Below are 57,671 nucleotides of genomic sequence, written 5' to 3'. Positions count from 1 at the left end.
ATACGCGCAACTTCTTTACCTGCTTCTTTCCAGCTCTGGATACCGTCCTTTAAGTATCCCTGTGCATTATCATAACCTACTCTGGATAATCTGGTAATCGCTTCTTCTTCAGTTCCCTCTTCGGTCACTAATAGAATAGGCGTTTCTAAACTTGGTATCATTTCTCCAACCCATGGTGCAAAACTTCCGCTTAAACCAATATTAATACTATTTGGCACATGCGCTTCTGCATAAGCGGTCGCATTACGGGTATCTAAAATAAGGCATGCATCACTATTTGCTTTTAGCTCAAATTCTTCTGGAACTAATGCTTTACCGGCCTGTTTCATTACATTATCAAAACTTTCGTAACCACCGATATTCAATAAAACATTCTGCGGAAAATATTTAGGAGGTGCGGTAAGACCATTTAATAGTTCATCTATAAACTCATCTTTGGTCATATCGGCTCTTAGTGCATAATTTGTTTTCTTTTGATTACCCAAGGTGTCGGTAGTTTCCTTACTCATCTTTTTACCACAAGCAGATCCCGCACCGTGATTTGGATAAACTATAAGATCGTCGCTTAGGGGCATTATTTTATTTCTTAGAGAATCGTAAAGGTAGCCTGCAAGTTTTTCCTGGCTTAAATCTGAAACCACATGTTGGGCAAGATCTGGGCGACCAACATCTCCAATAAACAAAGTATCGCCTGTTATTATGCCGTGCTCTTTGCCCTTATCGTCTATCAATAAATAGGTAGTACTTTCCATCGTATGGCCGGGTGTATGAATGGCTTTAATGGTATAATCCCCAATTTTGAAAACCTGACCATCTTTAGCTATCAAAGCAGGGTAATCTGGTTTCGCATTTGGACCAAAAACAATTTCTGCTCCTGTTTTTTTCTGAAGATCTAAATGCCCGCTTACAAAATCTGCATGAAAATGAGTCTCAAATACAAACTTGATTTTAGCATTATCACTTTCAGCTTTTTTTATATAAGAATCTACTTCTCTTAAAGGATCGAATATTGCGGCTTCTCCATTACTTTCTATGTAATAAGCTGCATGAGCTAAACATCCGGTATATATTTGTTCTATTTTCATATTTCTATTTGAAAAAGGATAATTTAAATTTTATTTATGCAAAAATAAAAGAAGATTAAAGACTAGCCGGTAACACTTACGATAAATATTAAATTTCCTTTCAGTATAAAAGTAAAAAGGAGACCCCGAAAGATCTCCTTTTTAAATCAAATCACTTTTCTTTTAAAAAGTGGAAATACCTATTACTTATTCAACGACCTTAAAATGCGCATCTGTATTTGCTGTGTTACCATCGTGATCTGTAACTTCTATAGATAGATGATATTCGCCGATTGCAGCATCTGCCGGTACATCGATGTGCTTATGAAAATCGATCGAAGTTTCTTCTTCATAAGGAAAATCTTCCTCGTAAGACCAACCCTCACCGTCCTCAAAATGAATATGAACTTCTACATTTTCGATACCATGCTCACTGGTAATCTCGGTATCTACATGCATTTCTTCTCCAGCTTTTACTTCTTCATCTACAGTTAACTCTGAGAAAGAAATGGCTTCTGCATTGTTACCTGCTTCGGTGATATGAAAATGAACTCCTTCTGTATGAGAATGTCCTTCCGCATCAACAACGGTAATTGACATGTGATACTCACCTAAAGCAGCGTTTTCTGGAATATCGATATGCTCATGAAATTCTGCAGAAGTACCACTATAATCATCGAAAGTTTCATCGAAAGTCCACTTGATTTCTCCATCTTCAGGATTAAGATTGTGACCATGAATACCTACTGAAATTGAGCTAATTTCGTGCTCAGCGCTTATTTGAGCTTCAGCATGCATCTCTGATCCTCTCCCAACATCTTCACTTTCGATATCGGTAATTGAAATCCCATGCTCTTCTCCTGTATGATCTTCACCGATAATAACCTGAACATAAACCTGATTTTCGTTTCCTGAAGCATCAACTACCGTGATTCCTAAGTGATAAGGACCTTCTGCAATATCGTCAGGAATCGGTATATGTTTGTGTGCATGATAGGTTTGGGGCATACCCTCAATTTGAAAACTTTCATTATGTGACCAAGGACTAATTGTTGTAGCCTGCTTTGTACCTACAGCCACAGTACTATTTAAAACACCAGAATGTGTATGCCCATCAAAATTATTATGGATATCTACCTTATAAGATTTTAAAGCGTCGTTATCGCTTAAATCGACATCAAAATGCAACTCCCCGCCTACTGCAAAAGCTTCATCTTCTACGGGATCGTTAATCGTTATTTCCGGTGCCTCTGTATCTAAAATATTATCATCGTCACTACTACAAGATGCGAAGAATGCTATTGTTAATAGACCTATTACTTTTATTGAAAAATTTTTCATTTTAAAATTCTATGTTTAAATGTGTGTTTCTTTAAATCTGTATTCTAATTTTTTTCTGAATTAAATACTACACACGGGCGGTCCTCGCACATAAAATCTTAAATAATTTAAAGTCTTGATATAAGAACTAACATCAAGATAAGTTCGTTTTTTTACTGCTATGCTAAAAAATTCTTCTTCGGGCGTAATATTGGGAAGTAACCCACGATTTTCGCCATGTAAAAAATCTGAACACCAATGCGGTGAGCTTACTTTCTCAAATTTTAGATCATTTACCTCAAAAGAATTGGCATGCTCTTCTAAAACCAAATGTGCAGACCATAAAATTTGCCCAAATGGTAAAAGCAGCAATAGCAATCGACTAATATATATCAACAACAAATTCCTCATGATTGTCCAAATGGAATTTTAATACTTAGTTGAATATTTCTTCCCATCTCTGGAATCTGTAGTCTGCGATAAAAACTGGTATGATTAAAGTATTTTTTGTTGAAAAGATTATCTACTCTTAAATTAACTTTAGCTTGAAACTTATTGAATTTTAAATCGCTGTGTAATCCTAAACCCCATAATCCATAACCTGGCGTGATTTCCTCTCCCTGGGCGATGCGATCCTGCTCCATAACCAACCGGTTATTGATGCTTATTTCTGAATTATTAAAAGTCTCCGAAGAATTAAAAAGTTGATAACCTACTTCAGTAAAAAGATTGTTGGCCGGCGTAAAAGGCAACGGGAAATTACGTGAACTTTTTGATGTTAATTGCTGGTTATACAAATATTCCCCAGCCAATCCAAAATGCCATCGTTCTATTTGTTTGTCTATGCTAAATTCGAGTCCGGTTAATAAAGCTTCAGATTCAGTATAGCTGTATAATTGCCCAGAATGTGGCAATAGAGAGAATGTTCCAGTTGGTTCTAAGAAAATATAATTACTGAAAAAATAAGCATACGGACTAAGATTGATTTTCCATGAATTTTGAGCAAAATTTAGGCTTATATCTGCCATAAAACCCTTCTCTGGGTCTAAATTTGGATCACCCTGCTCGTGTCTAAAAGAACCATGATGAATTCCATTCGCTCCAAGTTCTATTGCGGTTGGCAAACGAAACGCTGTTCCGATATTAATTTTACTGCTCCAGTGCTCATTAAATTCGTGATCCCAGCCTAATCTTATATTGAAACTATTAAAATCTCTATCCAGATCCCGACTTCTTTGAGCGTAGCTATTTGCAGTTTCTTCAGATTGATTATTCCCGAGAAGGAATTCATATAAATTAGGATCATAATATCCTTCCATATCTATGGTTCCGTAATCAAAACGCGTTCCTAAGGTCCATAAATTTTCTGAAGAAGGTTTAAACTCATGGATAACAAACATGGCATAATTAGCCGACTGATATTCTGGCAAAAGAAAATTGAAGCCTTCAATTGTATTATTTTTCCATTGAAAATCAGCTCCTATTTGGGTCTCATGTTCTTTACTAAAATTATGATGATAAGTTGCTTTGGCACCATAAGTTTCTAAATCAAAATCAAGTTCTAAATTTGGATTTACCTCTGGCGGTTCTTGGCCGGCATAATGCGTATGAAATAAACTCCATTCCTGCCTATGATTTTTTTGATAAGAAAGATCGACATCTAGTTTTCCGTTCTTAAAATCAAAATCAGAATTACTAATCATTTTAAAGTGAGTTACCCGCTGAAAGGGTTCTTCTATGTTTCTGGCATCACCATCGGGCTGTACTCTACTAATATCTGGTATACCATGAGAACCAGGAAAAAACCCAGATTTTTGATATACATTACTTACACTAATTGTAGAGGTGAAATTGTCTTTAATTACTCCAAATTGGCCGTACCAATCTAGCTCTTTCCCTGCTGTATTTTTAAGTTTCTCATCAAATATGGGTATATCGAAATTTAGATAGGAGATCTGTTTTGCCGGTAACTTATAGTCTGCAAAACTGATTCCGGTAATTTTTGCTTTTGCAAACCAATCTTTCTTCCTATATGCTACCTGCACAGAGCTTCCCAGGCTATTATTTACACTTTTAGTAAAGCTATAAACGCTACCTGAAATTCCTTCTTTAGGGACTTTATTATTATTAATGCGAACAACTCCGCCTAAGGCATCACTACCATAAGCAATCGAACCAACTCCTTTAATCACTTCAAGATTCTCTACTTGTAACGCATCGATCTCTAACCCGTGATCTGCTCCCCACTGCTGGCCTTCTTGTTTTACGCCATTTTCTGCTATTGCAACTCTATTCAGCCCTAAGCCTCGAATAATTGGTTTAGAAGCTCCCGATCCTATTTGCATGGCATTAAAGCCCGGTAGTTTTTCTAAACTCGATGCCAAAGAACCGCTAAACTGATCTTCTAAATATTCGTTATCGACATATAAAACATTTTGACTTGTCTTTTTATGTTGGTGCCCTTCCAGCAAAACTTCATCGAGACCGTTGACCGCTCGTTCTAACTCAAAATTTAATACTGAATTTCCTGTAAGATGAACTAAAGTATCAACCGACTGATACCCAATTATAGAAACATGAAGTTGGTAATCACCTTCGGTTAACTTTGCCGAATAATCACCATCTGCCGATGTCCAGTAAAATTGGTCATTAATTTTAATGTAAGCGCCATCTGAGGCATCCCCTGTTTCAGATAAAACTTTACCTGATAACGTGTATGTATTATAATCTTGCGAGTAAGAATTATAAAAAAACAGGGATAAGAATAAACCTATCCAAAAGATTTTCATAGAAATAAAACCGTAAATAAAAATGTAACAAAGTCTTAGTAAAATCAATTACTAAGAATTAAACCTAATTATACACGGTGAGCAGGTGGTGCTCGTAAAGAAAAATAAGGATTTGGATAATCCCTAAGTGTTTGAGTAAGTGAAAGTGAATATATACTTTCTTTAAGCGGAATAAAAATATCGTAAGAGACAAATTCTAAATCATCTGCTCCTGAGAAATGGAAATCACAAATCTTACAATCCAGATTGGACTTTACGAATGTCTTATCCATTTGAGCGATATGATGATGCTCTTTGGATAAATTTGCTGAAAAATCATGATCAAAAATATGAACATAAGGATATACCAGCGCAAAGACTACAAAGAGCGCAGTAAATAGAGAAATATATCCAGATGAATTTTTCATGAGTCGCAAATGTAATAACTATTTGAACGCTTACAAGATTATAATCCACAAATTATTCCGTAGCAACCTCATGAAAATAGCTGAAATATTCTTCAAATTTCAGTTTTTATCCTGCATTTCACTGGTTTTAAATCTTTTTTACTGAAGTTATTTTTTCTGAAGGGTACTCTATTATTTTTCCTTTTTCAGCCAAAGCTGTTCCATATCTTCAAGCGAACGGCCTTTTGTTTCAGGAACGAATTTCCAAACAAATACTCCTGAAATTACAGCAAAAGCTCCATAAACCCAATAGGAAAATCCGTGGTTGAAATTATCAACCAAAAATGGATTATTATTCATAATCGGGAAAGTCCAGGATATTACCAAGTTTGCTAACCATTGCACTGCTACAGCTACAGCCATCACACCTTTTATAGAATTCGGGAAAATTTCAGAAAGTAAAACCCATGTTACAGGTCCCCAGGACACCGCAAAAGCTGCGATGTACACCAACATTAAAATTAGCGAAGTAAAACCAACCGTACCAGAAAAAAGCGAGAAACCAAGCCCAATCATACTAATCCCCATCACTACACTACCAATTAATAATAATTTCTTCCTTCCGAAATTATCAACTGTCATTATCGCAATTACGGTAAAAATAAGGTTAATAGCGCCAACGATGATAGTCTGAATCATAGAGGCATTGGTATCTACACCCATCCCTTTAAAAATTTCAGGAGCATAATATAAAACTACATTTATTCCTACAAACTGTTGAAATACCGAAAGCAAAAGACCGACGATTATTACAGGCCACCCGTAAAATAGCCAATGTGCTTTCTTCGTTTGAAACGACTTTTTTATTTCAGCAAGAATTCGATCTGAAGAAGATTGCACATTTAATTTATCCAAAATCGACTTTGCTTTTTCCTCTTTCCCTTTTAAAACATGAAAACGTGGTGTTTTCGGCATAAATAATAAGAGAAAGAAAAATAAGCATGCAGGAATAACTTCAGATAAAAACATATAACGCCATCCCAAAGAAGATATCCATTCATCAGTTTGTCCTTGCACTATAAAGTAATTAACGAAGTATACGATAAGCATACCAGAAACGATTGCCAGTTGATTACAGGAAACCATTTTCCCTCTAATATTCGCAGGCGCCATTTCAGCAATATAAAGCGGTGCCAGCATACTTGCTATCCCAACTCCCATTCCACCAATTATTCGGTAGATTATGAAAGAAGAAAGTGTTTGTATTCCAAATATGTTAAATGCTTCTGGGTAACCAGATCCCAGTGCAGAAAGTAAAAATAAAACCGCCGAAATAATTAAACCATTTCGCCTACCCACCGAGTTTGCTATAAAATCACCAAAGGAAGCTCCTAAGATACAACCTACTAATGCACTACTCGTCATAAAACCTAAAATCGAATTTCTTAGATTCTCGGTAAGCAAATCGGGGAGATCCAAAAAATAAATTTTAAAGAGCGGAATCGTAATTAGAAGAAAAACAATAACGATTGCGATCGCGGTTATTTTTTTAAAAAATTTGAATAGAAAATAACCGAATAAAATAAGCACACCTATAGAAACAATACTGATAATACTTTTGAATTCTAAAATAGCACCAGAGGCTAAAACGTTATCGTTATCAAGCGGATTAATAAAATAAGAATCCATTGCCCCTACAGCTCCAGAGATTACTGCGGTGTCGTACCCGAATAATAGTCCCCCCAGACTTGCTACTAAAGTGACTAAAATGATTAGTTTATTATTGAAAGTGCTTTTTTCTGTCATCTTACTAATAGTTAATTAGACTACAAGTTTAGCTTAAATTTATATGATTTTCAATTTTTGAATAATCTTTTTATCAGTTATTAATTTTAAATGAAAGGAATTATTGAAAATGCTAAATTTCAAACAATAAAAAAGTTAAAGATTGTAAACTGTAAAACTCCTGATAAGAAAGAATGAGTTTATTATAACTGAAAATTATTTTTTCACCAAATGAAATCTTTTAACCAAATATTGCTGAAATAAATAAAGCAGGTAACCGTAAAGAATACCGAATAAAGCACCTATTAGAATATCACCAGGATAATGTACACCAAGATAAACCCTACTATAAGCTACGATTGCAGCCCAAATTAAAAGATACCATATCATTTTTGGGATCCTTTTCTTAAATACAGATCCCAAGAAAACTGCCACTGCAAAAGTACTAGAAGCATGCGCTGAATAAAAGCCATATTTGCCACATCTTTCGGCTACTATTCTGGCAAATTCGGTTATGCCATCCTGCCGGCACGGACGCGGGCGCATAAAAAAGTCTTTAAAGACGTTAGACATCTGGTCGGTACATGTGATTAGCAATGCAATGCAAACCATTGTGGCCAGGCTATATTTCCAACCAAATTTTTTGAACAGAAGAAATAAAAGAAGTGCATAAAGAGGGATCGCCATCCATTTATCACTAATACCGATCCACATCCAGTCCCAGGTTTCAGAGCCAAGATTGTTTAAATAAAGGAATAAATTATGATCTAGTTCAATTAAATTCTCCATAAAAACTTCTTAATCTTCCTCGTATCTCGCTACTTCGCGATCGTAAAACTCGTTAGCCTGCTGAATCAAACTTTCAGCTTCATTAGTTAGTTCTTCTTCATCAGATTTATCAAAATCTTCAAGCCATTCTACCTCATCGTTTTCAAGATTAATAATAAAACGAGGAAATTCAGTATGAATTACAAAAATTGCATCTGAATAATCGGTGTTATCACCCAATAAAAATTTAGGAAATTCCATTGTATATATTTTTAAACAGTTTCTTCTTTAATTTCGTTTGGTTTATTCGCAATCAATTTATTACTTAAATAATTGAATCTAAAATATAACATTAATGCGGAAGCCGTTAATCCCGCCAACAAACCCATCCAGATTCCCATACTTCCCATGTTTTCAGCTTTACCAAAATACCAGGATACCGGGAAACCAATGATCCAATAGGCTACAAAACAGATTGCTGTGGGAATTTTAACATCCTGCAAGCCTCGCAAGGCGCCCAAAATTACCACCTGCATCCCATCACTAAGCTGAAATAAAGCGGCTACAATCAATAATTGGGCTGCAAGTAGTACAACCTCTGTATTTTCGATATAAAAGCCAGGCAACCAATCTTTCAGTAAAATAAAACCTACCGCGAATATAGCTTCAATAATAAATACTAAAAGAAAAACAGACATGGCAATTCGGCGTAATTCTTTATAATGACGCAATCCTTTTTGATTTCCTACCCTAATGGTTGCCGTCACTCCTAAGCCTACAGCAATCATAAAGGTCATCGATGCTAAATTTAAAGCAATTTGGTTTGCTGCCTGTGGATTAGTTCCTAAAAGTCCGGCTAAAAAAACGGTAGCCGTAAAAATCGCAACTTCAAAAAGCATTTGTAAAGCGGTTGGAAAGCCCAGATTCAATATTTTCTTGAAAATATCGGTTTTAAATAACTCTTTTTTAGACCAAACAAAATAAGGTTTAAACTTCGATTTTCTTCTTAGGATTTCCCAAACAAACCAAAGCATAAAAAACCTTGAAATCAATGTGCCAATAGCCGCTCCTTCCAGACCCAGTTCAGGAAAAATCCATATTCCGTAAATCAATAAATAATTGAAAAGTACATTTACCAAATTTGCCAAAATTGTAGCATACATCGCATATTTAGTTTGTGATAAACCATCGGCAAATTGTTTATAAGCTTGGAAAATCATTAAAGGCAACATCGAAAACGCTACAATTTCTAGATAAGGGATCGCGTAATCTACAACCTCGGGAGGCTGATTTAAATAATACAATAATGGCTTTGCTACCAATAATAGTAAAAATAGTAGTATTCCGTTTATTCCGCAGAGAATAATACCATGATGGAAATAGCTTCTTCCTTTCTCTATATCGCCAGATCCATCAGCTTCAGCAATAAGCGGAGTGATCGCAAATGAAAAACCTATCCCTAAAGAAAGTGCAATAAATACAAGACTATTCCCTAAAGAAACAGCCGCTAATGGCGCTGCTCCTAATCTACCCACCATCAAGTTATCAGCAAGCCCCACTAAAACATGGCCCAACTGCCCTAACATTACCGGATAAGCAATATTGAGGTTTTTCCCGAATTCTTTTGTATAATCTGAAAGCTGCAAAATCGAAAATTTAAGTTTGCAAAGATAGTAGCTTTTATCTGGCTTAAGATTGATTTATCATTAAAAAATAGATTTCTAAAACCTGCAATTTTGTTGGAATTTTAGTTTTACGTGCCTAAAATTAATTCTTCATAAGAATTTGCCTGCCTTATTTTTAAAATCCATTTCACTTCAAATTTACCATAACCCAATGTTTTTATTCTCTCTATCAAAAAATCGCGCAGATCTTCTAATGTCATATATTCGTTAGTAGGTTCGAATATAAGTTCGGTTTTGTAGATATTGGGTAAAAAGAAAAACACTTTTCTAAAGATCGATTTTGGTTGTTTTTCACCTATAATTTTAAAGATTTTTCCGTTGCTATCACAAAACAGGTTGTCTTTTAAATATTCCTGAAAATAGGCTTCAGAATTATTATAAATAAATTTATCCTGAAGCAAAAAAGAAGTTAGATCTTCTTCCCTGCTCCAATTAGGATTCGAAATATTTATTGTGGGAAATTTTATCAATTTAAAAATATTTAAAAACCGTGTTTATCTATCAAGTTAATTTAAGCGTCATGCTTGCGCAACCTAGTTGAAGCTCTCATTTATTGATCTTATACAATTTCATAGCATCCTTTTTAAAGGTAAATTGCACAAAAGCTAGTAAAACTACTATTAAAAATATAAAGCAACACTCTTTATTTCTTCGGAATAAATTTGAGTTTAAAATAACTACAAAATCAATCAATAGAAAAATTTTCTAAGCTCAAAGGCCGTAAAATCTTTTGATGAAGAAGTTATATTAAATTTCTAATTGAATTGAAAAGACTTCTCGAATCATAAACCTTATGAATTTATTATATTCGCAACCTAAATCATCGAATTTTGAATCAGGAAGAAAAAGCAGATATTATAAGAAAAGTGACCACTCTTTTAAAGGAGATCCCATCGTCTATGGACGTTGTAAAAAAGGGAGGTAACGAGCATAAAAGGTACGAATATCTTGCAACGCATATGGTAAATAAAGCGATCGAGAAAGATGCGCTTATTGTTAGTGAAGATGGAAACGGAATTGCCATTTTGTTTAAAACAAGCAAGAAAGATGAAAATTTCTGGAAAAATGCTTGGTCTGAGTTAGGTTTAGTTTTTAATGTAACCGGAGTAAAAAACGCTTATAAAATTGTAAAAACTCAGGATTACATTAAGAAACAACGACCGCAAGAAGGTGAATATTTATATTGCTGGTTCTGGGGAATCTTAAAAGAAGCTAGAGGTCCCGGCACACAGGTTGGTGTAGAAATGAAAAATGAATTTTACAGAAGAGCTAAGGTTTACAATCTTCCTTTATATGCCGAAACGAGAATGCGAAAAAATGCGATCGTTTATCAGAAATTCGGATTTCAGTTATTTCATGAATGGGATCACCCAAGTGGAGATACCATGTATTTCTTAAGATACCTTCCTGAAGAAAATAAAAAATAAAAAAAGCCGAATCTTAGGATTCGGCTTTTTCATTTTAACTAATCAACTAATCTCAACTTATGATATCTCAATCATTCTTTTAGCCTGTACTTTTGCTTCTTCTTTTTTAGGAAGTGCAATTTCTAAAACACCGTTATTGTAATTTGCAGAGATTTTACTGTTATCTACCGTATCAGGTAAACTAAAAGCTCTTTTAAATGTGCTATAGCTAAATTCTCTACGAGTATATTTTCCATTTTTTTCTGAAGTTTCTTTTTCTACTTTATCTTCAGCTGAAATGGTTAATACATCGTTATCCAATTCAATTTTAAAATCTTCTTTTGCTTTTCCTGGAGCGGCAACTTCAACGATAAAATTCTCGTCTGATTCGTGAATATTAACCGCAGGGATTCTTGTTCCTATATTATTCACATTTGTAGTTCCTCCCATCCAATCGGTTTTAAACATATCGTCAAATACAGATGGTAACCAGTTTTCATTTCTTTTTATTAAACTCATAACTCTTATTTTTTATTAAACATTTTTCTTTTAAAGACACTAATCCATTAGCAATTTAAATTCCAAACAAATTTTAACGTCATTTTGGCAGTGTTTCAGGTTTTTAACATGACTTTTTAACATACTAGCTTATTTTCGTCCTATATTGTGCGAACTTTTATTTATTCGATGAAGAAAATTTTTACACGACTACTCTCTTTTTTCAATTCTATAAGAAGTCAGATTGCATTTTATCCTACGTTATTTGCTCTATCAGGATTTTTATTTTCGGCGCTTACGCTTTATCTGGAAAGCTTGGGAATTTCAGATTTTATAAGAGAAAATGTTCCATCGATAATCGTCAATAATGGTGATACCGCATTAAGTGTCCTTGGCGCGATTATTACCGGACTAATTTCTATGATGGTTTTTAGTTTCTCTATGGTTATGGTACTGCTAAACCAGGCTTCCACTAATTACTCACCCCGGCTGCTTCCCGGTTTAATTTCAGATCGTAAACACCAAACAGTTTTGGGAATATACCTCGCGACAATTCTTTACTGTATTTTTACTATGGTGGCCATAAATCCAGATGCTCCCAGAAAAGAATTACCTGGATTTTCGGTATTTTTAGGAATTGTATTTACAGTTTTCTGTATGGCTGCTTTTATCTATTTTATACACAACATCTCAAAAAGCATACAGGTAAATAATATATTAGACAACATCTATAATTTATCAAAAAACAGATTACATAGACTGCTAGAAAGTGAAGCAAAAGAATTCAAACAATTTCCAGACTCCACGAACTGGCATACCTACTGCGCAAAAAAGAGCGGTTATTTTCAAAATATCTCTATAACCAATCTTTTAAAACTTTGTGAAGAGTTAGATACAAAATTGCATATTCTTCCTGTTAAAGGAATTTTTATTCTGAAAGATTATCCCATACTTCGCTCTGAACGTAAATTAGATGAAGAACAATTAGATGAAGTTTTAGCAAATTTCAATTTTGCCCGGGAAGAATTAGTGGCAGACAATTATGTTCTTGCTTTTAAACAACTTACAGAAATTATAGCTAAAGCCATGTCGCCTGGAATAAACGACCCAGGAACCGCGATAAATGCGATTGATTATTTAACTGAATTGCTAGGTCTAAGAATGCAGAAAAAGGACACCAGCGTTATAAGTCGAGAAAAAAAATGTTATTTAAAATTAAACACAGTAGATTTTAAAAGTTTACTTTATAATGTTTTAGCGACTATAAGGACTTATTGTTCTCATGATCTAATCATTATCCAGAAGATTAGCTTAATGTTTGAATATTTATTAGAGCAGGAACAAAAAGAAGATTACTACAAAAAGCTTATAAGAGAAGAAGCCAGATTATTTTTTGATAGTGGCATACAAGCCGTAGAAAGTGATACCGATATTTTACTTATAAAAAGTCTTGCTGAAAAAATGAATATTAATCTAGATGAAGCGTAATTATCAAGATTTTTCAGTCTTAATTGCTAAAATACCTATCTATAGGTAGTTAATTTACAAACTATTTAGCTATTTTTAATTATCTCCAAACACTTGATAATTAAAGTGCTAAGAAATTTTTTGTATTTTCTAATTTTACTAATACCATTTTTCACCTTTGCTTCTGGTGACGATACGCTGTATGTTAAAGGCTCATATCCCGGCCATATTGTAGATTTCTTGAAATCATATAAAAGTTGTGCTGAAATTTCTGAAGAACAATTAATCAATGCTTTTAAAGATGGTGCATTTAAAAACATGCCTTCCAACCGGGTTGTCAATAAAGGATTTACAAAGTGTGAACACTATTTTGCACTTACGGTAAAAAATGATCAAAATCAAACAGAAGATTACTTTTGGAGCTATTATAATGATGGCGTAATTTTTAGCCTTTATGAGTATAAAGACGGGAAGTTACACCAAATAGGAAAAACATCGGCATCAAAAAGCCTTGCTAAAAGATCAATTCCTATACGATGTCTTTCTTTTCAGATAAAAATGAAACCCTACGAAACAAAAACTTTAATTTTAAAAACCAAATTACAGGGACACGCTAATCTTTATTTCCCAACAGATTTTACCACTGCAAAGGATATTTACATTTACGAGACCAACCATGCATTCCTAATGGGGCGCTATTTTGGTTACTTTATTTTTACAGCACTATTCAATTTGTTTCTTTATATCATAATTAGAAGAAAATTATATGGGTTTATGTTTGGTTACATTTTGAGTATGATTGCATTCAACTCGATCGAATATATGTATGACACTCATCTAGTACCTGATTTTTTACATTCCTTTTGGGTTCGATTTCCTAAGATGTTTTTTGTATTGTTCGCATCTTATTTTCACACAAAAGTATTTCAGTATTTTACCAATCAAAAAACCAACTTTCCTAAGTGGTTTACGATTTTAAAATACATAAACAATTTTATTCTTTTCATCTTAATACTATTTGTAGCGTCAAAAATAATCCTTCCAGAAGAAAACGCGATTTTTGACCAATATCGATTATTACTTCACATTTGCTTTGTTATCAATTTAAGTGCCTTAGTTGTAAGCTTGGTTCATTCCATTATAAACGGAAACAAGCAAGCCAGGTACTATCTATGCTGTAATATTTTATTGATTTTATCGCTAATATTTTATATAACGAATAGTCTTCAGTTGGGCGGCTCTACTATTTATATGGCCCCCGGTAACATTATTAACGGTGTATCTTTCGAAATTTTAAGCCTTACTATAGCTTTCTTATTGAATTATCGAAAAGAATTAAAAGCCATGAATATGAAAATTATAGAGGCTAAGAGAAAAAGTGAAGAATTAAGTGTTGCATTAATTGAAGTGCAGGAAAATGAGAGAAATATTATTGCCAGAAATCTTCATGATGGCTTAGGAAATACAATGAATGCCCTGCGTTTACTCTTAGAATCCAGAAAAAATAATAAAAAACAGATTGCAGGTATTTTTGATCTTGCCCAAAAACAATTTAAAAATCTAATTTTTCAGATCTCCCCGAAGAATATAGAAAGCATCGGACTTTTTGAAACCATTCAACAAGATCTTAAACTACTAGAAAATACAAACATTCAAATTAATTTAACCATACTTGGAAAAGATGATTTCATAGGAACAGTAAAAGCTGTAAATATTTATAGAATCTTTCAGGAGCTTATGTCTAATATCATGAAGCACGCTAAAGCAACTGTTATAGATATTGTTATAAACTGTGATGAGACTACCTGTAGCCTTCAATTAGAAGATAATGGAATTGGCCTTAGAAGTAAATTTACCAAAGGCATGGGGATAAAAAACATAAAATCCAGAGTTTCTTACCATCAAGGAATTTTCCATATGGAGAATACAGAGAAAGGAATGATAAGCATTATAGAAATACCTGTTGAAAAATGAGAAAGATTAAGTTAGTATTGGTAGACGATCATTCGCTTTTTACTGAAGGAATTATGCAAATCTTAGATCCGATAAAAGATTTACAGGTAATTGCAAATTTTAGGGATGGCGAAACAATGCTGCAATCTGATGAAATTCATAGAGCAGATGTTTTGCTATTAGATATTAATTTACCCGGAAACTCGGGAATTAGTATAGCCAAAAAAATGAAACCTTATTTTGGCTCTTTAAAGATTATTTGCCTCTCCATGCTTTTTGAAGAAAATATTCGGCAAAAATTAAAGAAAATTGGCGTTGCGGGTTATTTACCAAAATTTGTAAATACGGAAGAGCTTATAGAAGCCATACGAAAAGTAGACAAAGGTGAAAAAGTCTTTTATGAAGAAAAGGTAAAAGCGGTTAGCAACATACAAGTTTGGACTAACGATTTTAAACTTACCAAGCGAGAGCTTGAAATTTTACAGCTTATTAAAGAAGGTAAAACCACTAAAGAAATCGCTGATCTTCTATATCGTAGCCAGTTTACAATAGAGACTCATCGTAAGAATATGATAAGAAAGCTAAATCTTAAAAATTCAAGCGGATTGCTACATTTCGCTATGAAGAACTTACCATCTTAATTTACAAAACACTAAGCACTAGAGGTAATAAAAAAGGGGACTATCTCAAAAACTGTGTAAGTAGAAAATATCGGGGTTTGCAAACCCCGATATTTTTTTAATCTTGCCTGTAATTTCAGGCCTCTAATATTTACACAGTAATGAAAAAAGAAGATTTATTTGACGATGATTTTTTAAAGCAGTTCAAATCCGGAGAAGAACTCAGTAATTTCCTAAAACAACTCCAAAAGCGTGGTCTGGAAAAAATGCTGGAAGGTGAGCTTGATGGTCACCTTGATTACGAGAAAAACCAGCGATCTAAAGAAGGTAATACCCGCAACGGCTATTCCCAGAAGAAGGTTCGCAGTTCCTATGGAGAAGATTCTATAAAGGTTCCAAGAGACAGGGACGGATCCTTTAATCCCATGATTGTTCCAAAGCGGCAGAATATGGTTGATGGAATCGAGAATGTAATTGTCTCTCTTTATGCCAAAGGAATGAGCAATAGTGATATCGAAGAACAGATCTCTGAAGTCTATGGTTTTGATGTTTCTACTTCCACCATATCCCGAATAACTGACCGGATTAGCAATGATATTGTCGCCTGGCAGAACCGCCCTTTAGAGCCGGTTTATCTTATTGTCTGGATGGATGGGATTGTGTTTAAGGTACGAGAGAACTCCAAGGTAGTCAACAAAACGATTTATATCGCAGTAGGTCTTAGGAGGGATGGAAAGAAAGAGGTTCTTGGCCTATGGCTGGGTAAGAATGAATCTGCGGCTTTTTGGATGAGCGTACTTACTGATATGAAAGCCCGTGGTGTGGAGGATATTCTGATCACCGCTACAGATAACCTGAATGGATTTACCGATACCATTAGAAACGTATTCCCGGAATCCAGAACGCAAATATGTGTAGTCCACCAGATCAGGAATGCTTGCAGGTATGTGGTCTGGAAAGATAAAAAAGCCTTTACAAAGGATATGAAGCTCATCTATGATGCTCCGACCAAACAGGCCGCAGAAGCTGCCCTAGAGGATTTTGCACGCAATTGGAATGACAAGTATTCCTATGCTATTAAAAGCTGGAGAGACAACTGGGAAGATCTTACAGTTTTCTATGAATTCCCACTCGAGATCAGGCGTATCATTTACACCACCAACCTGATTGAAAATTTAAACGGTAAGATCAGGAAGTACACCAAGAATAAATTATCCTTCCCAACAGATGATGCTGTTATGAAATCAGTATATTTGGCATTAAGGGAAGCCACAAAAAAGTGGACTATGCCGGTTAGAAACTGGGGAATTATCCTCAATCAGTTCTTAACTATATATGAAGAAAGGGTTCGACTTTAAGTAATAAAGCCAAACCCCCTTATTTAAAACTTACACACTTTACGGGATAGTGTCAAAAAAAGGCTCCCAAACGGAAGCCTCTTTTTTATTATTATCGAGTTAACTTTTTATACTTAATTCGTTTCGGCATTATATCGCCACCAAGACGTTTCTTCTTGTTCTCTTCGTAATCAGAGAAACTACCTTCAAAGAAATAAACTTGAGAATCTCCCTCAAAAGCAAGAATGTGTGTACAAACTCTATCTAAGAACCAACGGTCGTGAGAAATCACTACAGCACACCCCGCAAAGTTCTCTAAACCTTCTTCTAAAGCTCTTAATGTATTCACATCAAGATCGTTGGTAGGCTCATCTAGTAATAATACGTTTCCTTCTTCTTTTAAGGTCATCGCCAAATGAAGTCGGTTACGCTCTCCTCCAGAAAGTGCGCTTACCTTTTTGTTTTGTTCGCTTCCGCTAAAGTTGAAACGGCTTAAATACGCTCTGGAATTTACCTGTCTTCCGCCCATCATTATTAACTCTTGCTCGTCGCTAAAGTTTTGCCAGATCGTTTTTTCAGTATCAATATCAGAGTGGCTTTGGTCTACATAACTAATTTTAGCAGTCTCTCCAACCTCAAAAGAACCTTTATCGGGTTGCTCTTCACCCATTATCATTTTAAAAATAGTAGTTTTACCAGCACCGTTTGGACCAATAATTCCAACAATACCAGCTTGCGGTAAATTAAAATTAAGATCTTCGTAAAGTAATTTATCGCCAAAGGCTTTACTTACTCCTTTAGCATCGATCACATTGTTTCCTAATCTTGGACCATTTGGGATGTAAATTTCAAGTTTCTCATCCATCTGTTTTTGATCCTGACTAAGCAATTTATCGTAATTCTTAAGACGCGCCTTCTGCTTAGATTGGCGACCTTTAGGATTCATCTTAGACCATTCTAGCTCTCGTTCTAAAGTTTTTTGGCGTTTACTGGCTTGTTTTTGCTCTTGTGCTAAACGTTTAGATTTTTGGTCTAACCAAGAAGAATAATTTCCTTTCCATGGGATCCCTTCTCCTCTATCCAATTCTAAAATCCATCCTGCAACATTATCCAAGAAATAACGGTCGTGAGTTACCGCGATCACCGTTCCTTTGTACTGTGCTAAATGATGCTCTAACCAATGTACAGATTCTGCATCCAAATGGTTGGTAGGCTCATCTAGTAAAAGAACATCTGGTTCTTTTAAAAGTAAACGACAAAGTGCAACGCGTCTTCTTTCCCCACCAGATAGTACTGAAATTTTCTTATCAGCATCTGGAGTTCTTAAAGCGTCCATGGCAATATCTAACTTGGTATCTAATTCCCATGCATTACTGGCGTCTATTTTATCCTGAAGTTCTGCCTGCTTGTCCATAAGCTTCTGCATCTTATCTGCATCCTCATAAACTTCTGGCAAACCAAACATATCGTTGATTTTGTTATACTCATCGAGAATAGCTACTGTTTCAGCAACACCTTCTTTTACAACTTCAAGTACTGTTTTCTCTTCATCTAATTCTGGTTCCTGTTCTAGATAACCAACACTATACCCGGAAGAAAAAACAACATCACCTTGATAATTATTATCCCGCCCGGCAATAATCTTCATTAAAGTAGATTTACCAGAGCCGTTAAGACCAAGAATCCCAATTTTTGCTCCGTAGAAAAAACTCAGGTATATATTTTTTAAAACCGGTGTATTCGCAGATTTGTAGGTTTTTGTAACCCCACTCATCGAGAATATCACTTTCTTATCGTCTGCCATGTAATTTTTAATTTTTTGGTTGAATCAATTTAATTTGAAATCGAGTTTTATTTCCATAGAAAAGAAATAAAACCGAGCAAAAATACAAATAAACAAATACAATTTATTTGTGATCTCCTAAAAGTCGAAGTAAAAGAATAAGTTGACCAGTGTGATAGGCATTATGCTCTATTACTAAAAGTAGTTCTCTTAATAAAGAATGCTTATCGCTATTTTTTACCGGCGTATCCAAATCGTTAGAATCGTCTTGAATATATTTCGACAATTGCTGTCTTTCATTAAAAAACTGCTCTTTTAGCTGCTCCCATTCCTGTTCACTTTCTGGTGCTTGTTTTTGGTCCCAATAGCCTTCTGGCCATTTTGGTGTATTGTAATCATCTAAGATTATATAATCCAGAATATCTTTTTGCGTATAGGTAATGTGATAAAATATTTCATAAAAAGAATATGGTAAGTCATATATTCGTTTACCAAGATTTTCAAATGAAACTTTTTCTAAAACCTTATCAATAGGCATAAACGCCTCGCCACCCTTAAGATGTTTTACTAACTACGCTCTCTCCATAAATCCTTTCTATTTTAAAATCAAATTCGACCTTTAAGAGCATTAAACACCCATGAAATGGCAAAAAAACCAATTCCAACTACAGAAAAACCGATCGCATGATCTTTGTATTTTAAGACACCCAAGAGTACGATCGCTGTTGCTATTAAAAATATTATAAACGACGCCCATGCGAAAATGGTGTTCTTGTTTAATCCCATAAAAAATTATTTCTTACAAATATCGCATATTTTGATTAGTATTTTAAAAATGAAATAGCTTGTATTTTGTATTTTAGCCAATATTGTGAAATTTTTTAAATTATTTTTGAAAAGAATTAAGCAAATCAAGATTAAAATTCATTTTTACTCACCATAAAATTGCTTCCAAAAAACTGTTTATATGGATATTAACTTCAATAAAAATGAAGATCATAATAAATTATTAGTTTCAGATTTAAACCATCATCTTAAGAGAGTATATCTGGGAGGTGGCGAGAAACGTATAGAAAAACATCATGCCAAAGGAAAAATGACCGCCAGAGAGCGAATCAATTTTTTATTGGATAATCCAGAAGCTGCTATAGAAATAGGTGCTTTTGCAGGCGATGGTATGTATAAAGAACATGGTGGCTGTCCTAGCGGCGGCGTCGTAGTAAAAATAGGTAAGGTTTCTGGCAAACAATGTATAATTGTTGCGAATGATGCTACTGTAAAAGCAGGTGCCTGGTTTCCGATCACCGGAAAGAAAAATCTAAGAGCTCAGGAAATCGCTATTGAAAATAGATTACCAATTATCTACCTTGTAGATAGCGCAGGGGTTTATTTACCGATGCAGGATGAAATTTTCCCGGATAAAGAACACTTCGGAAGGATTTTCAGGAACAATGCCGTAATGAGTAGTATGGGCATTACGCAAATCGCAGCCGTAATGGGAAGCTGTGTGGCCGGCGGTGCCTATTTACCTATTATGAGTGATGAAGCTATTATTGTTGAAAAAACCGGAAGTATTTTTCTTGCCGGCAGTTATTTAGTAAAAGCAGCTATCGGCGAAACTATCGATAATGAAACTTTAGGAGGCGCAACAACGCATACAGAAATTAGTGGTGTTACCGATTATAAAGCCAAAGACGATAAGGACGCGCTCACCAAGATTCAAAATATTATGGATAAAATTGGCGATTTTGATACCGCTGGTTTTAACCGAAAAAAGGCAATTCAGCCTAAATTAGACCCTAAAGAAATCTTCGGAATTTTACCTAAAAAACGCTCTGATCAATACGACATGACACAAATTATAGAGCGTTTAGTTGATGACTCTAAATTTGAAGAATATAAAAAAGGTTACGGCGAAACCATCATTACTGGCTATGCAAGAATCGATGGATGGGCGGTTGGAATCGTAGCCAATCAGCGTAAGATTGTAAAAACCAAAAAAGGTGAAATGCAATTTGGCGGCGTGATCTATTCCGATTCTGCCGATAAAGCCACTCGTTTTATTTCAAATTGTAATCAAAAGAAAATTCCTTTAGTGTTCCTTCAGGATGTGACCGGATTTATGGTAGGTAGCAAAAGTGAACATGGCGGCATCATTAAAGATGGTGCAAAAATGGTGAATGCTGTAAGTAATTCAGTAGTGCCAAAATTCACTGTTATTATTGGTAATTCTTACGGCGCCGGTAATTATGCGATGTGCGGTAAAGCTTACGACCCAAGATTGATTGTTGCCTGGCCAAGTGCCGAACTTGCCGTAATGGGCGGCACACAGGCCGCCAAGGTATTGGCCCAAATCGAAACCGCTTCTTTAGAGAAAAAAGGAGAAAAGGTAGATGCTGAAAAAGAGAAAAAGGTTTTTCAAGAAATTAAATCCAGATACGACGAGCAAACCTCAGCATATTATGCGGCAGCAAGATTATGGACAGATGCGGTTATTAACCCTATGGATACCCGCAAATGGATCTCGACCGGAATCGAAGCTGCGAATCACGCCCCAATTGAAAAAGATTTTAATTTAGGTGTAATTCAGACTTAATAATAGTTCTGTCATTTTATTTTCATGAATATAGAAATTCAAAATTGTAATGTATGGTCCCAATTTTGAAGTGTAAAATTTACCTAAAATCAAGAATGGTTTGAAAATCTTCTCAACCCCAAATAACTAATTTGAAACCACATTGTTTAATTTAACCATCAGGAATGAAAAAAGTTTTTTCCACATTTTTATTTTCAATGCTTGCTTTTGCAGCTTTCTCACAAGTGCTAAGCAACAAAGAAAAATATACTGAAGCTGATACACTGCGCGGCTCTTTAAGAGCAGAACGTGCGTATGATGCTTTAAAATATCATCTAAAATTAAAGGTAGATCCTTCAGAAAAATTTATTGGTGGTAGTAACGTAATTACCTTTAAAACGGAACAAAAACTGCCAACAATGCAAATCGATCTATTTGAAAATATGAATATCGATTCGATTGTTTTCCACGGAAAAAACCTTGAATACAACAGAAAATACAATGCTGTTTTTGTGGAATTTGAAGAAGCTTTGGCTAAAAACACTACCGATTCTTTAGAGTTTTTCTATTCTGGGCATCCAATTGTAGCTAAAAATGCGCCATGGGACGGTGGTTTTGTTTGGACTGAAGACGAAGATGGAAATCCTTGGGTTGGTGTTGCTGTGCAGGGCACCGGTGCCAGTCTTTGGTATCCTAACAAAGATCACCAGAGTGATGAACCAGAGAGCGTTCAATTAGATATTGCAGTGCCAAACGGATTAATGAATGTCTCTAACGGAAGAATGATCGGTAAAAAGGATTTAGGTAATGGTTATACCGAGTGGAGTTGGAAAACTGTGAATCCGATAAACAATTACGATGTGATGATTAACATCGCTAACTACGAGCATTTTTCAGATAAATTCCAAGACCTAACTTTAGATTATTATGTACTTCCTTACAATCTTGATAAGGCCAAAAAACAATTTAAGGAAGTTCAGGATATGATGGAATGCTTCTACAGTAAAATGGGACCTTATCCGTTTGTAAAAGATGGCTATAAATTGGTGGAAACTCCGTATTTAGGAATGGAACACCAGAGTGCAGTTGCTTATGGTAATAAATATATGAAAGGCTATTTAGGCCGAGATTTATCTGGAACCGGAATTGGTTTAAAATGGGATTATATCATAATTCACGAATCTGGACACGAATGGTATGGGAATAGTATCACCGCCAAGGACATCGCAGATATGTGGATTCACGAAGGATTTACTACTTATACTGAATCGATTTATACTGAATGCAGATGGGGAAAAGAAGCAGCTTTAAAATATATAAAAGGACAACGCGCTAATATTCAAAATAGAGCGACCATTATAGGCGATTACGGTGTAAATGCTGAAGGTTCTGGTGATATGTATTTTAAAGGATCTAATTTACTAAATACCATTAGAAGCATTTATGACGATGATAAGCTTTGGTGGGATACCTTTAAAGATTACACCGCAACTTACAGGCACAAAATAATTGAAACTCAAACGGTAGAAGATTTTTTCAATAAACCTATTAAAACCGATTTACAACCTGTTTTCGATCAATATTTAAGACATAACAGAATTCCGGAGTTGCAATTTAAAAAAGAAGGAAAAACTTTTTCTTATCGCTGGAGAGCAGATGTTGAAGGATTTAAAATGCCAGTAGATGTTTTTATCGACGGAAAAGAAACTCGCCTGAAACCAACATTAAAATGGAAAAAATTAGATAAAAAAGTTTCTAGCGAAGATGCTATTAAACTTAATGATTTAGAATTTTACGTGAATGTAAAGTTTGAATCATAAAACTTTTAATGCTTAAAAATAAAGCCTGAAATTATCGAATTTCAGGCTTTATTTTTTTTAGATATTTGCTGTTTTATACCAAGAATAAAATATAGGATCATTCCGAAAAAGCTAAAGAAAATTACTACACGCAACCAGATCACTTTATCATTTCCTCTAAAATCATTCCTTATTACTTACAATATCAATTATTGCCAATAGCGAAAATAAAAAAGCTAAAAGAGAAAAAATAATTTGTGGAGCTCCGATGGCAAGAATTTGATTCAAAATTGTCATTGATTGATTTGTTTAAAATAATTATTTTAAATCATAATCAATCTGTTTCTTCCAGTTGAAAAATTTCATTCACAGAACATTCAAAAATTTCAGAGAGCTTCAAAGCCAAAATTGTAGAAGGAGCGTATCTATTTTTTTCCATAGAATTTACCGTTTGCCTCGAAACACCCAGCAATTTCGCCAAATCCTCCTGAGTCATATTCTTTTTAGCCCGTTCAACTTTAATAGAATTCTTCATTAATTGAACTTTTTCATAAAGTAGAAAACACCAAAATACCATAAAAACATCGTAAAAAGTAACTGACTAGCATGGAAATCGATTTCAAAACTTCCATGAAATAAAATACTTACAAACGGACTCACAACAGCAAAAAGGACTCCGTATAAAAAAGTAGCAGCAAAAGCAACCAATCTTAACTTCATACTACGTTCATCTTCTATTTTTTCTTTTGAAAGCGCCAATATTAAAAAAGCAATTAATATTAGATCAAAAAATATATTCTTTGTAATCTCTTTTTCTACGGAAACAATTTCTGTAACTGCAATTCCAAACAATACTATTGAAATTGCTAATAATAAACACCCAACGATTTTAAATTTATGCGGAAGTAATTTGAGATCTGTATTTTCCATTTGTAAAGAATTTAAGTCTAAATGACAAAAATACTTTACATTTTTGAATTTTAGAAATTTTAAAAGAAAATAATACATTGAAAACTACTCTAACAAACAGAAAATAGTTATTTCGAACAGGTATGTAAACTAATTAAAGTTTTTTAAGCCATACGGTATTCATCTAACTTACCCTACTTTTAAGTGTATTATCTCGATGAATTTTACCGCTGCTAGTTTCTTCAAATTTTTCAACAAAATAGATCTTTTTAGGATGCTCAAATCTTTCTAAAGATTTAAGATTAGCTATTTTATCTTTCATTTCTGTGAGGTGTTCTTCTGAAAAGGCAGCTTCAATAAATAGTACTAACTTGTTTCCTAATGAATCATCTGGCAGAGAGGTAATAAAAAAACGAGAATCTATAATTTTACTAAGTTTTTTCTCTATTTCTTCAGGATGTAACTTTACGCCACCGCTATTGATTACGTTATCAATCCTACCTTTCCAATTGAATTTCTTATACGTCACAATTTCTACCACATCGTTTGTAACAATAATTTCATCGGAGAGCTTAGGAGCCTTTATTACCAAACAATCCCGCTCGTCTTTACTAATATTGATATTGGGCAATACTTTAAAAGGCCGTGCTTGTTTTTTCTTTTTAGTAGGATTAATTCTACGAGCCGCGATATGCGTAATGGTTTCGGTCATTCCGTAGGTTTCGTAAACCTTAGTATTCACTTCTTTGACCATCTTCTGAAGTCTAAGCGACATTGCGCCACCACCTACAATTAGTTTTTTAACTAAATGCAATCGCCCAACAGAGTTATCTAATTGGAACGGTATCATTGCACAGAAATCGTAAATTTTAAAAACCTGATCTAATGGCGTGGACGAAGGTGGTACCAAATCCAGCTGCCAACCACAAACTATAGCTCTAATAATCATCATTTTTCCGGCAATATAAGTTGCAGGAAGACAAAGTAATGCTTTGGTATCTTCTGGAAGATCAAAATATTTTGCAGTAGCCATCGCTGAATTTGCCATATATTCTTTTTTAAGCTGAATAATTTTTGGCTTCCCTGTAGAACCTGAAGTTTTAACCTCAAGAAAATTGTGCGGTTTCAACCATTCTAATATGAAGTTTCCTACTTCTTCTTCAAAAGCTTCTCCTTCTTTTATAAAATGAAATGCAAGCTGGCGCAATTCTGCATTGCTATAGTGCTGTTTATTCAGCTTAAAATTAGGATGTGTCTCGGGAACCTTATAATAGTCTGCCATGTTATCAAAAATCAATAAATCCTGACTTATCAAAGTTATTAAATTGCTACGATTACTTAAATTTAATTAATTTTTAGTAATCTTTCCCTAAATCAGATAAATCTTCAATATCAGCAGTCCCATCAGAAGCATGTGAAACGATAGGTTGCTGCACCTTGCCAAAAAGGCGATTTCCCCAATTATTCCATTTGTATCTTTTTGCATAAATAAATAAAATAATAGGGTTTATAACTAATGCACCAATCCACACTTCCCAATCTGCGGTGGGATTAGATATATCCTTTAAAATAGATTCAGTATTAAAAGCAGTCCAATCTGCCGTGACTAAAAGGGAAGCTACCAAATTATTGGCTGCATGAAAACCTAAAGAAAGTTCTAGCCCCTCGTCCATCAATGTCATTATTCCCAGCATCAAGGCAGTACCAAAATAAGAAACCATCACCAAATCCCCCATCTGCGCTACCTCTGGATTTGCATAATGCATTGCTCCAAAAATAAACGAAGTTATCATCAAAGGAATCCAACGATATTTTGTTTTTATGCCTATCCCCTGCATTAAATAACCTCTAAAGAAATATTCCTCAAAACTAGTTTGCAGAGGTACAAACACAACTGCAATAAGCGTTAAAATCAGAAAAGGAACCAAATTGAAATTAAAGACGTAATCATCCGGACTTACAAAGAAATAATCTACCAGAATCAATACTATATTTAAAATCGCTATTGTTGAAAATGAAAACCAAATTCGACTCCAATCAATTTTTTGTCTGCTTGTAGTTAAGTTCGTAATGCTATTTTTATGAATTATTTTATATAATAAAAAAAGAAATAGTAGAGATAATGCAAACCCAAGGAGCATCAAAAAAAATGTAGTATTACTATTGAAAGACGTCATCAAACTATTCTGATCTAGAAAAATAGCCATCATCTTTTCGTTATATCCATATTTGATAGACAGGGCAATAAAAAACGGAATTATTTGCAAACAACTCCAACTAAAAAATATTGCTAATGCACCAATTATATATCTTGCTCCGCTGCTTTTGCCTTTAAAGGCCTGCTCTATATACATTCGTTATTTTAAAATTTAAAATCCCAATTTTTTTCTGGATTATATCTTATTTCTCCTTCTTTTACCTCTAATGGACTTTCTATATTGTTGGTGTATAAACTTCCTGTTCCTAAGCCTTGTGGCATTCTTACCTTCTGTTCGTAGGTAAACTGTGAAATCGCATTTAGCCCAATATTACTTTCTAAAGCACTTGTATTCCACCAGCCAATATCTTCCTTTTCAGCCAGATCAATCCATTGCTGAGTTCCTTTAAAACCACCAATAAGACTCGGCTTAAATATCAGATATTGAGGTTGTATAGTTTGTAGCAGTTTCTCCTTTTTTGTTACGTCGAAAACACCTATTAATTCTTCGTCTAAAGCAATTGGTAATGGCGTTTCTTCACAAAGCTTCGCCATTTCTTCCCAATTTCCTTGCTTTATCGGCTGCTCAATGCTGTGAAGCTCTAATTCGCTTAAATGCTTCAGCTTATCTAAAGCATTTCTAGGACCAAAAGCACCGTTGGCATCAACACGCAGTTCTATTTCTTCTGCGGAATACTGCGAACGAATATACTTCAGTAATTCTAACTCAATTTCAAAATCGATAGCTCCAATCTTCATTTTTATACAATTGAAACCCGACTTCAATTTATCTTCAATTTGAGATTTCATGAAGTCTTTTTCTCCCATCCAGATAAGTCCGTTTATGGCAATCGCATCTTTGCCATTTGTAAATGCTGAAGGAAATAGCTCGAATTCATCTTTATTTTCTAGAGATTGGAATGCCATTTCTATTCCAAATTGAATACTTGGAAATTCTGTTAATTGTTCCCATAATTCATCTTTTCCTAAATCGATGTTTTTACAGGCCCATTTTAGTTTTTCTTGATAATCGGGACGGTCATCTATACTTAAACCACGTAATATTCCGCATTCACCATACCCAATATTATCTCCATTTTCAATTTTGATAAACCAGGTTTCTTTAACAGTAAGAACGCCCCGGGAAGTTCCACTGGGGCGTTTAAATTCTAAAATATGTTTTTTATATGTTGCTTGCAACTGCGTTGTCTTTAGTCTGTTAGTATTTTGGATTATTGGCCAGTTAGTATGTTCTATTGTTCATTTTTCTTTAAATTTATGAATCTTTGAAAATCTAACATTCTAATCTACTAACGATCCAAAAAATTCCAATTATCTAATATTCTCTAAAATTAAACACTTAATTTTTCACCAATATCGAGCAATAATAATTCCTTTCCTTTATCGGTAAATTTCTTTTTAGATTCAGCATGATCTATTTCAATATACCCGAAAGTATCGTAATGGCATCCTAAAATGCGATCACATTCTATAAAATCACTTGCTACTATAGCCTCATCAATTCCCATAGTAAAGTTATCACCAACCGGCAGCACTGCTAAATCTAGTTTTGTAAAAAGTGGAATCAATTTCATATCCATACTTAATGCCGTGTCTCCCGCGATATATAGATTTTTTTCTCCTGTCTGAATTACAAAACCTCCTGGTAAACCTCCTGAAGCTCCATCAGGAAAAGTACTACTATGCCAAGCCTGTACGTATTTTACTTTTCCGAAGTCAAAATTCCAACTACCGCCATGATTCATTGGATGCACATTGTATCCTTTATCTTCGTAATAAGAAGCGATTTCAGCATTACTTACAATTACAGCATCTGGATTATTCTTAGCAACAGTTTCAACGTCAAGCACATGATCTTGGTGGGCGTGAGTAACTAGAATAAAATCTGCTTTAATTGCATCTATTTCTACTTTCCCCTTTGCATTTTCGTTACCCGATATAAAAGGATCGACAATCACATTAATATTTCCTATAGTAAGGCCAAGACAATTTTGACCGTAAAAAGTAAGTTCCATAATCAATTTATTTTTTTGAATTGCTTCTAAAATACAAATTGAGTTAAAGAGAAGCCGAATTTAGAATTCTATAATTTTGTTAAACTTCCGTCTAAAATATTTGTCCTAAACCAAATAATATGGACATCGCGAAAGTACATAAAGCAAGCGTCTTCAATTCAGGATCTAGCAAAGCCGGAGATTCGTTTTGCATTACTCTTTTTAAATGCAGCACAAGTGGAATAAAAGTAACATAAAAAATAAGATCGTCCCAGCCCTCATAAAATAATGCTGAATAAATTACCATCAATAAAATAGCAGCCAGAATTAAAAAATAATGATATGTTTTCACCGCTTTTTGGCCTAATTTTACCGCAAGCGTTATTTTCCCTGATTTTTCATCTGGAATACGATCTCGCATATTATTAAGATTAAGTACTCCCGCACTTAAAAGTCCGACTGCCGCAGCTGGCATTAACACTGTCCATTCTAAATTATTCGCATACAGAAAAAAGGAGCCAAAAACTCCCACAATTCCGAAGAAAATAAACACGAATATATCGCCTAAACCACGATATCCGTAAGCAGAATTACCAACGGTATATTTAATCGCAGCGACTATAGAAGCTACACCTAATCCAATAAAAACAAGACTGTACAAAAAATTCTCTCTGCCAAAAGAAGCATAAATCAATAACACAGCAAGTATAAATGTAAGGATGGAGGTTGCGATAATTCCATTTTTCATTTCAGCATGGGTAATCAAACCGCTTTGTATGGCTCGCTGAGGACCAACGCGTTCATCGTTATCTGTACCTTTTACTCCATCGCCATAATCATTGGCAAAATTAGATAATACCTGAAGTCCTAAAGTTGTTGCAAGTGCTAACGAAAAAATACCTAAATTAAAATATCCCTGCTGGGCAGCAATTGCAGTTCCTACTAAAATACCCGAGAGTGATAAAGGCAAAGTTCGTAGTCGGGCAGCATTTACCCATGAATTTATTTTCTTCATTTAGCGCATTATTTTTACTAAAACTTCTTTTAAAAGATCTCCCGAGGATAAGTTTACTGCTCCCACACCTTTACTCTTTACATCTGCTTCTTGCAAAACACTAATGGCGTAGCTCACTTTTTTCATAGGATAATTTTTTGCTGCCACGGTATAATCATTTACAAAATAGGGATTCACTTTTAGTTGCTTTGCCACATTCATTTTAGATTTATCTGGCAATCCATGATATTGCAAAATTTGTGAGAAGTAAGAGAACAAAAGTGAAATTGTTACTACTAGAGGATTGTCCTTAGGATTTTGAGAAAAGTAATTTATGATGCGATGGGCTTTAATTTCGTCTTTAAGACCAACAGCTTTACGCAACTCAAAATTATTAAAATCTTTACTAATACCTATATTCTGCTCGATAAGCTCCGGAGTTACCTCGGTGCCTTTTTCGCAAACCAATTGTAATTTTTGTAACTCGTTATCGATTTTACCCAAATCTGTGCCTAAAAATTCTACCAGCATTTGCGAAGCTTTAGGTGAAATCCCCAGGCCTCTAGATTTTAAATTCTTTACGATCCAATCTGAAACCTGATTTTCGTAAAGCTTTTTACTATCCAGTATTACTCCGCTTTTTTTGATGGTTTTATAGACCTTTTTTCGCTTATCGAGCGTTTTGTGTTTATAACATAACACTAAAACCGTGGTAGGTTGTGGATTTTCAGCATAATCGCTCAATTTATCAATCGTTCGTGATAAATCCTGAGCTTCTTTTACGATCACTACCTGGCGTTCTGCCATCATAGGATAACGCTTGGCATTCCCTACAATTTCATCGGGATTAGTATCCCTACCGTACATGATAATTTGGTTGAATCCTTTTTCATCTTCCCGCAGCAAGTTATCTTCAATATAATCGCCAACCTTATCAACAAAATAAGGCTCATCCCCCATCAAAAGATAAATGGGAGCAATCTTTCCATTTTTAATATCGGTAACAATCTGTTTTGCGTCGTCCATGCAGAAAAGAAACTTTTAGGCTGAAATTAGTTTTACCTTTAAAGGCTTTTGGATGTTGTATACTTTAGTATTTTTGGGGTCTATGATCGACCTCAATTTTCCAAAATATAATTTCAGGTTCAAAAATAGTCAAAATAAAATAGCTGTTTTTGACGAACTGCGGAAAAAATTTATAATTCTAACTCCAGAGGAATGGGTGCGCCAACACTGCGTACAATTTTTAATAAAGGAAAAAGAATTTCCTAAAAGTTTGATTAATGTAGAGAAGCAACTGAAGCTAGGTAAGTTAACCAAACGTTATGATGCCGTAGTTTATAATAGTGATGGAAGTATTCATCTAATTGTAGAGTGTAAAGCACCGCATATTAAAATCACACAAAATGTTTTCGATCAAATTGCACAATATAACATGACCTTAAACGCAGATTATTTAATGGTTACCAATGGATTGTCACATTATTATTGCAAAATGGATTACGAAGCAGGAGAATATCAGTTTTTACCAGAAATCCCGGCATATAAACAAGCATAAATGAAAGTAGCAGTTGTTATATTAAACTGGAATGGGAAAGACTTGCTTAAGCAGTTTTTACCATCGGTCACTCAATTTTCTACGGAAGCCAATATTTATGTCGCCGATAATGCTTCAACCGATGATTCGATAGAATTTCTACGGAATAACTTTCCTGAAGTAAAAATTATTCAGAATAAAGAAAACGGAGGATATGCTAAAGGTTATAACGACGCCCTGAAGCATCTTTCCGAAGAAATCTTAATCCTTTTAAATAGTGATATTGAAGTTACCATAAATTGGTTACAACCTATATTAGAAATGTTTGGCAAAGAATCTAAGACCGCTGTAGTACAGCCAAAAATCTTAGATTATAAAAAGAAAGATCATTTTGAATACGCTGGTGCGGCGGGAGGTTTTATCGATAAGTTTGGATATCCTTTTTGTAGGGGAAGAATATTTGATACCATAGAAAAAGATTTTGGCCAATTTAATGATAACGCAGAAATTTTTTGGGCAAGTGGTGCTTGTTTAGCTATTCGAAACGAGGTATTTAAAGAAATTGGAGGTTTTGATGAAGACTTCTTTGCCCACCAGGAAGAAATTGATTTATGCTGGCGGATTAAAAATTTTGATTACGATATAAAATATACAGGCAATTCTGTCGTTTACCACGTTGGAGGAGCAACTTTAGATAAAATAAATCCTAAAAAGACCTATTATAATTTTAGAAATAGTCTTTTTATGCTTGTTAAAAACCTCCCTAAGAAAGAAATGCGTAAAATTGTATTCCAAAGAATGATTTTGGATGGGATTGCCGGCTTAAAATTCTTAATTCAAGGTGATTATAAGCATTTAATATCGGTTTTAAAAGCTCATACCCATTTTTACGCTAATTTTTCAAAAATGAGTAGAAAAAGAATTGAAAAATCGTCTAATATTCAGTATTTTGAGATTAAATCGGTTGTTTTTAAGTATTTCGTATTACGAAAAAAAACCTTTAAGAATATAATGTAAAGCCTGCCTAAAGTATTGTTAATACTACTTTTAAGCTTTATATTTTTTTGATACTTTTGGAAAATCTAACATTAACAATAATTACAACAAGTTATGAAAAAAATCATGCTTTTATCGGCCTCTGCGGCCATCTTGCTTTCTTCATGCGTTTCTAACAAGAAATATGCTGAACTTGAAGCAAAACAAAAAGAAACTCAGGACCAGCTTAATACCGCCACTGTAAAACTAAACGCTTGTCTTGATAGCAAAGACGAAATGACTGAAAGGATAAAAGTCCTTAATAATACCAATGCAGCGTTATTGAATAACGTTGGCGATCTTGCTACCCTTTCTAAGAAAGAAGCAGAAAATCTTGAGCGTTCTTTGGAAAGTATCAAAGAAAAAGATCTTGCTATTAAGAGCATGAGAGATGCTATCAACAAAAAAGACTCTGTTACTTTAGCGCTTGTTACTAGCCTAAAAGGAGCTATCGGAAACATGAACGATGAGGATATCGAAATCAATGTTGAAAAAGGTGTTGTTTACGTATCGATTTCTGATAAATTGTTATTCGACAGTGGTCGTTATAATGTAACTAATAGAGCTAAAGAGGTTTTAGGAAAAGTTGCTACTGTGATTAAAAATAAGCCAGACATCGAGTTTATGGTAGAAGGTCACACAGACGATCAATCTATCTCTACTTCTATGTTCCAGGATAACTGGGATCTTTCAGTAAAAAGAGCTACTTCTGTAGTTAGAATTCTTCAAGATGAATTTAATGTAGATCCTAAGCGTATGACTGCTGCAGGTAGATCTTACTACATGCCAGTAGCGTCTAACGATACTGCTGAAGGTCGTGCAAGAAACAGAAGAACAAGAATCGTTGTACTTCCTAAACTAGATCAGTTCTACGGAATGATTGAAGAAGGTATGGAGCAAGCTTCTAAAGCTTCAAACTAAGAAAATAAAATATTTTATTATATTGAAAAGCCTCGCTATGCGAGGCTTTTTCTTTTTCCTTGTTTTTAAATTTTTGTGAAAAATCAATAAAAAAATCCCCGGTTTTTTGGCCGAGGATTTTTTTATTACTTAAAAGTTTTATTGCTTACATTATTTCCAAACTTCCTTTACCTTCTCTTATAACTTCAGGTTCGTTAGTAGTCATATCAATTACCGTACTAGGAGTATTATCACCATATCCACCATCAATAACAATATCAACAAGATTATCCCATTTTTCAAGAATCAACTCAGGATCTGTAGTATATTCAATCACCTCATCTTCATCTCTAATTGAAGTTGATACGATCGGATTCCCTAATTCTTCTACAATTGCCCGGCAAATGTTATTATCTGGCACTCTAATCCCAACTGTTTTCTTTTTCTTGAATACGGTTGGTAAATTATTATTTCCAGGTAATATAAAAGTATAAGGACCAGGTAAACAACGTTTCAAAATTTTAAAAGTCGCGGTATCGATTTGCTTTACATAATCAGATAAATTGCTAAGATCGTGACAAATAAAACTGAAATTCGCTTTTTCCAATTTCACTCCTTTAATCTGAGCGATCTTTTCTAAGGCTGAATTATTTGTAATATCACAACCTAAACCATAAACCGTATCGGTTGGATAGATTACAAGTCCGCCGTTACGCAAAGTTTTTACCACTTTAGCAATTTCACGCGGATTGGGATTTTCGTTATATATACGAACAATTTCAGCCATAGTTAATCAGCTTTTTCTACTTCTTTTTCTAATTTTAGAACTTTACTTCCGTCCTTTTGTTCAATTAGTAGCGCTTTATTACCCTGTTCTCCTTTTCGGGTAATTTCACTGCCATCAATTGTTTTTGTAACCTCTTCAGTATAAGTTTCAGTTACTTTACCTTCAGCGGTTCCATTTCCCCATTCCCATTTTACATTACTTCCTTTCTGAATCATCTTTTTTCTTTTGAAGATAAAAAGAAAGCCGCAAATCGCGGCTTTGAATAACAGAAGTTTAACTCGAAAACCTTGTAAGCGCTAGCAATTTATAATTCTCGAATGTTTAGAATACCTTCTAAGAAAGCAATTTCAATTTAGCAAATCTTAGCAATAGTTTTTTGATTCCGCCATTTTCAAAATTAATTTCAGCTTTTTTATCTTGGCCAACCCCTTCGATACCCAAAACTTTTCCTTTACCAAAACGCATATGTTCAACCTCATTTCCAACCTCCAGTTGAATAGCATTGGTAGCTTTAGCAGGTTCTGAGGCTGCAGGTCGTAATTTTCGTAATTTCCTAAGCTGCTCCTCAGTTGGCTTATGTGCCGGTGGTGGCGTTCCAGCTTTTGGTTTTGTCTGTCGAAGTTTGGACTTATCGACTTCATCTCCAAAAATATCTGTATCGATAAGTGGCTTATATTTATAATCATCCTGCGGAATCATATAATCCAAAAACTTATCATCGATCTCTTCAATAAATCTACTTGGCTCGGCATCTACAAGTTTTCCCCAACGATATCTGCTTTGCGTATATGTCAAAAAAGCTTGTTTCTCAGCTCGAGTTACGGCAACATAAAACAATCTACGCTCTTCTTCGAGTTCAGATCGGGTATTCATACTCATTCCAGAAGGGAATAAATCTTCTTCCAAACCAACTATATAAACGTAAGGAAACTCAAGTCCTTTCGCAAGGTGAATGGTCATTAAAGCCACGCGATCCTCATCTTCGGTTTCCTTATCCAAATCGGTTGCTAAAGCCACATCTTCTAAAAATTCTGCTATAGATCCATTAGCATCAGCAAGTTCTTTTTGTTCTTCAACAAAATCTTTAATACCGTTTAATAATTCTTCGATATTCTCGATTCTGGCGATTCCTTCTGGTGTACCGTCTTTTTTTAGTTCCTGCACCAATCCTGTTTTCTTCGCTACAGTATCGGCAACAGTAAAAGCATCGGCATTCTGAGCCAAAATTGTAAAATGCTTAATCATATTTACAAAATTGTCCAGCTTTGTACGGGTACTTTTAGTGATCTTTATTTCAGGAAGATGATCCAGATTTTCTAAAACTTCGAAGATCGATTTTCCGTATTTGTTGGCAGCGATACTTAGTCTATCCATCGTAGTTGCTCCAATACCGCGCGCAGGATAATTGATCACACGCTTTAAAGCCTCTTCGTCTTTCGGATTTATTAATAATCGTAAATACGATAGCACATCTTTAATTTCCTTACGCTGATAGAACGACAAACCTCCATAAATTCGATACGGAATATCTTTCTTCCGCAGCGCATCTTCCATCGCCCTACTCTGTGCGTTGGTTCGGTACAAAATTGCAAAATCGCCATTCGCCATTTGATTTTGCATTTTATTTTCAAAAATCGAACTAGCTACAAATCGTCCTTCTTCACCATCAGTCAATAATCGATTTACCACGATCTTTGGACCATCATCATTTGCCGTCCAAACCACCTTATCCAATTTGGTTTGGTTTTTATCGATTATCGAGTTTGCAGCATTTACTATATTTCCGGTAGAACGATAATTTTGTTCCAAGCGGTACATTTCTACGCCTTCGTAATCTTTCTGAAAGTTAAGAATGTTATTAATATTCGCTCCTCGGAAGGCATAAATACTTTGCGCATCGTCCCCCACCACACAGATATTCTGAAATTTATCAGACAATGCTTTTACGATCAAATACTGCGAGTGATTGGTATCCTGATACTCATCCACTAAAATATATCGAAATCGATTCTGATATTTCTGAAGCACTTCAGGAAAACGGTTTAAAAGCTCATTGGTTTTCAGCAATAAATCATCAAAATCCATTGCACCGGCCTTAAAACAACGCTGCACATATTCCTGGTAAATTTCGCCCATTCTCGGCTTTTTGCTCATCGCATCAGCCTCCATTAATTCAGGATTATTGAAGTAAGCTTTTACAGTAATTAAGCTGTTTTTGTAAGACGAAATTCGGCTATATACCTGCTTATATTTATACACATCTTTATCAAGCTGCATATCTTTTATGATCGCTCTAATTACGCTCTGTGAATCCTGCGTATCATAAATTGTAAAATTGGAAGGATAACCTAACTTATCGGCTTCAAAACGTAGAATCTTGGCAAAAACCGAGTGGAATGTTCCCATCCACAGATTTTTAGCTTCACTTCTACCCACGATCTGGGCAATACGATGTTGCATTTCTCGCGCCGCTTTATTAGTAAAAGTTAAGGCAAGAATGTTAAAAGCATCGATTCCTTTACTCATCATGTATGCGATCCTATACGTAAGCACACGGGTTTTACCAGAACCGGCCCCCGCAATTACAATCATAGGACCTTCAATCTGCAACGTTGGTGCCCTTTGGGCATCATTTAATTCGGCTAAATAAGCTTCCAATTTCCTTCAAATTTTAAAAGCGTGAATTTAACCAAAATGAATCAATTTCTAAACTCCGCTCGTTAATACTTTTAAACAGCGATTCGCTAGGCTTTAATTGTTTATATTTTTTAGTATTTTTAAAGGAAGTGTTTTTTGAATAAAAATAACAATCCCTTTTAACGAATTTCAATGAAGAAAATTTACTATCTATCCCTCTCATTACTTTCTGCTTTTAGCTACGGGCAAAAAATGGATGCCGATCTTGAAAAGGACATCGCTGCCGTAGAAGAAAAAGTGATCGAATGGCGAAGAGATTTCCATGAGCACCCAGAACTCTCGAATCGCGAATTTGAAACTGCTGAAAAAATCGCCAAGCATTTAAAAAATTTAGGTTTTGAAGTTGAGACTGAAATCGCAAAAACCGGAGTTGTAGCTTTGCTAAAAGGAGACCATCCAGGAAAAGTTGTGGCTCTGCGAGCCGATATCGATGCGTTGCCGGTAACCGAAAGAAATGATTTGCCTTTTAAATCTAAAGTAACCACCGAATTTCTTGGTGCGCAAACCGGAGTAATGCATGCCTGCGGTCACGATACGCATACTGCAATATTAATGGGTGCTGCTGAAGTTTTATCACAGCACAAAGACAAAATTCATGGAACGATAAAATTTATTTTTCAACCAGCTGAAGAAGGTCCACCACCAGGTGAAGAAGGCGGTGCAAAACTAATGATCAAAGAAGGAGTCCTAAAAAGTCCAGATGTTGATGCAATCTTTGGTTTACATATTAATTCTGAAACTCCTGTTGGCACCATTCGTTACAAACCGGAAGGTACAATGGCCGCAGTAGAACGTTTTGTAATCAAAGTAAAAGGAAAGCAAACACATGGCTCACAACCTTGGAGTGGCACAGATCCTATTCTTATTTCAGCTAAAATCATCGATGGTTTACAAACGATTATTAGCCGTGATGCTAAATTGATCGATGCTGCAGCGGTAATTACCGTTGGAAAAATAACCAGTGGCGTACGTTTTAATATTATTCCTGAAAGTGCTGAAATGATTGGAACTGTTAGAACTTTAGAACCGAAGATGCGAGAAAAGATTTTAAGCCGAATGAGAGAAATGGTGCCAAAACTTGCGGAAGCCTACGGTGGTGAAGCGACTATCGAAATCCAAAATAACACTGCGGTGACTTATAATGATGTTGCATTAACTAATCAAATGCTGCCAAGCTTACAAAAAGTGGCCGGAGAAGATCATGTAGAACTGGTTAAAGCGACAACCGGCGGTGAAGATTTCTCTTATTTTCAGGAAGAAGTTCCGGGCTTATACTTCTTTTTAGGTGGACAACCTTTGGATAGCGAAGAACCAGCACCGCATCATACACCTGACTTTTTTATTGACGAAAGCGGATTATTACTAGGAGTTAAAGCAATGACACAATTGGCTCTGGACTATCTTAATCCTCCGCAATAAAATAGGTGGAAAAATTGCCTTATCATGCTGAATGATTCAGCTTCTCGCTTTAAATAGTTTTAATGAGGAATTTATGGATTCAATCAAAGCTACTTTTTAGTTAACTTTGACGTTTAACTTAGAAAAAGTACCTTTCGTTTTTTTAGAACAAACCAGCATGAACGATTTAGATTTATTGCAATTACTTTATAACATTTTACCGGCTATCATCGTGGCCGCGGTAGCTTTTTATTTTTTTAAGACCTTTTCTGAGAACGAGAATCGTAGACGTAGATTTTTATTGCATCAAGAAAATCAAAAAACAGGACTTCCTCTTAAACTTCAGGCCTACGAAAGAATGGTCTTATTTCTTGAAAGGATTTCTCCCGGAAATCTATTAGTAAGGATAAAGCCAAATAATTCAGATAAAATTCAGTATTCAAATACTTTGATTAGTGCGATCGACCAGGAATTTGAGCACAATTTAGCGCAGCAGATCTATCTTTCTAACGAATGTTGGAATTACATAAAAACAGCTAAAAATGCTACAATTTCACTGATAAGACAAACCGCTGCAGATAATAACGTCGAAAATGCCGCAATGCTTCAAGAAAAAGTACTAACAGTTTTAATGGATGAAGATGCTCCTACCGTTGCTGCGCTTACTTTCGTTAAAAATGAGGTGAAGGAGATTGTTTAGCTTAGCTAAGCTTCAGCCTTCAGTTTAAATTAATTCCGAAAATTTATAATCTGAATTTTTAGTTCTTAAATGTTTTTGGATTATCGCTTAAAGATTTTATCTTGACATGTTTAGATGAAAATACATCTTTTAGAAATATTTTGAAATTATCGAATGACAGCTATGAATATAATAATTGGTCTAGTTTTAATTTTGAGTCTATTCCTATGGTTTTGGGCGATATGGGATTTATCTAAATCTAGATTCAAGAAAACTAATCTTAAATTTGTGTGGTTATTGATAGTTTTATTCTTCCCATTTTTTGGATCGATCTTTTATTTTCAGTTAAAGAAAGAATTCACAATAAAACAAAGACACTTTAAACCAGATTTTTCTCAAGCAAAAGGAACTTTTTAAAGTTATATTTTCTAAAATTAAATAGAATTATGAAAAAAGGAGAAGCAACTCAGAAACCAAAAGAAAAAACAAATATTTTAGTCCTAGGATTAAGTTTTGTAGTTTTTTACACCATTTTCAATAATTGGGATTATTTGAAAAGTCTAATTGGGAGTTTGCTTTAGTTATTTTAGCAATTGCTTTTCAACCATATTATTGAGTTCTATTTTAAAGCGATTACGTGAATTTTCAAATGATCAAAAAATACATCACCAAATCATCTATTTTCTAACAGCGAAGCAGTCTCAATTCTCTTTTCTAAAATCTAATTTTCTTTTAAACCTCAGGTTTGATCTTTTTATCTTCTGCTACTTTTTTTTCGGCGTAATCATAGCCTTGCTTCCACCATTCGGTCATTAGTTTTTTGTTGAAAACAAGCGAGTTTTCGGTAAGTTTTGTGGGAGTATAGAAAATATTCAACTTCACGTTTTTATTCAGCGCGGCAAGTTTTCCTTCGATCACATCGTGATACTCTACCTGATCTAGCACAAAGCTGTATAAATTCATCATTAAACTGAATGGATTCTTGCCCAAAACCTTGTTATACTCCATATTCTCTGCTTCTAAGATAATAGCATCAACTTCAGTAGCACCGCGTTTTATCGCTTCCCGAATAGGAACCACACAGCCTAAACCACCATCGGCATATTCGTAACCATTTTTTTTGGCCAAGCTCATAAACGGAATATAATTACAAGAAATCCAGATCCAGTCGCAAAAATCATCGTAAGAGAAATCGTGAATAGACTTATACTCTACTCGGTTTTTAGACAAATTGGATACTGTGACGATTACATCTCCTACCTGATTCTTTAGATTTTTGAAATTCTCTTCAGAAAAATTCCTGCGGATATGCTTTAAGAGATTCTTACTTTCTCCAAAAGTTCGCTTTTTCTTTAAAAATTGCCAAAACATATTAAAGTAGTTAATCGTCACATATTCCCGCCCTTCTTTCTTCTTAACGATAAACGGATTTAAACTGAAAATTTTACGCTGATTTACATTCGTGTAGAGGTCGTAAACTTTTTGAATATTTCCTGCCGCCAGATGCGGAATCAATAGACTACCGGTAGAAGTTCCCAAAAAAAGATCATACTTTTTCTTTTCGGCTTCCATTAAATATTGGGCTACGCCGCCTGCAAATGCTCCTTTACTACCGCCGCCCGAGATGACCAATGCTCGCATTAAGGTTCGATTTGGTTTATTTCTTCACTCTTCATTTTAGCGTAGTTGAAACCACTTTCCCACCAACGCTTCATTTTTTCCTGTTCAAAAATAAGGGAATTCGTAGTCAATACAGTTGGTGTATAGTAAAAATTAATAATTACATCTTTGTTAGCGGCAGCAAATTTACCAATTTTAATATTTTGATTTTCAACCCTATCCGTCACAAAATTAAATAGGTTTGTAATTAAACCGAAAACATTTTTTGAAGGCATCCGGTTAAAATGGCTAACTTCAGTTTTCAAGATAATGGCATCAATTTCTGTAGCACCGCGTTTTACCGCCTCTTCGATAGGCACCATCGATCCAAAACCACCATCGGCATATTCACATCCATTTTTTTGAACTAAACTCATAAACGGTGTATAGTTACAGGAAATCCAAATCCATTCTATAAAATCCTGATACTCGAAATCTTTTATCGATTTATATTCCACTTCATTAAGTGATAAATTCGAAACGGTTACCAAAATATCTTTTTCTGAATGTTTTAATTGCTGAAATTCTTCTTCAGAAAAGGTATTTAAAATAAGTTTTTTCAGGTTTTTGCTTTCTCCAAATGTTTTTCGGCCTCTGGCTAAATTCCGTAGCACATTGAAGTGATTGATACTAATTTGATCATAACCATGTTTATGCTTAATTAAGAAGGGACGAAGATTAAAAATACTCGACTCGTTAACCGAGGTGTAAACCTGTTTAATCTTTTCAACCTTTTTTAATGCAAGGTGCGATATCAACAAACTACCGGTAGAAGTGCCCAGATACATATCGTAATCTTTGCCCATTTTTTCTATTAAATGCTGCGCAACACCACCCGCAAAAGCACCTTTACTACCACCACCTGAAATCACTAATGCCTTCATTATTTATAATTGAGATTGTAAATATTGCTGCTCTTTTTCTGAAAAAGAATTAGACAAGTCTTGTAGTTTTTTACGGTACTTTTGGTGCGTTAGTATTTCCTTTAGCAATTGTCTACAATAATCTCTAAATCTATAGGTATGATGTTGCGTACCTTGCATAAGATCTTTTAAGTTTTGATCTGAAAAAGCATCAATCTGGAATAAATAACTAAAGGCATTTTGTCGAATTTCGAATGGATATTTTGTTTGGGTGTAGCCGGAAAGTTCAGCATAATTTTTTTGGCTATTTTCAGCATCAAATTCTGGTGTCACCAGGTTTAAAGTGAGCCACAACATACGCACATTCTTATTGTAGAATCCTTCGATGTTTTTAGTTTTGCTTAAGTATTTAGATCGTTCTTCAGGAAAATTAGTCCATAACGTCATTAAAGCATACTCTTTAGTGAGGTAAGAATCATCATTCAGTAAATCTTCATATTCCGATTTTAAAGATGTTGGAATTTCTTTCATGCTCGAAGCTATGGTTTGTCGCACAAAAATATTACCGGTTTCAAAGGCCTTTTTATAAAGATCGATTGTTTCTTGTGAAGTATTTCCCTGCAATTGCATTACTGCTTCCTGCCCAATATAATCGTTTACAGGAAAATCTAAAGCACCATCTAAAATATTGTACTTTATCCCAACGCTTTGCTCTCTTACAGCAGCAATATCTAAATATCTTCTAATAAATGCAGACTGTTTTAAAGAATTAAACACGGCGTTCGCTTTAAAAGCCGATTGCTCTAACCAATCTTCTTTAAATTGGGATAAATCCTGCCCGCTAACATTTTCCATTTCAGCAAGAAGATTATCGGTGGTTACATTCTTAAAACTATATAATTTTAAATACTTTCTTACACCGGTTTTAAAAGCTTCATCTCCTAATTTTTCTCTTAAAATATGTAGCGCCCAGGCTCCTTTTTGATAAAAAGTAAGAGAACTTGCTTTTGGATTTAGTAGCGCTTCACCTTCACCGCGATCGCTAATTTTTTTAAGCTGCTCGGCGGTTTCATATAATTTCCAGTAATAGTAATCCTCACCAAATAACTGTTTTTCAGCAAGTAATGCATAGTAAGTTGCAAATCCTTCATGCAACCAGTGGTGTTTACCCTCAGTCTCGGTCACTAAATCCCCAAACCATTGGTGTGCCAGCTCGTGAGCATTTACATTAACATAATTCTGATCTTTAAATCCTATGCTATCGGTAAGCATAGATTCAGAAAAAATAGTTGTACTGGTATTTTCCATTCCTGCATAGAGGAAATCTTCAACCGGAATCTGTTTATAATTTTGCCAAGGAAATTCTACCCCAATTTCATTTACTAAAAAATCGAATATTTCCTTAGAATATCGATACGTTGGTTCTGCTAAATTTTCATCTTTTGTCTCGTAGAATAACGAAATTGGAATACCATCGGCACTTTGCAGTTTAGTACTTTCATAATTCCCGGCTGCAACTGCAACCAGATAGCTACTCATAGGCTCTTTCATACTAAAACTCCATTGCTTTATAGAATCGTTTAGCATTTCTTCATTTTCCAGTTTTCCGTTTGCTATTACCTTATAATTTTTATTGAAATTGATCTTTAAATTAAAAACGGTTTTCTCGCGCATATCATCAAAACTGGGTAACCAATGTGACGTATAGCGTCCCTGCCCCTGCGTCCATACTTGTTTACTTATTTCTTGAGAATCTGGCTGATCCCAATTAATAAAATACATGGTTTGTTTTGGCGAAACTGAATATTTAAGCTGAAGTTTATTTTCTTTAGACCGATCAAGTCGCGTTTTAATCCAGATTTTGTCTTCAGCTAAACGAAAATCGGCTTCCTCTCCATTTACTAATACTTCGCGAAAGCTCATGTTTTCAGCATCAATAAATATCGAATCTACCTGCTTTAAAACTTCAAATTCATAATTTACATTCCCTTCCACACGGGCAGCTTCGGGATAAATACTAATTTCTGCAGTAACTGTTTTAAAATCTACAAATTCAATTTGATTATCGCTAGAGACCGATTGTGCTTTTAGAAAAAAAGCGTTTAGAATTATAAGGGAAAAGAAAATCTTCTTCATTATTGATAAACATAGTTTGGTAACGGCAAATTACAAAATTTAGCGCCAGAGGTTGCTTTTAAACTTAATCTTTCGGCTTCCTTCCGTAATTTTTAAAAAGAAATAGCATAAAATATGCCCGAAATAATTCTAAAATTAGGCTTTTTAATATCTTCGTTTTTTATGAACCTTAATATTCTACAAACTCCGATTGATTATTTAAAAGGTGTTGGCCCAAACCGGGCTGATGTCCTACGGAAAGAATTAGGCATTCATACCTACCAGGATTTAGTAAATTTCTTCCCTAATCGCTACCTCGATAAAACACGATTTTATAAAATTTCTGAATTACAACGAAATTCGGCTGAAGTACAGGTAGTAGGAAAAATCACCCATATAAAAATGGTTGAGCAGAAAAGGGGAAAACGTTTGGTTGCTGATTTTGTTGATGACACCGGCCGTATGGAACTGGTTTGGTTTAGAGGCCATAAGTGGATTAGAGAGAATTTAAAATTGAATACGCCATACGTTGTTTTTGGCAAAACTAACTGGTTTAGTGGTATTTTTAGTATGCCTCACCCAGAAATGGATACGCTGGCCGACTACAAAAAGCAATTGCGCCCCGCGATGCAACCTATTTATCCTTCTACAGAATTATTGCAGAAAAAAGGGATTACCAATCGCGCGGTTAATAAAATGCTACAACAGCTTTTTGCTGAAACTAAAGCCCGTTTTTATGATACTTTAAGCGAAGAAATTAAAGAAGAATTTCGCTTAATTTCTAAAGCCGAAGCGCTTTTTAATATTCATTTTCCAAAGAATGCCGAGTTGCTTGCTAAAGCACAGTTTCGTTTAAAATTTGAAGAACTTTTTTACATTCAGCTGCAATTATTACTTAAAAATCAACTTCGAAAACAAAAAATAAAAGGTTTTGTTTTTGGCGAAATTGGAGAAAATTTCAGCGGATTTTATAAAAATCATTTGCCTTTCGATCTTACCGGCGCTCAAAAAAGAGTGATTAAAGAAATTAGATCAGATCTAGGAACAGGTGCGCAAATGAATCGTCTTTTGCAGGGTGATGTTGGTTCAGGAAAAACCATTGTCGCTTTAATGAGCATGCTTATTGCTATCGATAACGGTTTTCAGGCCTGTTTAATGGCTCCTACAGAGATTTTAGCGATTCAACATTACCATGGTTTGGTAGAACTTTGTGCACAAATGGACCTTTCCATTTTCTTGCTGACCGGTTCTTCTAAAAAAGCACATCGCCGAGAATTGCATGAAAAATTAGAAACTGGCGAGATTGATATTCTAATTGGTACACATGCGCTTTTAGAGGATAAGGTAAAATTTAATAATCTTGGTTTAGCTATCATCGACGAGCAACACCGCTTTGGTGTAGCACAACGAGCGAAACTATGGCGAAAAAATAAAATTCCGCCGCACGTTTTAGTGATGACGGCAACGCCAATTCCCCGCACCCTGGCCATGAGTTTGTATGGTGATTTGGATATTTCAGTGATCGACGAATTACCACCGGGACGAAAACCGATAAGAACGGTGCATCGTTTTGATAGTAATCGCTTAAAAGTTTTCAGGTTTTTAAAAGAAGAAATTGATAAAGGACGCCAAGTTTATGTAGTTTATCCATTAATTCAGGAATCCGAAAAAATGGACTATAAAGATTTGATGGATGGCTATGAAAGTATTGCTCGCGAGTTTCCCGATTATCAAATCTCGATCGTTCACGGCCAAATGAAGCCTGCCGATAAGGATTATGAAATGCAACGCTTTGCGGAAGGAAAAACCGAAATTATGGTGGCCACTACTGTCATTGAAGTTGGCGTAAATGTGCCTAACGCCAGTGTTATGATTATTGAAAGCGCTGAGCGATTTGGACTTTCTCAATTGCATCAGCTAAGAGGCCGCGTGGGCCGTGGAGCCGAACAGAGTTATTGTATTTTAATGACAGGACATAAATTATCAAACGATAGTAAAACAAGGCTAGAAACCATGACGGCAACCAACGACGGTTTCCAAATTGCTGAAGTTGATTTGAAACTTCGCGGTCCTGGTGATATTATGGGAACGCAACAAAGTGGTGTCCTAAATTTAAAAATCGCCGATATTGTTAAGGATAATGACCTGCTTAAAACAGCTCGTCACGTTGCGATGAAAGTGCTAAAAGAAGATCCAAAATTAGCTTTAGAAAAGAATAAAGTACTACGTTTTACCTACGGGCAGCTCGCAAAACACCAAAATATCTGGAATTATATTTCTTAGCGGAAATTTCAGTCGTATCGATATTTTTTTATGCTGAATTTCAGCTTTAAAAATTCTATAAAATTCTTTCAAAATAGGCTATAATTTTACAAACCTTAGATTATGCTAAAATCAATGGTAATACTATCTTTGTAGATTGTAAAATTACATAGATGAAAATTTCATACAACTGGTTAAAACAATTTATAAAGCTTCCTGAAGATGCCGAAAAAACTGGCGAACTATTAACTGATCTTGGTTTAGAGGTTGAAGGAATTCAGAGTTTTCAAAGTGTAAAAGGTGGTTTAGAAGGTATCGTAGTTGGGCATGTACTAAGCTGCGAGAAACACCCAAATGCCGATAAACTTAATATTACCAAAGTAAATCTTGGTGATGGCGAAGAAGTACAAATTGTTTGTGGAGCTCCAAATATTGCGGCAGGACAAAAAGTTCCGGTAGCAACAATTGGTACCATTCTTTATGATGAAAAAGGTGAAGAATGGAAAATCAAAAAAGGGAAAATTAGAGGTGAATTAAGTTTTGGAATGATTTGTTCTGAAAGCGAAATTGGTCTTGGATCTAGCCATGATGGTATTATGGTAATGGAAGAAGATCTAATTCCTGGGACACCTGTTGCTGAAGTTTTTGAAATAGAGAATGATCAGGTTTTTGAAATTGGTCTTACGCCAAACCGCGCCGATGCTATGAGCCATTGGGGAGTAGCAAGAGATTTAAAAGCAGGTTATCAACAAGAGAATAAAAGTTTAGAACTTATCACTCCTTCTGTAAGCAACTTTCATGTTGATAATAGAAGTTTAAGAATCCCTATTTTTGTTGATGATTCTTCTTTAGCGCCACGATATTGCGGAATCACCATAAGCGATGTTAAAATTCAGGAATCGCCTAAATGGTTACAAAATCGTTTAAAAGCAATTGGCATAGCACCAAAAAATAATGTTGTAGACATTACCAATTATGTATTGCACGAGTTGGGACAACCCTTACATGCTTTTGACGCTTCTAAAATTGCAGGTAACGAAATTCATGTAAAAACACTTGAAGCCGGCACTAAATTCACCACCTTAGATGAAGTTGAAAGAGAACTTCATGAAGAAGATCTTATGATCTGTGATAAGGAAAAACCACTTTGTATTGCAGGAGTTTTTGGAGGATTAAACAGTGGAGTTTCAGAAAATACATCCCAAATATTCTTAGAAAGTGCATATTTTAATCCCGTAAGCGTTCGCAAAACAGCAAAAAGACACGGTTTAAATACCGATGCATCTTTTAGATTTGAGCGTGGTATCGATCCTAGCATTACAGAATATGCATTAAAACGTGCGGCTCTTTTGATTACTGAATTAGCAGGCGGAGAAATAACCAGCGATGTTGATGATCTTTATTTCAAAAAGATAGAAGATTTTCAGGTTTTCTTAACCTTCGATAAAGTAAACAAGCTTATTGGCGAAAATCTTGAAGAAGAAACTATAAAATCGATCTTAGCTTCTTTAGAAATTCGAGTGAATAATGTTACCGAAACAGGCATGGGACTCACAATTCCTTCCTATCGAGTAGACGTTCAACGAGAATCTGATGTTATCGAAGAGATTCTTCGAGTGTATGGATATAACAACATAAAATTCAATGAAAAGTTTAATGCTTCGGTTTCTATTTCATCGAAATTTGAAGATTATAAACTTCAGAATATTATTGCAAACCAATTAGTAGGACAAGGTTTTTACGAAACCATGGCCAATTCACTTACAAGTCCGTCTCACATAGAGCTGAGTGAACAACTAAAAAGCGAATATAATGTTGAAATGCTGAATCCGCTTAGTGGCGATCTTGCAGTAATGAGACAATCAATGCTGTTTAGTGGTTTAGAAAGTATAAGACACAATTTAAACCGAAAAAGAAGAGACCTAAAACTTTTCGAATTCGGAAAAACGTATCACAATTATACTGGTGGTCGTGTTGAAAATAAACATCTATCGATTTTTGTAAGTGGCGATAAAGCTAAAGAAAGCTGGAGCTCTGCTGCTCAAAAAGGAACTTTCTTTTATATGAAGGGAATTATTGAAGCAGTTTTCCAAAGATTGGGAATTAAAAGCTTAAAATCTAATGCTATAAAATCTGATGTTTTTGCTGAAGGAATTATTTTGAGTTCAGGAAAATCGAAATTGGTAGAATTTGGAGTGATTAAAAAATCGATCCTAAAACATTTTGATATCGATCAAGAAGTTTTATTTGCAGATTTTAATTGGGATACAGTTATCGAGATTACTAAAACACAGTCTAATAAGTTTGTAGATATTCCAAAATATCCGGCAGTAAGACGTGATTTCGCTTTATTATTAGACGATGCTATTTCTTATGCTGAAATTGAAACCATCGCTACGCAAACAGAAAAGAAATTACTGAAAGAAGTAAATCTATTTGATGTGTATCAAGGCGAAAATCTTCCCGAAGGTAAAAAGAGTTATGCGGTGAGTTTTACCTTTCAGGATGAAAACAAAACCATGACTGATAAGCAAATTGATAAAATTATGAGCAAACTTCAGTATAGATTCGAAAACGAATTAAAAGCTGAACTACGATAAATTCAGAAAAAAATATACTTAAATATTAGATTATTGGTTCAACTAAATTTGAATCCAGAAGTACATAAGTTTTAACTCGATAATCTATATTAAATGCTCCAAGGCTTGTCTTGAAATTATTTTTTTCAATTCCATTTCTCATAAACTTGCCCTGAGGTTGTTTACTAAAAACCTGTACACTAAAAGTTAAGAGGCTTATTAATACTGGGGACTAAATGTCCCCTTTTTTTATTCCAATATTTTTTTGGAAGAAAGTTAAATTGCGCATGCATGGTTATCAATTTATATATCTATTATAATAAAGGTGCTATATAGAATTCTTTATAAAAGCAAAATCACACTAAAGGGATGATATAAAAACTTTGGTTTGGTGCTTTTCACTATGTCTTTTTCTAAGCATGAGCTTGCTTTTAAAAGTTACAAAGGTACTTTTCATTATTACAAGTTATGCCGTTTGGACGGGCATTGGTGCAGCCGGCACCTTGCTTTTAGGACTATTTATTTTCAAAAAAACAGTAACATTTTCGGGATTTTTTTTATTACCAAAGTATTGGCTCTATCATTGGTTTAAAGTTAGTTTGAAATTAAAAATGTGAACCACCAAAAGCCTAGCATTCTTAATCTTAATAGTCGATGCCTGATACTTTAATTTAGTTATTCTGAAATATCGGCGCAGGAACTAACCAGCATAATAACAGAATACTTAAAAAGGCAACAAATGTGAGGATAATAAGAAATTTGAATCGTCTCAAAATGTAAAATTTTAATTCTTATTTTATTCTCTTTTCTAATAATCTTCGGTGTACTTTTCTCTTTAACATCGCCAGATTTTCAACAATCTTGAGATAACGCAAACGATGCTTTTCCATTTGTTGAATATGAATATCTCCGTATTCCTTTTTCCCATATTCAAATTCCTTCTGAAGTTCCTGTTCAAACTTGCAAAAACCAGCCGTACATAAAATCACATCTCTACGCATTGCCTGTAAAGTACCGGCCAGTTTTAGATCTTTTATCATCTGTTTTTCAAGCTTTAAAAGATTTCCTAATTCTTCATTTATATCTTCAAGAAGACTTCCCCACATGGCGATTTCTCTTAAATCCTTTTTAATACAGAGTTCTCTATAGGAATATACCTGTTCAAAAAAATTGATATTCAATGCTTATTTTAAATATGTTACACACAAAATCATAAAGACAAAGCCTGTACCGATATCTTAACAGAACTATCTAATATCTATATCAATCTGATTTACAAGCCCATAAACCAAAAATTATTTCAGAAAAAACAATAAATTTGAGTATAATTGAACCAATGGGTAAAAACACCCCAATAAATAATCAAAAAAAAGAAAATTATTAAACTGATTATCAAACAACTATAATTTGATTTTAGACTTTATGTAAAATCATATTGATTATTGCCCAATTATAGCTGTAAAGGCCATAGAGATTTTTAAAAATGAATAAAGAATTTACAGTAGAAGATCGCTTAAAGGAAAGGATAAAAGAATTATCGTGTCTTTATAGTATATCCCGTGTGTTGCGTAAACATCAAGACGATGTAGAAGCCACTTTAAAAGAGATTTGCGAAATTACTAAAAACGCCTGGAGACACCCTGAAGCTGCCATTGTTCAGCTAAAGTATACCAATTTTGATATAAAAACAGGTGCTATTCCTTCTAAATATATCTTTCAGGAAAGCAGACTCTCAGATCATCAGGAAAATTTGGGATATATTAGAGTGTATTATGATTCGGCTTATTTTGATAACACCGAATTCTTAGAAGAAGAGCAACAATTACTAGATCAAATTTCAATAGAAATTAGCGACTTTTTTGAGCGTGAGCGTATAAAAGAGCGAGAAGAATTATTACGTCGAAAAGCCGAACATAATGACCGCCTGGCTATACTTGGTGAAATTACTGCCGGCATAGCCCACGAGCTAAACACGCCTTTGGGTAATATTCTTGGTTTTGCTGAGCTTATACAAGCGAATAATAAAGACGACCAGACTAAAAATGATTTAGACAAGATCATTAAAGCCAGCATATATTCTCGAGAAATCGTAAAGAAATTAATGTTTTTTGCCTGTGAAATGCCACACCAAAAACAAGCTCAACAAATAAAACCTATTATAGAACAGGCGCTTTCGCTTTTAGGGCCAAACCTCAAAAAAGCAGGAATAAGTTGTCAGTTTAAAATTGATGAAGAAAATTTAATCATTCCAATCGATATTGTACAATTTACCCAGATAATTTTTAACCTGGTTATTAATGCTATATACGTGTCCACTCCTCAGTCCTATATTGAAATATTGGTTAGCCATACTAAAGATACAATGCTTATGGAAGTAAAAGATCAGGGCCCGGGGATTGCTAAAACATTTCGAAAAAAAGTATTTCATCCTTTTTACAGTACAAAACCACTGGGCGAAGGTTCAGGATTAGGATTAAGCGTGGTGCACGGTATTGTAAAAGCACATCAAGGCGAAATCAAAATTGTAGACAATATTCCTAACGGAAGTAATTTTAAAATTTCATTACCGCTACACCCTTAAGATATGACATATAAAAAGGCCAATATTTTAATCGTTGATGACGATTTCGATATGTTAGAATTGTTGCAAAGGCAACTCCACGATCAAAACTTTCATGCCTATAAAGCTTCCAACGTATTAGAAGCTATAAATATTCTAAAATATAGTCGCATTGATCTACTAATTACAGATTTGCAAATGCCACAGGTAGATGGGATTGCATTAATAAAATATGTATCAGACCACTACCCTAAATTACCAACATTGGTCATTACCGGTTTCCCTTCTATAGACGGAGCTTTAGAAGCGATGAAATCTGGAGCTGTAGATTATCTTATTAAGCCATTTACCACAGAAGAATTAAAAAGTGCAGTAGCAAAAGCTTTACCCCAAAACCTACAGGAAGCAACAAGAGATTCGTTAGCTAATAACAGTATTTCTTATGCCGGGATTATTGGTAATTCTGAACCAATGCAAAAGCTTATCGATCTTATAGAACGGGTTAAAGACAACAAAGCAACGGTACTTATACAAGGTGAAAGTGGAACGGGCAAAGAGCTTATCGCGCGGGCGATTCATTACAAAGGCAGGTTTGCTGCACAGCCTTTTATCGCAGTGAATTGTGGCGGTATTCCTGAAGATTTACTGGAAGCCGAATTATTTGGTTATACCAAAGGTTCATTTACTGGGGCTTTAGAAAATAGGCAAGGATTTTTTCAGGCGGCAGATAAAGGCACAATTTTCTTAGATGAAATTGGTAATGCCCCGATGAAAGTTCAGACCCGGCTGCTAAGAGTTCTTCAGGAAAAAGAAATACAGCGTATTGGCGAGCAGAATGCTAAGAAAATAGATATTCGCATTATTGCGGCGACTAATAGTGATCTTTATAAAATGGTTAAGATCGGGAAGTTTCGGGAAGATCTTTATTACCGATTAAATGTTGTAAATATATGTACGCCGCCACTGCGTTCACACAAAGAAGATATTGTATATCTGGCAAATAATTTTTTACGAAAATACGGTTCAGAATATGGAAAACGGACTAAACTTAGTGACAAAGCATTAGAATTACTACAAAATTATGACTGGCCAGGCAATGTAAGAGAATTAGAAAATATCATTCAGCGTGCTATTATTTTAAGCGATGATGAAATTACTTCAGAACAGCTTCCGGAACATTTTAAATACGATATTGGTTCTTACGATACTAGTTTTAAATCTTTAGAAGAAGTTGAAAAAGAATACATACTGAAGGTTTTAGCCTATACCGATCAAAACAAAACAAAGGCAGCCGCAATTCTTAAAATAGATCGTAAAACACTTCGAAATAAATTAAAATAAGAGGTGGTACATAATTCCCTAGCAGGGGTAAAATGCCCGGTAAATTTTAAAAAATAAATATTTTTAAAATTTATAAAAACCTAAAATTCAGCACGATAACAATTTAAGATAAAACTTTCCTCTTTTGGGTACAGCATTTGACTTTTAGGTATAGACGAACCTCAATAATTATGAAAACCAATCGTACCAAAAATAAGTCGGCTCCAAAAAGTTCTTTAGGCAGCCTCTTAACCCAGGAAATGCTTAAGGGGCTTTGCTTTAATTGCGATCATCAAAAGAATTGTTCGTGGCAAAACCACAGAAAGTTGTTTTGTGAACATTTTAAATAAACTATCTCGGGGCAAGCCCTCGAGGCATTCGTTGGAAACAAATTTTTAATTTCAAGGCAAGCCTCGGGGTATTATGCCCTTTGGTGGTACCAATACATCTTATGAAAAAGGAAAAAACAAAAAAACAATCTATGCACACTACGGTTATGAGCCAGTTTAATAAAACTGCAGACCGTATGGAGTTAAATACTAATATTAGAAAGATCCTTTCGATCTCTAATAGTGAAATTATCGTACACTTTCCCGTAAAAATGGACGACGGCAGTGTAGAAGTTTTTACCGGTTATCGAGTGCAACATAATAATGCCCTGGGACCGTACAAAGGTGGTTTACGTTATCACGATACCGTAGATATCGATGCTGCAAGGGCTTTAGCCATGTGGATGACCTGGAAAACTTCTCTTGCAGGCCTGCCTTTTGGGGGTGCTAAAGGCGGTATCGAAATAGATCCCAGAAAATATTCTATTGGAGAATTAGAACGTATTACACGAAGATTCACCTATGCGCTGGGAGAAAATATAGGACCAGAACATGATATCCCTGCTCCAGATATTAATACAAACGCACAAACTATGGCCTGGATTGCAGACACCTATATGTCTACCATTCCAACTGCAGAGCGTTCCCATAACCGACATATTGTTACCGGTAAACCATTAGGAGTTGGTGGTTTGGAAGGCCGAGATCGCGCTACCGGTTTTGGCGTTTTCCTTTCAGCAAAACTTTATCTGGAAAGTAAAGGTGAAACTTTAGAAGGAAAAACATTTATTGTTCAGGGATTTGGTAATGTTGGTTATTGGGCGTCACATTTTATGCTAAAAGAAGGCGCTAGCTTATTAGCCGTACAGGATGCTCATGCAACTTTATACAAAAAAGACGGGATCGATGTAGAAGGCTTAGCGGCACATTCTAATCCAAGAAAAGGTTCTATTGCAGATTATCCAGATGCGGTTTCTATACCACCAGAAGATTTCTTTGGTTTAGAATGTGATATGATTATTCCGGCAGCACTGGGAAATCAAATCACAGCTACTGTTGCCGAAAAAATAAAAGCGCCTCTCGTTTTAGAAGGTGCCAATGGCCCAACCGATAGCGAAGGCGAAACTATTCTACTAAGAAATAATGTTACTATTATTCCAGACATTTTTTGTAATTCAGGCGGAGTAATTTCTAGTTATTTTGAATGGCTTCAAAACCGTAACGGAGAATTATGGGATCTGGAAGAAAGTATGAGTAAACTGGAGAAAAAACTTTCAGAAAACTTTAGACGTATACAGCGTGAAGTAGAAGAAAAAAATATCGATTGGAGAACTGCTGCTTATATGCTAGCCATTTCAAGAATTGAAACGGCTTACCAACAACGTGGAATTTTCCCTTAAACATTAATGCTGAAAATAAAAGCTGAAATTCGAAATTTAAAGTTGTCTTATGAAATATGAACCTGAAAACAGTGATGAAAATAATATCGCTGTAATTGAAGAACATGTGTATGACTGGCTTCAAAATCTTGAAATTATCAATTTTGAACTTGTACTCTATAAATCATATTTACAAGATCATAACTGTTTAAAATCGGTAGATAAAAAAAGTAAAATAAACTCACTATTATCATGTATAAATGAGCAAATAGAACAAAACAAATTTCATCTACGCACGTGTTTATTTTATAAAAACAGAGTTTCGAAAATCAGGGAATGTGATGATATAGAATGTGAAACAACATATTTAGAGGCACATTCTCTTTTTAAAAATCGACTTCAGTATCATTTTAAACAGATTAAAAGTTTGAAGCATCAGATTATTTCTAAAAATTTAGCGTTTTCAGCATTAAAAATTGAATAAATAAGGAATTTAAACAGCATTTACATTTCAATTGCGTCGAACTGTTTGTTTAGATGTTTTTTCCGCAGCCGGACACCTGGTAAGATTCTATTAGAATCAATTTTTCAAAACAAGGTGTTCGGCTTTATTAATTTTTATCTTATTGAAAATGGGCATGCATCATAAAATCAGCTCAAGTTCGGAGTAATTAAAAAGGTAAACATATCAGATAAATTCCGAAGAAAAAATGCTCTAAAAACAAAGGCTGAAATTCGATAATTTCAGCCTTTGTTTTTTCAATATATTTTGAAGTGACTACGGAAATTGTTTAAAAATTTTATCTACATAATTTCTAACAGCGCGTGCCGTGCGACGATCAGTAATTTCTACTTCATCGGTTGTCCCTCTCCATATAATTTTATTGTTTTTTCGGTTTATAAAATCGATCACAATAGTTTTTGATTGATAAGGAATTTGGTCGATATTATCTCCTGTAATTCGTTGAATGGTATAATAATCTTTATACATAAAAGGCTTGTAATAATCACCAATATAAAAATCGGGACGATAATACGAATAACTGGTATAAACAGGATCTGCATTCACCTCAACTTTATCGTCGAACATGGTATGAACATAAATTAAAACGCTTGGTTGATCTTTTTCGTAGCGATAACCTTCGTCTTTCATGTTTTCATTCACCGTATTCACAATCTCATAATTAATTTCTTCATTGTTATAATCCGGTGTGGTGATTTTATTTTGGTTGGGCAAAAATGCATAGGTATTGTAACTTTTCAAATCTTTTGGATTCTCACCAACTTCTGAAGATTTACTCCCACCGCAACTTGCAAATAAAAGGATGGTTATAAGAAATCCTGACCACTTAAGTAATTTCATAATTTAAAAATTTTTGCTCATAATACCAGCTTTCAACGGTCTATCAAAAACATTTAGTAAAATTTAGACATAAATTTAACAGGCATTTAGAAACGTAAAGAAAAAATTCCCGAAACATAAATTCTGAATTAACATTTACAGGATTGGTATTTACATTGATAATGTATAATTTAGTAGCTCATGCAAAGTGATTGATGATGATGAACTTACCCCGAACTAACATTGAAAAACAACTTCTAAAATCCAGAAATAAACGAAAAAAAGAGGATCATTTTCTTCAGGAAATCCATTCTATTTTCAAGGAAAACGATAAAATTGATACAGCTATCCTACATAAAATAGCAAATGGTGGTGATGCAGAGGATATCAATTTTTTCAATTTTGATCTTCTTGAAACCAATCGCATTTTTCATATAAGCGATATTGAAAAGATATGCGTTAATTATCGATTACGATTTTTGAGTTCTAAATATTTTAAAGCTAAAATTCCTTACGATGCCATAATGGCTATTAGAAAACTGGAAAATGATCATAAAACCAGCTTAAAAGGATTTAGAATTATTGCACCGGCGCACCTTTTTAAATTGGATAATGCTGACGATCCTCTATTAATGGCACCCATGGGCAATGAGTATTATTATTTGGTTCACAAATGGGGCAACGACCTTCATCCTTTTAGAAAATTATTAATGTGGCCATTTAAACAACTAGAAAACTTCATTTTTTCAATGTTTGTGCTAAGCCTGGCAATCACCTTTTTAATACCGGATAAGCTGTTTTTTCATGCTGGAGAACAAAGTCTTAGCGAATTTTTAATGATTCTATTTTTTGTATTTAAATGGGTTGGCGGTCTTGCTATATTTTATGGATTTAAAAAAGGTAAAAATTTTAGCGAAACCATCTGGGAAAGCAAATATTATAATGCTTAGCTTATCATTCAAGAACGTTAAACTCTAATTAAATTATCCTGTAAAGATTAGTAATCTTCGTATTTTAGAATTCTTAAACTGAAAATTATGAGTACTGAAGAAACATACGATAGAGTTTATACAGGAAGTGAAGTAAATGTGCAATATTTACAAGAACTATTTAAAAAATCTGGAATTTCTAATCGCGTAAGAAATGATATGGAATCTGGATTGAGAGCAGGTTTTGGTGGTGGAATACCGGGACAGGTTCAGCTTTTCGTGATAAAAAGTCATTATAACGAAGCTGCTGCTATAGTGAAAGCGACATTTCCAAACGATGTTGCAGAGCATGAGTAAAGGAAATAAAGTCCCCTCAAGCAGGCGAAATTATGCGTATTTGGCAATTGGTATTTTCTCCCTTGGATATGGTGCATATCGGGTTATAAGTTTATACGAAAATTATCAGAAATATGAAATCCAGTTCGCCATCGCTATTGGTTTTGTTGCGGCTGGTGTTATTTGTATATATAGATTCTTTAAATCATTAAAATAAAAATAAAAAGCGGCTTAAAGCCGCTTTTTATTTTTTCTATTCTGAATTACTACCATTCGATTACGGCACTAGCCCAGGTAAATCCACTACCAAAAGCAGCTAAAACAATGGTATCGCCTTCTTTAATTTTTCCTTCTTCCCAAGCTTCTGTTAGTGCAATTGGAATAGATGCTGCGGTTGTATTTCCGTATTTCTGAATATTGTTATATACCTGATCATCACTCAATTTAAATTTCTGCTGAATAAACTGAGAAATTCGAAGGTTCGCCTGATGCGGAATTAACATATCGATATCTTTAACATCCAGACCATTTGCTTTTAAACCTTCCAAAATAACTTCAGAAAATCGAACAACTGCATTTTTAAATACAAACTGACCATTCATATAAGGATAGTAAGGAATATCTTCTTGCGGATTTTCAGCAATAATTTCAGGGACCCAATGATTGGTACTTGGTCCCTTCAAACTCAATTCGAGCGCATGCTTACCTTCAGAATGCAAATGCGTAGATAAGACACCTTGTCCCACATGATCACTTCTGGTTAGTACCGCTGCTCCTGCTCCATCTCCAAAAATCACAGAAACCGATCGACCTCGAGTTGTAAAATCTAATCCTCCACTATGATTTTCGCTTCCGATTAAAAGTACATTTTTATACATCCCGGTTTTGATAAACTGGTCGGCAACTGAAAGACCGTATATAAAACCACTACATTGGTTACGAACATCTAAAGCAGGACACGTGTGAATATCTAACATCTCTTGGATCTGTACGCCACATCCCGGGAAATAATAATCTGGACTTAACGTAGCAAAAACAATTAAGTCTATATCATCTTTGCTAATATTGGCCCTTTCTAAGGCTATCTTTGCTGCCTTAGCTCCCATACCTGCGGTAGTATTTCCATCGCCTTTCTTTATATGTCGTCTCTCTTTTATACCGGTACGCTCCTGTATCCACGCATCGTTCGTATCCATAATTTTGGACAGATCTTCATTAGTAACTACATTCTCTGGCACGTATTTTCCTAATCCGGCAATTTTAGACTGATACATTCAGTTTATTTTTAAATTATTAAAATTTACACTCTTAAATTTAGCAAATATCTAAATTTTTACATCTGCAATATAGTAAAGATTAACATTTTATAGATTATCTTATCTTAGCACAACAAATATTATAAAACCCAATAAATGAAAAAACAAGTCATTGTTTATTTGCTGTGTTTTGCTGCTTCAATTTTCAGCAATTATGCGCAGGAAAACCTAACCTATCAAAAACCACCAAAACCTATTTTAGATTTAGTTGATGTACCATTAGCCCCAGAAAGTTACATAAATAGTAAAGGTGATTTAATGCTGTTTCTTTATCGCGATCAATATAAAACTATTGCAGA

General features: G+C 34.6%; 58 protein-coding genes (2 of these 58 running past the window's edge). 26 read left to right on the top strand and 32 right to left on the bottom strand.

Annotation, left to right across the window (positions count from 1 at the left end):
* From PBT89_RS05005 to PBT89_RS04960, 10 genes are all read right to left on the bottom strand, one after another.
* Positions 1 to 1,085: the 5' portion of an MBL fold metallo-hydrolase gene (locus PBT89_RS05005; protein WP_270063658.1), read on the bottom strand. It extends 328 nt beyond the left edge of the window; 1,085 of the gene's 1,413 nt are visible here — the first part of the coding sequence; its start codon is at positions 1,083 to 1,085; the stop codon falls past the left edge of the window.
* A gap of 186 nt (positions 1,086 to 1,271) precedes the next feature.
* Positions 1,272 to 2,405 (bottom strand): DUF4625 domain-containing protein, encoded by a 1,134-nt coding sequence (locus PBT89_RS05000; protein WP_270063657.1) that lies wholly within the window; start codon positions 2,403 to 2,405, stop codon positions 1,272 to 1,274.
* Between the two features lie 60 nt (positions 2,406 to 2,465).
* Positions 2,466 to 2,795: a hypothetical protein gene (locus PBT89_RS04995; protein ID WP_270058822.1), complete on the bottom strand. Its 330-nt coding sequence runs from the start codon at positions 2,793 to 2,795 to the stop codon at positions 2,466 to 2,468.
* A complete protein-coding gene (locus PBT89_RS04990; RefSeq protein WP_270063656.1) occupies positions 2,792 to 5,173 on the bottom strand; it encodes a TonB-dependent receptor in 2,382 nt (793 codons plus the stop codon). The genes PBT89_RS04995 and PBT89_RS04990 overlap by 4 nt, the downstream gene beginning before the upstream one ends.
* Positions 5,174 to 5,241: 68 nt before the next feature.
* Positions 5,242 to 5,580, bottom strand: a complete 339-nt coding sequence (locus PBT89_RS04985) for a hypothetical protein (protein ID WP_270063655.1) — start codon at positions 5,578 to 5,580, stop codon at positions 5,242 to 5,244.
* Between the two features lie 171 nt (positions 5,581 to 5,751).
* The gene (gene xylE, locus PBT89_RS04980) at positions 5,752 to 7,365 is read right to left on the bottom strand and encodes a D-xylose transporter XylE (protein WP_270063654.1); all 1,614 of its coding nucleotides are present in this window, start codon (positions 7,363 to 7,365) and stop codon (positions 5,752 to 5,754) included.
* A gap of 195 nt (positions 7,366 to 7,560) precedes the next feature.
* The gene (locus tag PBT89_RS04975; protein WP_270063653.1) at positions 7,561 to 8,133 is read right to left on the bottom strand and encodes a phosphatase PAP2 family protein; all 573 of its coding nucleotides are present in this window, start codon (positions 8,131 to 8,133) and stop codon (positions 7,561 to 7,563) included.
* A gap of 9 nt (positions 8,134 to 8,142) precedes the next feature.
* Positions 8,143 to 8,373, bottom strand: coding sequence for a hypothetical protein (locus PBT89_RS04970; protein ID WP_270058827.1), 231 nt, complete (start codon positions 8,371 to 8,373; stop codon positions 8,143 to 8,145).
* A gap of 11 nt (positions 8,374 to 8,384) precedes the next feature.
* Entirely contained in the window at positions 8,385 to 9,758 is a 1,374-nt protein-coding gene (locus tag PBT89_RS04965) for an MATE family efflux transporter (RefSeq protein WP_270058828.1), read from the bottom strand.
* Between the two features lie 107 nt (positions 9,759 to 9,865).
* Positions 9,866 to 10,267, bottom strand: a complete 402-nt coding sequence (locus PBT89_RS04960) for a hypothetical protein (protein WP_270063652.1) — start codon at positions 10,265 to 10,267, stop codon at positions 9,866 to 9,868.
* Between the two features lie 360 nt (positions 10,268 to 10,627).
* Here PBT89_RS04960 and PBT89_RS04955 point away from each other — a divergent pair, with 360 nt between their 5' ends.
* Entirely contained in the window at positions 10,628 to 11,224 is a 597-nt protein-coding gene (locus PBT89_RS04955; protein ID WP_270058830.1) for a hypothetical protein, read from the top strand.
* Between the two features lie 57 nt (positions 11,225 to 11,281).
* Here the strand turns inward: PBT89_RS04955 and PBT89_RS04950 are convergent, their stop codons facing one another.
* Positions 11,282 to 11,722: an Hsp20/alpha crystallin family protein gene (locus tag PBT89_RS04950; protein ID WP_270063651.1), complete on the bottom strand. Its 441-nt coding sequence runs from the start codon at positions 11,720 to 11,722 to the stop codon at positions 11,282 to 11,284.
* A 168-nt stretch (positions 11,723 to 11,890) separates the two neighbouring features.
* Between PBT89_RS04950 and PBT89_RS04945 the strand changes: the two genes are divergently transcribed.
* The 4 genes from PBT89_RS04945 (at position 11,891) to PBT89_RS04930 (ending at position 17,099) form a co-directional block, all read left to right on the top strand.
* Entirely contained in the window at positions 11,891 to 13,189 is a 1,299-nt protein-coding gene (locus tag PBT89_RS04945) for a DUF2254 domain-containing protein (RefSeq protein ID WP_270063650.1), read from the top strand.
* A gap of 105 nt (positions 13,190 to 13,294) precedes the next feature.
* Entirely contained in the window at positions 13,295 to 15,142 is a 1,848-nt protein-coding gene (locus tag PBT89_RS04940; protein ID WP_270063649.1) for a sensor histidine kinase, read from the top strand.
* Complete coding sequence (locus PBT89_RS04935) at positions 15,139 to 15,762, top strand: response regulator (protein ID WP_270063648.1); 624 nt, start codon at positions 15,139 to 15,141, stop codon at positions 15,760 to 15,762. Before PBT89_RS04940 ends, PBT89_RS04935 begins: the two co-directional genes overlap by 4 nt.
* Before the next feature lie 140 nt (positions 15,763 to 15,902).
* Positions 15,903 to 17,099: an IS256 family transposase gene (locus PBT89_RS04930; protein ID WP_270061650.1), complete on the top strand. Its 1,197-nt coding sequence runs from the start codon at positions 15,903 to 15,905 to the stop codon at positions 17,097 to 17,099.
* A 91-nt stretch (positions 17,100 to 17,190) separates the two neighbouring features.
* On the opposite strand, the gene ettA is transcribed toward PBT89_RS04930, so the two are convergent.
* The 3 genes from ettA to PBT89_RS04915 all read right to left on the bottom strand — a co-directional run bounded on the left by ettA (position 17,191) and on the right by PBT89_RS04915 (position 19,647).
* A complete protein-coding gene (ettA, locus tag PBT89_RS04925; protein ID WP_270063647.1) occupies positions 17,191 to 18,882 on the bottom strand; it encodes an energy-dependent translational throttle protein EttA in 1,692 nt (563 codons plus the stop codon).
* A 103-nt stretch (positions 18,883 to 18,985) separates the two neighbouring features.
* Positions 18,986 to 19,399 carry a DinB family protein gene (locus tag PBT89_RS04920; RefSeq protein WP_270063646.1) on the bottom strand — a complete coding sequence of 138 codons (414 nt, stop codon included), beginning with the start codon at positions 19,397 to 19,399 and terminating at the stop codon, positions 18,986 to 18,988.
* A gap of 68 nt (positions 19,400 to 19,467) precedes the next feature.
* Complete coding sequence (locus PBT89_RS04915; RefSeq protein WP_270063645.1) at positions 19,468 to 19,647, bottom strand: CAL67264 family membrane protein; 180 nt, start codon at positions 19,645 to 19,647, stop codon at positions 19,468 to 19,470.
* Positions 19,648 to 19,828: 181 nt separating this feature from the next.
* Between PBT89_RS04915 and PBT89_RS04910 the strand changes: the two genes are divergently transcribed.
* Positions 19,829 to 21,457 carry an acyl-CoA carboxylase subunit beta gene (locus PBT89_RS04910; RefSeq protein WP_270063644.1) on the top strand — a complete coding sequence of 543 codons (1,629 nt, stop codon included), beginning with the start codon at positions 19,829 to 19,831 and terminating at the stop codon, positions 21,455 to 21,457.
* A 164-nt stretch (positions 21,458 to 21,621) separates the two neighbouring features.
* Positions 21,622 to 23,256 (top strand): M1 family metallopeptidase, encoded by a 1,635-nt coding sequence (locus PBT89_RS04905; protein WP_270063643.1) that lies wholly within the window; start codon positions 21,622 to 21,624, stop codon positions 23,254 to 23,256.
* Positions 23,257 to 23,297: 41 nt separating this feature from the next.
* On the opposite strand, the gene PBT89_RS16835 is transcribed toward PBT89_RS04905, so the two are convergent.
* The 9 genes from PBT89_RS16835 to holA all read right to left on the bottom strand — a co-directional run bounded on the left by PBT89_RS16835 (position 23,298) and on the right by holA (position 30,376).
* Positions 23,298 to 23,399, bottom strand: coding sequence for a hypothetical protein (locus PBT89_RS16835; protein WP_443089610.1), 102 nt, complete (start codon positions 23,397 to 23,399; stop codon positions 23,298 to 23,300).
* A gap of 170 nt (positions 23,400 to 23,569) precedes the next feature.
* Positions 23,570 to 23,770, bottom strand: coding sequence for a helix-turn-helix transcriptional regulator (locus PBT89_RS04900; RefSeq protein ID WP_270063642.1), 201 nt, complete (start codon positions 23,768 to 23,770; stop codon positions 23,570 to 23,572).
* Positions 23,770 to 24,165, bottom strand: a complete 396-nt coding sequence (locus tag PBT89_RS04895) for a hypothetical protein (RefSeq protein ID WP_270063641.1) — start codon at positions 24,163 to 24,165, stop codon at positions 23,770 to 23,772. The genes PBT89_RS04900 and PBT89_RS04895 overlap by 1 nt, the downstream gene beginning before the upstream one ends.
* Before the next feature lie 163 nt (positions 24,166 to 24,328).
* Entirely contained in the window at positions 24,329 to 25,426 is a 1,098-nt protein-coding gene (locus tag PBT89_RS04890) for an AMP-binding protein (protein WP_270063640.1), read from the bottom strand.
* A gap of 73 nt (positions 25,427 to 25,499) precedes the next feature.
* The gene (locus PBT89_RS04885; protein ID WP_270063639.1) at positions 25,500 to 26,498 is read right to left on the bottom strand and encodes a CPBP family intramembrane glutamic endopeptidase; all 999 of its coding nucleotides are present in this window, start codon (positions 26,496 to 26,498) and stop codon (positions 25,500 to 25,502) included.
* 8 nt (positions 26,499 to 26,506) lie between these two features.
* The gene (locus PBT89_RS04880) at positions 26,507 to 27,541 is read right to left on the bottom strand and encodes an o-succinylbenzoate synthase (protein WP_270063638.1); all 1,035 of its coding nucleotides are present in this window, start codon (positions 27,539 to 27,541) and stop codon (positions 26,507 to 26,509) included.
* 152 nt (positions 27,542 to 27,693) lie between these two features.
* Entirely contained in the window at positions 27,694 to 28,377 is a 684-nt protein-coding gene (locus tag PBT89_RS04875) for a metal-dependent hydrolase (RefSeq protein WP_270063637.1), read from the bottom strand.
* Positions 28,378 to 28,468: 91 nt separating this feature from the next.
* Entirely contained in the window at positions 28,469 to 29,371 is a 903-nt protein-coding gene (menA, locus tag PBT89_RS04870; RefSeq protein ID WP_270063636.1) for a 1,4-dihydroxy-2-naphthoate octaprenyltransferase, read from the bottom strand.
* On the bottom strand, positions 29,372 to 30,376 hold the full coding sequence (gene holA / locus PBT89_RS04865) for a DNA polymerase III subunit delta (protein WP_270063635.1): 1,005 nt from the start codon (positions 30,374 to 30,376) through the stop codon (positions 29,372 to 29,374).
* Positions 30,377 to 30,458: 82 nt separating this feature from the next.
* On the opposite strand from holA, the gene PBT89_RS04860 reads away from it, so the two are divergent.
* The 3 genes from PBT89_RS04860 to PBT89_RS04850 all read left to right on the top strand — a co-directional run bounded on the left by PBT89_RS04860 (position 30,459) and on the right by PBT89_RS04850 (position 32,843).
* A complete protein-coding gene (locus PBT89_RS04860) occupies positions 30,459 to 30,908 on the top strand; it encodes a type I restriction enzyme HsdR N-terminal domain-containing protein (protein WP_270064249.1) in 450 nt (149 codons plus the stop codon).
* The gene (locus PBT89_RS04855; RefSeq protein WP_270063634.1) at positions 30,909 to 31,904 is read left to right on the top strand and encodes a glycosyltransferase family 2 protein; all 996 of its coding nucleotides are present in this window, start codon (positions 30,909 to 30,911) and stop codon (positions 31,902 to 31,904) included.
* A gap of 93 nt (positions 31,905 to 31,997) precedes the next feature.
* A complete protein-coding gene (locus tag PBT89_RS04850; RefSeq protein WP_270058848.1) occupies positions 31,998 to 32,843 on the top strand; it encodes an OmpA/MotB family protein in 846 nt (281 codons plus the stop codon).
* 145 nt (positions 32,844 to 32,988) lie between these two features.
* Here PBT89_RS04850 and PBT89_RS04845 read toward each other — a convergent pair whose 3' ends face one another.
* From PBT89_RS04845 to PBT89_RS04835, 3 genes are all read right to left on the bottom strand, one after another.
* Positions 32,989 to 33,609, bottom strand: a complete 621-nt coding sequence (locus PBT89_RS04845; RefSeq protein ID WP_270058849.1) for an L-threonylcarbamoyladenylate synthase — start codon at positions 33,607 to 33,609, stop codon at positions 32,989 to 32,991.
* 2 nt (positions 33,610 to 33,611) lie between these two features.
* A complete protein-coding gene (locus tag PBT89_RS04840) occupies positions 33,612 to 33,824 on the bottom strand; it encodes a DUF2945 domain-containing protein (protein ID WP_270063633.1) in 213 nt (70 codons plus the stop codon).
* Positions 33,825 to 33,942: 118 nt separating this feature from the next.
* Positions 33,943 to 36,267: an ATP-dependent helicase gene (locus PBT89_RS04835; RefSeq protein WP_270063632.1), complete on the bottom strand. Its 2,325-nt coding sequence runs from the start codon at positions 36,265 to 36,267 to the stop codon at positions 33,943 to 33,945.
* Between the two features lie 171 nt (positions 36,268 to 36,438).
* Here PBT89_RS04835 and PBT89_RS04830 point away from each other — a divergent pair, with 171 nt between their 5' ends.
* From PBT89_RS04830 to PBT89_RS04810, 5 genes are all read left to right on the top strand, one after another.
* Positions 36,439 to 37,725: an amidohydrolase gene (locus PBT89_RS04830; protein WP_270063631.1), complete on the top strand. Its 1,287-nt coding sequence runs from the start codon at positions 36,439 to 36,441 to the stop codon at positions 37,723 to 37,725.
* 157 nt (positions 37,726 to 37,882) lie between these two features.
* Positions 37,883 to 38,404 carry a DUF7935 family protein gene (locus tag PBT89_RS04825; protein WP_270063630.1) on the top strand — a complete coding sequence of 174 codons (522 nt, stop codon included), beginning with the start codon at positions 37,883 to 37,885 and terminating at the stop codon, positions 38,402 to 38,404.
* A 101-nt stretch (positions 38,405 to 38,505) separates the two neighbouring features.
* Entirely contained in the window at positions 38,506 to 38,640 is a 135-nt protein-coding gene (locus PBT89_RS04820) for a hypothetical protein (RefSeq protein WP_270064299.1), read from the top strand.
* On the top strand, positions 38,597 to 38,800 hold the full coding sequence (locus PBT89_RS04815) for a PLD nuclease N-terminal domain-containing protein (protein WP_270064248.1): 204 nt from the start codon (positions 38,597 to 38,599) through the stop codon (positions 38,798 to 38,800). The genes PBT89_RS04820 and PBT89_RS04815 overlap by 44 nt, the downstream gene beginning before the upstream one ends.
* Positions 38,801 to 38,829: 29 nt before the next feature.
* Entirely contained in the window at positions 38,830 to 38,964 is a 135-nt protein-coding gene (locus PBT89_RS04810; protein ID WP_270063629.1) for a hypothetical protein, read from the top strand.
* Between the two features lie 151 nt (positions 38,965 to 39,115).
* Here the strand turns inward: PBT89_RS04810 and PBT89_RS04805 are convergent, their stop codons facing one another.
* Genes PBT89_RS04805 through PBT89_RS04795 form a run of 3 tightly spaced genes read right to left on the bottom strand, consistent with a single transcriptional unit; the run spans position 39,116 to position 43,041 of the window.
* The gene (locus tag PBT89_RS04805; protein WP_270063628.1) at positions 39,116 to 40,024 is read right to left on the bottom strand and encodes a patatin-like phospholipase family protein; all 909 of its coding nucleotides are present in this window, start codon (positions 40,022 to 40,024) and stop codon (positions 39,116 to 39,118) included.
* The gene (locus PBT89_RS04800) at positions 40,024 to 40,926 is read right to left on the bottom strand and encodes a patatin-like phospholipase family protein (RefSeq protein ID WP_270063627.1); all 903 of its coding nucleotides are present in this window, start codon (positions 40,924 to 40,926) and stop codon (positions 40,024 to 40,026) included. Before PBT89_RS04800 ends, PBT89_RS04805 begins: the two co-directional genes overlap by 1 nt.
* A 3-nt stretch (positions 40,927 to 40,929) precedes the next feature.
* The gene (locus PBT89_RS04795) at positions 40,930 to 43,041 is read right to left on the bottom strand and encodes a M1 family metallopeptidase (protein ID WP_270063626.1); all 2,112 of its coding nucleotides are present in this window, start codon (positions 43,039 to 43,041) and stop codon (positions 40,930 to 40,932) included.
* A 162-nt stretch (positions 43,042 to 43,203) separates the two neighbouring features.
* Here PBT89_RS04795 and recG point away from each other — a divergent pair, with 162 nt between their 5' ends.
* The 3 genes from recG to PBT89_RS16830 all read left to right on the top strand — a co-directional run bounded on the left by recG (position 43,204) and on the right by PBT89_RS16830 (position 48,478).
* Positions 43,204 to 45,303: an ATP-dependent DNA helicase RecG gene (gene recG, locus PBT89_RS04790; protein ID WP_270063625.1), complete on the top strand. Its 2,100-nt coding sequence runs from the start codon at positions 43,204 to 43,206 to the stop codon at positions 45,301 to 45,303.
* A gap of 152 nt (positions 45,304 to 45,455) precedes the next feature.
* Positions 45,456 to 47,882 carry a phenylalanine--tRNA ligase subunit beta gene (gene pheT / locus PBT89_RS04785; RefSeq protein WP_270063624.1) on the top strand — a complete coding sequence of 809 codons (2,427 nt, stop codon included), beginning with the start codon at positions 45,456 to 45,458 and terminating at the stop codon, positions 47,880 to 47,882.
* A gap of 398 nt (positions 47,883 to 48,280) precedes the next feature.
* Positions 48,281 to 48,478 carry an SMR family transporter gene (locus PBT89_RS16830; RefSeq protein WP_443089609.1) on the top strand — a complete coding sequence of 66 codons (198 nt, stop codon included), beginning with the start codon at positions 48,281 to 48,283 and terminating at the stop codon, positions 48,476 to 48,478.
* 174 nt (positions 48,479 to 48,652) lie between these two features.
* Here PBT89_RS16830 and PBT89_RS04780 read toward each other — a convergent pair whose 3' ends face one another.
* Positions 48,653 to 49,042 (bottom strand): hypothetical protein, encoded by a 390-nt coding sequence (locus PBT89_RS04780; protein ID WP_270063623.1) that lies wholly within the window; start codon positions 49,040 to 49,042, stop codon positions 48,653 to 48,655.
* A 302-nt stretch (positions 49,043 to 49,344) separates the two neighbouring features.
* On the opposite strand from PBT89_RS04780, the gene PBT89_RS04775 reads away from it, so the two are divergent.
* From PBT89_RS04775 to PBT89_RS04760, 4 genes are all read left to right on the top strand, one after another.
* The gene (locus PBT89_RS04775; protein ID WP_270063622.1) at positions 49,345 to 50,442 is read left to right on the top strand and encodes a sensor histidine kinase; all 1,098 of its coding nucleotides are present in this window, start codon (positions 49,345 to 49,347) and stop codon (positions 50,440 to 50,442) included.
* A gap of 3 nt (positions 50,443 to 50,445) precedes the next feature.
* Positions 50,446 to 51,762: a sigma-54-dependent transcriptional regulator gene (locus PBT89_RS04770; RefSeq protein ID WP_270063621.1), complete on the top strand. Its 1,317-nt coding sequence runs from the start codon at positions 50,446 to 50,448 to the stop codon at positions 51,760 to 51,762.
* A 430-nt stretch (positions 51,763 to 52,192) separates the two neighbouring features.
* Positions 52,193 to 53,470, top strand: coding sequence for a Glu/Leu/Phe/Val family dehydrogenase (locus PBT89_RS04765; RefSeq protein WP_443089608.1), 1,278 nt, complete (start codon positions 52,193 to 52,195; stop codon positions 53,468 to 53,470).
* Between the two features lie 49 nt (positions 53,471 to 53,519).
* Positions 53,520 to 53,933 (top strand): hypothetical protein, encoded by a 414-nt coding sequence (locus PBT89_RS04760; RefSeq protein WP_270063619.1) that lies wholly within the window; start codon positions 53,520 to 53,522, stop codon positions 53,931 to 53,933.
* A 294-nt stretch (positions 53,934 to 54,227) separates the two neighbouring features.
* Here the strand turns inward: PBT89_RS04760 and PBT89_RS04755 are convergent, their stop codons facing one another.
* Positions 54,228 to 54,812 (bottom strand): DUF4136 domain-containing protein, encoded by a 585-nt coding sequence (locus PBT89_RS04755; protein WP_270063618.1) that lies wholly within the window; start codon positions 54,810 to 54,812, stop codon positions 54,228 to 54,230.
* A 194-nt stretch (positions 54,813 to 55,006) separates the two neighbouring features.
* Here PBT89_RS04755 and PBT89_RS04750 point away from each other — a divergent pair, with 194 nt between their 5' ends.
* From PBT89_RS04750 to PBT89_RS04740, 3 genes are all read left to right on the top strand, one after another.
* Complete coding sequence (locus PBT89_RS04750; RefSeq protein WP_270063617.1) at positions 55,007 to 55,741, top strand: hypothetical protein; 735 nt, start codon at positions 55,007 to 55,009, stop codon at positions 55,739 to 55,741.
* Between the two features lie 87 nt (positions 55,742 to 55,828).
* A complete protein-coding gene (locus PBT89_RS04745) occupies positions 55,829 to 56,077 on the top strand; it encodes a putative signal transducing protein (RefSeq protein WP_270063616.1) in 249 nt (82 codons plus the stop codon).
* Positions 56,070 to 56,273, top strand: coding sequence for a hypothetical protein (locus PBT89_RS04740; RefSeq protein ID WP_270063615.1), 204 nt, complete (start codon positions 56,070 to 56,072; stop codon positions 56,271 to 56,273). Before PBT89_RS04745 ends, PBT89_RS04740 begins: the two co-directional genes overlap by 8 nt.
* 49 nt (positions 56,274 to 56,322) lie before the next feature.
* Here PBT89_RS04740 and PBT89_RS04735 read toward each other — a convergent pair whose 3' ends face one another.
* The gene (locus PBT89_RS04735; protein WP_270063614.1) at positions 56,323 to 57,330 is read right to left on the bottom strand and encodes a 3-oxoacyl-ACP synthase III family protein; all 1,008 of its coding nucleotides are present in this window, start codon (positions 57,328 to 57,330) and stop codon (positions 56,323 to 56,325) included.
* Between the two features lie 138 nt (positions 57,331 to 57,468).
* Between PBT89_RS04735 and PBT89_RS04730 the strand changes: the two genes are divergently transcribed.
* Positions 57,469 to 57,671, top strand: partial view of an alpha/beta hydrolase family protein gene (locus PBT89_RS04730; protein ID WP_270063613.1) — the beginning only. Its footprint extends 2,260 nt past the window's final position; the window shows 203 of its 2,463 coding nt (coding positions 1-203); its start codon is at positions 57,469 to 57,471; its stop codon lies off the right edge, out of view.

This window comes from Zunongwangia sp. HRR-M8 (assembly GCF_027594405.1).
Lineage (GTDB): Bacteria > Bacteroidota > Bacteroidia > Flavobacteriales > Flavobacteriaceae > Zunongwangia.
This window is presented reverse-complemented; position numbering and strand designations above follow the sequence as displayed.

Bases quoted from the DNA above. Each gene is read 5' to 3' on its own strand.
- PBT89_RS04935 (WP_270063648.1), top strand. From the start codon at position 15,139: ATGAGAAAGATTAAGTTAGTATTGGTAGACGATCATTCGCTTTTTACT.
- xylE (WP_270063654.1), bottom strand. From the start codon at position 7,365: ATGACAGAAAAAAGCACTTTCAATAATAAACTAATCATTTTAGTCACT.
- PBT89_RS04850 (WP_270058848.1), top strand. From the start codon at position 31,998: ATGAAAAAAATCATGCTTTTATCGGCCTCTGCGGCCATCTTGCTTTCT.
- pheT (WP_270063624.1), top strand. From the start codon at position 45,456: ATGAAAATTTCATACAACTGGTTAAAACAATTTATAAAGCTTCCTGAA.
- PBT89_RS04930 (WP_270061650.1), top strand. From the start codon at position 15,903: ATGAAAAAAGAAGATTTATTTGACGATGATTTTTTAAAGCAGTTCAAA.
- PBT89_RS04910 (WP_270063644.1), top strand. From the start codon at position 19,829: ATGGATATTAACTTCAATAAAAATGAAGATCATAATAAATTATTAGTT.
- holA (WP_270063635.1), bottom strand. From the start codon at position 30,376: ATGGACGACGCAAAACAGATTGTTACCGATATTAAAAATGGAAAGATT.
- PBT89_RS04775 (WP_270063622.1), top strand. From the start codon at position 49,345: ATGAATAAAGAATTTACAGTAGAAGATCGCTTAAAGGAAAGGATAAAA.
- PBT89_RS16830 (WP_443089609.1), top strand. From the start codon at position 48,281: ATGAGCTTGCTTTTAAAAGTTACAAAGGTACTTTTCATTATTACAAGT.
- PBT89_RS04810 (WP_270063629.1), top strand. From the start codon at position 38,830: ATGAAAAAAGGAGAAGCAACTCAGAAACCAAAAGAAAAAACAAATATT.
- PBT89_RS04890 (WP_270063640.1), bottom strand. From the start codon at position 25,426: ATGGCAGACTATTATAAGGTTCCCGAGACACATCCTAATTTTAAGCTG.
- PBT89_RS04950 (WP_270063651.1), bottom strand. From the start codon at position 11,722: ATGAGTTTAATAAAAAGAAATGAAAACTGGTTACCATCTGTATTTGAC.
- PBT89_RS04760 (WP_270063619.1), top strand. From the start codon at position 53,520: ATGAAATATGAACCTGAAAACAGTGATGAAAATAATATCGCTGTAATT.
- PBT89_RS04875 (WP_270063637.1), bottom strand. From the start codon at position 28,377: ATGGAACTTACTTTTTACGGTCAAAATTGTCTTGGCCTTACTATAGGA.
- PBT89_RS05000 (WP_270063657.1), bottom strand. From the start codon at position 2,405: ATGAAAAATTTTTCAATAAAAGTAATAGGTCTATTAACAATAGCATTC.
- PBT89_RS04915 (WP_270063645.1), bottom strand. From the start codon at position 19,647: ATGGGATTAAACAAGAACACCATTTTCGCATGGGCGTCGTTTATAATA.
- PBT89_RS04750 (WP_270063617.1), top strand. From the start codon at position 55,007: ATGATGATGAACTTACCCCGAACTAACATTGAAAAACAACTTCTAAAA.
- PBT89_RS04755 (WP_270063618.1), bottom strand. From the start codon at position 54,812: ATGAAATTACTTAAGTGGTCAGGATTTCTTATAACCATCCTTTTATTT.
- PBT89_RS04735 (WP_270063614.1), bottom strand. From the start codon at position 57,330: ATGTATCAGTCTAAAATTGCCGGATTAGGAAAATACGTGCCAGAGAAT.
- PBT89_RS04995 (WP_270058822.1), bottom strand. From the start codon at position 2,795: ATGAGGAATTTGTTGTTGATATATATTAGTCGATTGCTATTGCTGCTT.
- recG (WP_270063625.1), top strand. From the start codon at position 43,204: ATGAACCTTAATATTCTACAAACTCCGATTGATTATTTAAAAGGTGTT.
- menA (WP_270063636.1), bottom strand. From the start codon at position 29,371: ATGAAGAAAATAAATTCATGGGTAAATGCTGCCCGACTACGAACTTTG.
- PBT89_RS04830 (WP_270063631.1), top strand. From the start codon at position 36,439: ATGAAGAAAATTTACTATCTATCCCTCTCATTACTTTCTGCTTTTAGC.
- PBT89_RS04745 (WP_270063616.1), top strand. From the start codon at position 55,829: ATGAGTACTGAAGAAACATACGATAGAGTTTATACAGGAAGTGAAGTA.
- PBT89_RS04740 (WP_270063615.1), top strand. From the start codon at position 56,070: ATGAGTAAAGGAAATAAAGTCCCCTCAAGCAGGCGAAATTATGCGTAT.
- PBT89_RS04900 (WP_270063642.1), bottom strand. From the start codon at position 23,770: ATGAAGAATTCTATTAAAGTTGAACGGGCTAAAAAGAATATGACTCAG.
- PBT89_RS04805 (WP_270063628.1), bottom strand. From the start codon at position 40,024: ATGCGAGCATTGGTCATCTCGGGCGGCGGTAGTAAAGGAGCATTTGCA.
- PBT89_RS04765 (WP_443089608.1), top strand. From the start codon at position 52,193: ATGAAAAAGGAAAAAACAAAAAAACAATCTATGCACACTACGGTTATG.
- PBT89_RS04985 (WP_270063655.1), bottom strand. From the start codon at position 5,580: ATGAAAAATTCATCTGGATATATTTCTCTATTTACTGCGCTCTTTGTA.
- PBT89_RS04800 (WP_270063627.1), bottom strand. From the start codon at position 40,926: ATGAAGGCATTAGTGATTTCAGGTGGTGGTAGTAAAGGTGCTTTTGCG.
- PBT89_RS04905 (WP_270063643.1), top strand. From the start codon at position 21,622: ATGAAAAAAGTTTTTTCCACATTTTTATTTTCAATGCTTGCTTTTGCA.
- PBT89_RS04770 (WP_270063621.1), top strand. From the start codon at position 50,446: ATGACATATAAAAAGGCCAATATTTTAATCGTTGATGACGATTTCGAT.
- PBT89_RS04990 (WP_270063656.1), bottom strand. From the start codon at position 5,173: ATGAAAATCTTTTGGATAGGTTTATTCTTATCCCTGTTTTTTTATAAT.
- PBT89_RS04975 (WP_270063653.1), bottom strand. From the start codon at position 8,133: ATGGAGAATTTAATTGAACTAGATCATAATTTATTCCTTTATTTAAAC.
- PBT89_RS04885 (WP_270063639.1), bottom strand. From the start codon at position 26,498: ATGTATATAGAGCAGGCCTTTAAAGGCAAAAGCAGCGGAGCAAGATAT.
- ettA (WP_270063647.1), bottom strand. From the start codon at position 18,882: ATGGCAGACGATAAGAAAGTGATATTCTCGATGAGTGGGGTTACAAAA.
- PBT89_RS04795 (WP_270063626.1), bottom strand. From the start codon at position 43,041: ATGAAGAAGATTTTCTTTTCCCTTATAATTCTAAACGCTTTTTTTCTA.
- PBT89_RS04840 (WP_270063633.1), bottom strand. From the start codon at position 33,824: ATGATTCAGAAAGGAAGTAATGTAAAATGGGAATGGGGAAATGGAACC.
- PBT89_RS04845 (WP_270058849.1), bottom strand. From the start codon at position 33,609: ATGGCTGAAATTGTTCGTATATATAACGAAAATCCCAATCCGCGTGAA.
- PBT89_RS04970 (WP_270058827.1), bottom strand. From the start codon at position 8,373: ATGGAATTTCCTAAATTTTTATTGGGTGATAACACCGATTATTCAGAT.
- PBT89_RS04825 (WP_270063630.1), top strand. From the start codon at position 37,883: ATGAACGATTTAGATTTATTGCAATTACTTTATAACATTTTACCGGCT.
- PBT89_RS04945 (WP_270063650.1), top strand. From the start codon at position 11,891: ATGAAGAAAATTTTTACACGACTACTCTCTTTTTTCAATTCTATAAGA.
- PBT89_RS04920 (WP_270063646.1), bottom strand. From the start codon at position 19,399: ATGCCTATTGATAAGGTTTTAGAAAAAGTTTCATTTGAAAATCTTGGT.
- PBT89_RS04855 (WP_270063634.1), top strand. From the start codon at position 30,909: ATGAAAGTAGCAGTTGTTATATTAAACTGGAATGGGAAAGACTTGCTT.
- PBT89_RS04860 (WP_270064249.1), top strand. From the start codon at position 30,459: ATGATCGACCTCAATTTTCCAAAATATAATTTCAGGTTCAAAAATAGT.
- PBT89_RS04895 (WP_270063641.1), bottom strand. From the start codon at position 24,165: ATGGAAAATACAGATCTCAAATTACTTCCGCATAAATTTAAAATCGTT.